Genomic DNA, 56,439 nt, shown 5'->3' on the forward strand with positions numbered 1-56,439 from the left:
ACTAGTGCTCCGATTCCGAAGTTCGTATCATATTGCGGCTCCACGTTTACGAACTTCGGAATCAAAGGAGCACTAGCCAATTATATGATTCTAGTGCGGTTTAGAATTTGAAGTTCCTATGACGAGGTCGCCGCGAAACTGATAGGAACTTCAAATTCACCGCACTAGCAACCATTTCGCCTCTCGGATATTCTTCCTAGATCGTCGGCAGTACTCCGTTTCGTGGGCGCCGGTGGCTGAGAGACCCGATAGCGCTCCCGCCTGCATCGACAGGGAGCGGTAACATGTCGTCAAGACTCCGCACGGTCCAATTTTCCAACATGGAGCAGGATGTCCGTCACCTTGCGCTGGTGAGGGCAAGCATTGCGCGCGGTCGCAAGGTACTCGCGGACAATCCTCCGCCCGGGGCCTTTGCAGGCCGCAGGATCGAGGTGCCGATCGCCGGAGCGTCCAACGGCGATGACGAGAACATCCTTGTCGGCGAAACAACGATCATGAACCGCAAACTCGAGCAGCGACATCTCGCTCAGGCCGATGCACACATCGCCGCAGCCAAACGTCTTATTTCGGAGCAAACGGCGAGGGTCGAAAAGCTGCGCCGCCATCGCCACGACATCAGGCTCGCGGAAGAAACCCTGAGAGCATTTGAAGTCAATTTGCAGACGCTGTGCGAGCACCGCGAAGTGATTGTCATGACCATCGAACAGATGGATCGCGACTTGCAGGGGGCACGGTGATGCCGCGGTATTTTTTCGACGTCCACAATATCTTTGCGAGTGCGGACGAAACCGGTCAGGAATTGCCGAACGATGAGGCGGCCTGGCACGAGGCCACGGTCTTTGCTGGCGAGATATTCAAGGACATGGACGGCAACATTCGTCCGGGTCAGGACTGGGCGGTAAACGTGACCGATCGGGACCGGAATCCGATCTTTGACATCCGCATCAACACCAGGAAGCTGCGATAGCGCAGCCATGGATTGTTGATCTTGTCCGTGCTGTTCGGGGCTCGATGCCACCGCCCTGAATTGAAGGGAACATTGGGCCAAGTCTGACTTAGCAACGATCCGCGTCGCGGATCGTTAGGGATCATCACCGCACCGCCCGTGGTATCCATCGGTGATGAGAACGCCGGTTGCGCTCCCGCCCACTCGAGCAAGGAGCCGCGCCATGACAGAGCGGCGTCGTTTCCAGCACACCATTTCGCTGAAGGATCGGCTCGTCTCGTTCGCGGAAGAAGCGAGGGAGAAAGCGAAGTTACTCACCGGCAACGAACGGGACGACCTCCTGAAGAAAGCCCGTCAGGCCGAGACGGCAGCCAACATCAACGACTGGGCCAACTCGCCCGGACTGCGGCCGCCAAAGTAGGGCCCGGCCAATTTCAGATCTTTTCAGCGGCCGCGTGGGCCGGCGCCGCGGCGCCCCGCGTCGCCAGGCTGACCACGACCAGCACCACGACGTTCACGACCAGCGCAACGATGCCGATGTTGAGGTCCTGGATCTCCGGCGGCAGCCACGACAGGTTATGGAAGTTCGCCCCGGTCAGGCTGACGACGGCAACGGTGGCGACGCCGGCGACAATGCCCGCACCGGCGCCCTCGCGCGTTGCGAAATTACGCGGTGCGAGGCTGAGCACGAGCGAGGGAAACAGTTGGGTCACGAAGCTGTAGCCCATCAGCAGAAGGGCCACGATCGTCGTTCCACCCTTCAAGGTAAAGATGACGGCAACCAGCGCCACAACCGGTACCAGCAACTTCGCAAGCTGCGATACCTGGCGGTCGTCGGCCGACGGATTGACGGCGCGATAGAGGTTATTGGCGATCAAGGTCGCCGCCGTCATCAGGATCATCGAACCCGGCACCAGTGCGGTCAGCACGCCGGTTGCGCCGATCACGCCGACGAACCAGGGATCGAATGTCTTTGCCGACAGCTTGAACAGCGCGAGGTCGATGTCGGGGCCGGAGAGCCCGGGAACCTGCAAGGTTGCGGCAAAGCCGACAAAAAACACGAACAGCAGGATCAGTTGATAGAGCGGCAGAAAGATCGCGTTCTTGCGGATCACTTTGGCGCTTTTGGCGGTGTAGATCGAAGCGAACGTGTGCGGCCACATGTAGAAGCCAAGCGCGGTGAGCAGCACGGTCGAGGAGAACCACCACAGGCTCTGTCCGTGCGCAGCGAACACGGTGAAACCCGGCTTCGCCTTGTCGATCGCCGCGAACATCGGCTCCAGCCCGCCGTAATAATGAGTGGGCAGATAGATGCCGAGGAAGACCACAACGCCAAGGATCATGATGTCCTTGGCGACCGAGGTCCAGGCCGAACCGTGCACGCCCGACATCATGACGTACGCGGCGACGACGGCGGCGCCGATCCAGATCGCTACCGTCGAGGAAATCGCGCCATAGCCGGCGATCTCGACGATGATGCCGAGCCCCTTGAACTGGAGTACGAGATAGGGAATCAGCGCGACGATATCGACGAGCGCGACCAGGACGCCGAGTGTGGAGCTATCGTACTTCCGCACGAAGAAATCGGACTGGGAGTAAAGCCGGTGTTCCTTCGCGTAGCGCCAGATCGGCGGCAGCATGAAGTAGGACAGCACATAAGCCAGCGTGCCGTAGCAGAGAATGTAATAGGCCGGTGCGCCCTTGCCGTAGGCGAAGCCGCTGCCGCCGAGGAAGGTAAAGGTGGTGTAGATTTCCCCGGCGAGGAGCAGGAACACGAAGATCGCGCCGAAGCCGCGGCCGCCGACCGTCCATTGCTCGAGGTTCATGTCCTTGCCGCGCCGGGCAAGAAAACCCAGCAGCAGCGCCAGCAGCGCTGCGGCGGCGATAAAGGGCAGTGCGCCGCTCATGGTTCATCCTCCCGATTGACCGGATCGGCCGCGTAGATCACGGCCATGATGAGGGAAGTGATCAGAATCCACGCCACGATCCATGCCAGCAGGAGCGGCAGACCGAGGACAAACGGCTCCGCCTTGTTGACGAAGAACGGACCGATAATGAGTGCGATAAACGGGATGACGGCAAGCCAGCGAATGCTGCGCATGGCGGGAACTCTCGATGAGAGCCTCTCTTCATCGAGAAGGCTTTCGCAAAGAATGCAGGGAAAATCAGCGTCAGGCAATCCCGTCAGAAGTTTTGCACGGCCGGATTTCGTCGCTCTCTCGCGCGCGCAGCGCAACATTCTCCTTGCGCCGTCGCGTTCTTTGCCACGCATTGCGATTGCGCCGCAGCCGGCGAGGCGACCATTGTGCCCGCAGAACTGCCACCTGCCGGCACGGAACGCCACCGCATTGTCGACTTGTGAACGTTGGCCGAGCCCAAGGAACATCCCTGCCGCTGCTCGAATCCGAAAGTCCTGTACCCGGTGTACTGCGGATGTGCCAGAATACCTTTTTGAAAGCCGGCAGGGTTCTGATTGCATGAGTGATCTTCGCGAGTGGCTGCGTACGAATAATCTGGAGCAGTATGCGGCCGTGTTCGAAGCGAACGATATCGGCCTCGATATCCTGTCCGAACTCGATGACCACGATCTCGAAAGGCTGGGGCTTTCGCTCGGCAACCGCCGACGGCTTTTGAAGGCCATTGCAGCGCGCAATATTTCGGCAGAGGCGACCGCGTCAGGTGAGAGATCGCTGGAGGCGGGAGAATCCGGCGATGCCGAGCGACGGCAGGTGACCGTGATGTTCACTGATATGGTCGGCTCCACGGCGCTTTCGGCGAAGCTCGATCCGGAGCTGCTTGGCGGCGTGATCCGGCGATATCAGGATGCGGTTGCCGGCGTGATCGGTCGTTATGGCGGCTTCGTTGCCAAATTCATGGGCGATGGCGTGTTGGCCTATTTCGGCTTTCCTTCCGCCTTCGAGGATGCGGCTGAACGCGCCGTCCGTGCCGCCATCGGCATCCTGGCCGAAGTCCACGATATCGAAATGCCCGATGGCGCGCGCGTGCAAGCCCGCATCGGTATTGCCACCGGCCTCGTCGTGGTCGGCGAGATCATCGGTACCGGCATGGCGCAGGAGCGGACCATCGTCGGTGAAACGCCCAATCTTGCCGCGAGGCTGCAGGCGCTGGCCACGCCAGACTCCATCCTCGTCAGCGGGTCGACGCAGAAGCTGATAGGCGGCTTGTTCGAACTTACCCACACCGGCGAACACGAGTTGAAGGGGTTGAGCCCGGTGCCGGTTTGGCAAGTGCGCGGTGAAGCCTCGATCGAAAGCCGCTTTGCCGCGAGCCGTGCCGGACGTCTGCCGCTCATCGGCCGAGCTCACGAGATGGGCCTGATGAGCGAGCGCTGGCATCTGGCCCGGCAGGGCGAAGGCCAGATCCTGACGCTGATCGGTGAAGCTGGCATCGGCAAATCGCGGGCTATCGAAGCGCTGCTGGAAGAACTCGCAGGCGAGCCGCACGCGCGCATCAACCTGCAATGCTCGCCCTATCACGGCGATAGCGCGCTTTACCCGGTGCTCCAGTATCTCAACCGGGTTGCCGCGATCGCGCCTGCGGATTCGCCGGATATGCGCGCCGAGAAACTCCGCGCGCTGCTTGCGGCACGAAGGATCGTCGATCCGGCCGCACTGCCGCTGCTGGCCGAGCTGTTGTCGATTCCGCTCGCTGAGACAATTCCCGCCGCATCGTCACCGTCGCAACGCAAGGCTTCAATTCTGGCGTTGATCGTCCAGATTCTGGCTCGGGCCGGCGATGATGATCCGCTGCTGATCGTGCTGGAAGACGCTCACTGGATAGACGCGACCACGCTCGAGATGATGACGCGGTTGACCGACAGCATCCATCGCGCTCGCCTGCTCGTCGTGGTGTCGGCTCGGCCGGATTTCACGCCTCCGTGGCTGGCAAGGTCCCATGCAACGCTGATCACGCTCGGACGCCTGGGCCGATCCGAATGCATGCAGGTGGTCTCAAGCGTCGCCACCGCGCATGGGCTCGCTACCGACACGATCGCCGCGATTATCGCCAGGACCGACGGGGTACCGCTGTTCGTCGAGGAGCTCACCCGAAGCGTCATGGAATCGACGGGCGAGGACGCGGCGGTGCCGGCGACGCTGAAGGACTCGCTGATGGCGCGCCTCGACCGCCTTGGCGGCGCGCGCGAGATAGCCCAGACCGCCGCCGTGATCGGCCGGCAATTCACCTTCGCCTTGCTGGAAGCTGTCGCCGGCAAGAATGCCGACGAGCTTGAAAACCTGCTCGCCAAGCTGGTCGCGGCCGGAATCGTGTTTCCCGAGGAGGACAGCCTTGGGCGGAGCTTCAGCTTCAAGCACGCATTGGTGCGCGATTCCGCCTATGAAAGCCTGTTGATGACACGTCGTCGCGAATGGCACGGGCGTGTTGCACAGGCATTGGAGCAACGCTTCACTGATGTTGCCGCCAACGAGCCTGAGTTGCTTGCCTATCATTTCGGCGAGGCCAGGCTGTGCCAGTTCGCTTGCAAATACCGCATCCGCGCCGGCGATCAGGCCGTAAGCCGCTCGGCCTATGCCGAAGCGATCGCGCATTTTACCGCGGGCCTTGAACTTGCGAAGGCGCTGCCACCAGCGGAAGGCCTGCGGCGGCAATTGGAGTTCTGGCTGAAACTTGGTGCGGCGTCGGTCGTCACCCACGGCCTGCAAAGCCAGGAGGCCGAAAACGCCTACAGCAACGCCAGCGAAATTGGCGCCGAACTCGGCGACGGCCCCGCTTCTTTCCAGGCCAAGTGGGGCCTCTGGATCAACGCCAATCTGCGTCGCAAGACGGCGCTTGCGCGCGATCGCGCCCGCGAACTGGTTTCGCTCGCGCAAGGTTCGGGCGATCGCGAACTGCTGCTCGAAGCCTATCATTGCCAGTTTTCAACGGCCTATTTTCGCGGCGATGCCAGGGGTGCGGTCGAAGGCGGCCGGCAGGTCATTGCGCTGTATGACATGGCGCAGCATCGGCACCTGGCGCACGCGTTCGGCGGCCATGATCCCGCCGTTTGCGCACACATCCAGTGCGGCAACTCGCTTCGGTTGCTGGGCGAAGAACAACAGGCAATACCGTATTTTGCGCAGGGCTTGGCCCTCGCCGAAGCGATCGATCACCCTAACAGCCTCGCGCACGGGCTGCACAACGCGGCCATCGGCTATCAGCTCGGAGGCGATCGCGGGGCGACGCACGCAGCGGCGTATCGCGCGGCTGAGTTGGCCGACAAGTTCGGTTTGCCGCCATGGCGGGCCAGCAGTCTGATCCTGGTCGGATGGGCGACGGCAACCGGCGCATCCGCAGCCGACGCCGTACGGTTGATCGACGCCGAGATCGCCAAGGCGACTGCGGCCGGCCCACTGCCGCAGTACTATCGAGGCGTTGCGGCAGAAGTGCTGCTGGCGGTTGGCCGGCAAACGGACGCGCTCAGTCATCTTGATCGCGCAATCGCGGGCATCGACGAAGCCGGCATCGGCGTCTACCTGCCCGAAATCTATCGTTTGCGAGGTCAATGCCTGCTGGCCCTCGACCGTCGCAACAAGGCTGAAGCGCGAGCCGCCTTTGCGACGGCTATCGACATCGCAAGGTGCCAGGGCGCAGCCATCTTTGAGCGTCGCGCCCAGGCTTCATTGTCCGAGGTTGCGACATAGGACGAGCGGTACAGAGAATTTCGTCAATGCTCCGCTTTTTCATTCCAATCCGTCCGCACCTTCGTGGGATAGCCGTCGCCGTCGCGTTCTTTGCCACGCATTGCGATTGCGCCGCAGCCGGCGAGGCGACCATTGTGCCCGCGGAGTTGCCGTCGGTCGGCACGATCGACGAACGCTTTCAATCCTTCAACATTGAAATGGTCGAGGTGACGGGTGGGCCGTTCTGGAGGCCCTACGCGGCCGCAGATAGCGTGACGAAGCCTGACGAAGCGGCACGATCAGCCACGCCCAGGAAAACGAATGAGAAATTCGATCTGGTTTCGAACCGATCGCCGATTGATCTCGCAAGCCCGTTGCTGCGGAAATTCGCCTCCGCCCTGTCGCCGGCCTACCTGCGCGTCAGCGGTACCGCTGCCAACTCGACATTCTTTGCCGGATCGGACAGCACGCTGTCCCGTGCACCGGCCGGATACAAGGGCGTGTTGACACGCCGCCGGTGGCGCGACGTGATCGATTTTTCGAAGGCGGTTGACGCGCCGATCGTGACATCCTTTGCCATCAGTCCGGGCACGCGCGATGCAAAGGGAAAATGGAAGCCCGATCAGGCGCGAAAAATTATTTCTGCAACCCGCGCGGCCGGCGGCCACATCGCAGCAGTCGAATTCATGAACGAGCCGGATCTGCCCGCGATTGGCGGTGCGCCGGCCGGCTATGGCGCAAGCAACTTCGCGGCGGACTTTTCCGTATTTCACGCTTTCATGAAACACGCGGCGGGCGATGTGATGATCCTCGGACCGGGCACCATCGACCGCTCGTCGGAGGCAGCGGATCTGTTTCAGGCTGTGGCGCCTCGCATCGACGCCGTTTCATATCATTACTATGGCGCGCTATCGGAGCGCTGCGCGGGCGGGCAGACGGCCGATGCCGCGTTGTCGGAAGAATGGCTCTCCCGTACCGATCAGACATTGGCGTTTTATCGAGGGCTGCGCGACCGCGCGGCGCCGGGCAAGCCGATCTGGCTCACCGAGACGGCGGAAGCCGCCTGCGGTGGAGATCGATGGAGTTCGACGTTTCTCGACACCTTCAGATATCTCGACCAACTCGGACGGCTGGCAAAAGCCGGCGTGCAGATCGTGATGCACAATACGCTGGTCGGCAGCGACTACGGCCTTCTCGACGAGGCGACGTTCAAGCCGAGGCCGAATTACTGGGCGGCGCTGTTGTGGCGGCAATGGATGGGACGCCTGGTGCTCGAAGCCGGCGTGCCGGTCCGGCGAGGTCTGCACGTCTATGCACATTGCCAGCGGCGCGTGAGCGGCGGCGTGGTGCTGCTCATCATCAATAACGACCCGCAAAATTCGCAGGAGCTGGTGCTGCCGGTGTCTTCCATGCGGTTCACGCTCGACGCCCCGAGTTTGCAGAGTGCCGCCGTGCGCCTGAACGGCGCCGTACTAGCGGCAGAGGACGTCGACCGCTTGCCCAAGCTGGCCGGCTTGCCGGCGAGTGCCGGTTCGTTACGGTTCGCGCCGGCGACAATTACTTTTGTTGTGATCGCCGGTGCCGGAAATCGCAGCTGTAGCTAGTGCGGTGAATTTGAAGTTCCTATCAGTTTCGCGGTAATCTCGTCATAGGAACTTCAAATTCTAACCGCACTAGAATCATATAATTGGCTCGTGCTCCTTTGATTCCGAAGTTCGTAAACGTGGAGCCGCAATATGATACGAACTTCGGAAATCGGAGCGCTAGTGGAGTGGATTTGACACTCGCTACCCACCTAGCCGCGAATTCGCAATGCGAATGTTAGTATCGGACCACTAGTGCCGAAGCTTTGCATTGCATCCCCTCTTGGTGTGTCATTCCAACTGATAGCGAAGTAAGCCAGAATCTTCTCAAAGTCCCCCTTGCGCCGTCGGGCAAATCACCGCTAGGTCTTCGGGCGTCTCGCGCTCAACCAGGAGGGGCGTTGCGCATCGTCACGAACGTGGAGCGCGGGATACGATGGACGTGGCGGCGTCACAAGACGGGTGACGTCAGTCGCGGACGACGAAGCCGTGTGGTTCTGGCATCCCGATGCTGATGCCAAGTTGGCGCAATGCTTGCGCATTGCACCGGCGACGGTGACAAGAAAGCCGGTCACCGGGAAGAGCGCGGAATAAGTCGTAAACCGTCGTGCAGGGAATGCCGGATTGTCCTGGCTGACCTGTGGTAACTAACTCGTGTGCTTTATTACATTGCGCACGAGGCTGCGGGTGCAGTCAAACACCCGGCATTCCCTGCGCCCTCTGTTTTTCGGGGGGTGAGAGTTGGTAAAACCCGGGCTCGATCGTGCCGCGGCAATGCGCCCGTGTGGCCGAACGAAAGGGTTCATTGAATAACTCTCGTCATTCCGGGGCGCATCGAAGATGCGAACCCGGAATCCATTTCTCCCCGACATTCCAGCGGCGCGATGGATTCCGGGCCTGCGCTTTCGGCGCATCCCGGAATGACGGACGTTGGTTGTTTGACAATGTAAAAACATTAGAACGAGTCGGCGCATTCGCCCCTGCGGCCGCTGGCGGTTCGGCCGTATCGTTGTTACATTGGTTCCCGCGAGGCTGCGTCGCGCGTCAGGAGCCATATATCCCCGGGGCCTTATCGATCCTTTAGGGAACTGTCCCTGGCCGGGTCCGTGGATCCGGGCATATGGTGCCCACCTACTTTCGTAGGGAACTCCGGGATCGAGCGCTCCAACGGCGACCGCGGCTTCGCACTTTTCTTTTCCTTCCCGTGGCGTGATGGGGCGTTTGCGATGACTAGTGCTCCGATTCCGAAGTTCGTATCATATTGCGGCTCCACGTTTACGAACTTCGGAATCATAGAAGCTCTAGTGGTTTATTAATTTGAGTGCGGCCTCGAATTTGAAGTTCCTTTGATGGACTCGCGACAGGACCGAAAGGAACTTCAAATTCACCGCACGGAGCCAGCGCATGTCTGCACTTCCATCCAAAGCTGACTTGCGCAAACTCGCGCTCGATGCGCGTGACGCGATGGAAGCGGCCTCGCGCGCCGCCGCCGGCGAAAAGCTCGCCGCGCGCTCCCTGCCGTTTGAGATCGCGCCAGGCACCGTCGTCTCCGGCTATTCGCCGATCCGAAGCGAACTCGATCCGGTGCCGCTGATGCGGAAGCTCGCCGCTCAAGGCGCGAAGCTCGCGCTGCCCGCCGTGCTTTCCCGCGGCAAATCGCTGGTGTTCCGCGCGTGGGTAGTAGGCGATCGTCTCACCATGGGGCCGCTCGGCATTCTGGAGCCCTCGCCGGCCATGGCTGAACTCATCCCCGACATCATGCTGGTGCCGCTCGCGGCCTTCGATCGCCTCGGCCACCGCATCGGCTACGGCGCCGGTCACTATGACTATACACTGGCGCATTTGCGAAAAGTGAAGCCGATCACGGCCATTGGACTTGCCTTCGCCACCCAGGAAATAAAAGCCGTTCCCGCACTCGCGCACGACGTCGCGCTCGACTATGTGCTAACGGAAAAGAAAACGTTCGATTTTCGGAGCGTGTGAGCGGAGATACTTGGAGTGGATGAGTGAGGATACTTTTTGTCGGCGACGTGGTCGGCCGATCCGGACGTACGGCGGTGTCCGAACATCTTCCCGGGATGATCCGCAACTGGTCGCTCGATCTTGTCGTGGTCAACGGCGAGAACGCGGCCGGCGGCTTTGGCATCACCGAGGCGATCTATCAGGAACTGCTCGATGCCGGCGCCGACGCCATCACGCTCGGCAACCATTCCTGGGATCAGCGCGAGGCCCTGGTGTTCATCGAGCGCGCACCGCGCCTGATTCGCCCGGCGAATTTTCCGGCCGGCACGCCCGGCCGCGGCGCGGCGTTGATCGACACCAAGAGCGGCAAGCGCGCACTGGTCGTCAACGCCATCGGCCGGGTCTTCATGACGCCGTTCGACGATCCCTTCGCTGTTTTGGCGCGCGAGCTTGCGGCCTGTCCGTTGCGGGAAGCGGCGGACGCTGTCGTGGTCGATTTCCATGGCGAGGCGTCGAGCGAGAAGCAGGCGGTCGGCCATTTCTGCGATGGCCGCGCCAGCCTTGTGGTCGGCACCCACACCCATGTGCCGACCGCCGATTATCAGATCCTGTCGGGCGGCACCGCTTACATGACCGATGCCGGCATGACCGGCGACTACGACTCGATCATCGGCATGCAGAAGGATGAGCCGATCCGGCGTTTTACGTCGGGTATTCCGGCGTCGCGCTTTGAGCCGGCGATGGGAGTAGCGACGTTGAGCGGGATCGCAGTCGAGACCGATGACGCGACGGGCCTTGCGATGAAAGTCGCTGCCGTTCGCGCAGGCGGGAGGTTGTCGCCGGCGCTGCCGGATTTCTGGGCGAGCCGATAGATGGCCGCGGGCGGATCGTTCGCCGAGGTCGGCCTCAGCCTTGGCGGAAACCCAGGCGGAATGCGCCCCAGTGGCGTCCGCGGACGAATATCGGCGAGGAGGCGTCCTTCATCAGTACGAAATTGCCGCCGCCCATGTCGCGCCGGTAGGTCTGAAGCAGGAACGGCTTGGTGCTGGCCGCGACCTTTTTCACGGCGCGGTCGTTGAAGAGGCGCCGGTTGCGGCAGTTCGCATTGTTCCAGACCGGATCTTTTCCCTGCGGCAGGCGATAGTTGGGGTTATGCGTCGGCAGGTAGCCGCCCTTGGCCCAGGCCACGCAAAACACGATGCGCGGGTCGGATTTCTGGATCGGGTCCTGAACGGCGGGCAGCAGGCGATCGGTGAACTCGACATAGTTCGTCATGTACTGCTTGGGATCGGTGCCGGGTATCTCGCGGTAGTTTTCATCCATCAGGGCATCGAGCGTGATCTCGCCGCGCTGGACGGCCGCTTCAAAAATATCCGAGATCTGCCTGGCGGTCTCGACGACGACGCGGATCAACGGCGCGTCGGATGTTTCCACCCCGCTGTCGGCGATCGATGCGATGAGGTTTTCGGAGAGATCGAGCAGCTTGGTCACGCGCTCGTCGGCATGCTTGAGGTCGCTCGAGGAGAGATCGACGCCCTTGGCGAGGTTGCGCAGTTCCTCGATCACGGTGTCGCAGTGTCCGAGATTGGAAGTCGCCGCCTTTGCGACGCCGTCGATCTCCTGGCCGACCTTGTTGAAGCCGTCCTGGACACGGGTGATGATGGTCTGGATCTGTGTGGCGCCTTCGCTCGCGGTCTTGGCCCGCGACGAGGCTTCGCCACTCTCTCCGATCAGGTTTCCGAGCTGGCCATCGAGGTCGCGCACGGTGTCGCCGATCTGGTGGGTCGCCTGACGGGTCGCCTCCGCGAGACTCTTCACTTCGCTTGCGACCACCGCAAAGCCGCGGCCGGCCGTCCCTGCACGCGCCGCCTCGATGGTCGCATTCAGCGCCAGGAGATTGGTCTGCTTGGCGATCGCCTCGATCGAGGTCGAGACTTTTGCCACCTGCGCCAGCGCCGAAGAGACAGCACTGAGCCGCGTCTCGATCCGGTCGACCGATTCGACCAGTGCCGCAATATGCTTGACCGCAGCCTCGACGGCGCCCCTGGACTGGTTGATGTCTCCGACCGCCTCGGACGACGCCGACTGTACCGCCCGCGAGGCATCGGCAATGCCATGGTTGGCCGAGACCATCGTTTCCGCGGTCTTCTGCAGGTGCGTGAAAAGCTCCGATTGCGCCGAAACCCGGCTCGCGACCTCCTGCACATTGCCGGCGACGTCGGCAAGCTCGACCCCGAGCCCGCCGATCCGATTGCTGAGCTGATCGACCAGACGTTCGCTCTCCGATCGCTCGGGGAGACTTTCAGATCCTGCAAGTTTTGCGGCGGGCATCATCAAACCCCAACGTTTCGGCTCTCGTTCATCTTAAGCAACGCGCCTCAAATCCAGCAACGCGGCTTAAAGTCTATAGGCGGTACGAAAGCCGCCCCAGTGCTTCCCATTGACACGGATCGGCACGTCGATCTCGCGCATCATGACCGTGTTGCCGCCGCCCATGTCGCGCGCGTAGCTCTGGATCAGATAGGTGCGCTGGTTGCGGCCCGCGGCAAGCCCGGCCGTGTCATTGAAAATGCGGCGGTTGCGACTGTTGGCCGTGTTCCAGGCGACATCGCCCGCGCGCTGCGGGTGCGCGTAGATCTTGTTGTGCACCGGCAGGTAGCCATTGCGATCGATCGCAACGCAAAACACCATGCGCGGGTCTCTCGCCAGGAAAGTCTCCTGGAACGGCGGCAGCGCGCGATCGGCCCAGTCGAGGATGCGGGTGCGGTGCTGCACCGGGTTGGTGCCCGAAATCTCGGCATAGTCGGCGTCGAACAGGGCATCCATCGAGACCGCGCCGCCGGCGACGGCCTGCTCGAACATCCGACAGAGCTGAACGCCGGCTTCCATCGCGCGGGTGACGAACTCGGTGTTCTCGTCATGAATCGACCAAAGCTTGTCCTCGATCTTCTCGACGAGGGCCGCATCGTTGGTCATGAAGTCTGCCTGAACGCCCGCGCTCGAGCGTTCGCCGCTGCGGATCTTGCACGCGCCGATATCTTGAAGAGTAGCGCTGAGCGTCTGATTGAGCGGTATCCTGGCTGCTTCGCCACCGCCGATCAGGATGTTCTCGACGGAAATTTCATAAACCTGCGCGGTGAGGCGGCCTTGCGCGGTGTCGATCTCGATCTTCAGGTTGCATGGCAACTGCTCTCCCTTGCGACGGTCGGCGCGCATGTCGTGACCGAGCAGCACCGCGCAGCGGGATTTCAGCTTCTGCGCAAAGAGGGTGACGGCCTTGCCGGCATTGGAGACATGTTCGCGATGCTCCTCGGCTTCCTTCGCGGCATGATCGATCTCGGCAGCGCTGGAACCGACCGAAGCGATGAAGTTCGACGCGGTTGCGACGTTGTCGGTCATCTCATGCGTGATCCGGTTCTGCTCGGTCACCGCGCCATTGACGTTCTCGAAGACCGGGCGGATCTCCTGGATCGCCTGCGAAATCCGGTGTACGGCCTCGACCGATCCGGCGGCGTCCCGTTGCAGCGCGTCGATCTTCTTCTTGATCTCCTCGGTCGCATCCTGGGTCTGCACCGCCAGCGCCTTGACCTCGGATGCGACCACCGCAAAGCCGCGGCCGGCCGTGCCGGCGCGCGCCGCCTCGATGGTCGAGTTGAGCGCGAGCAGCGTCGTTTGCCTCGCGATCTGGGCGATCAGGTTGACGACATTGCCGATCGCGGCGGAGGATTCTTTCAGGCGGTCGACATTGGCGCTCGCCTGATCGGCGGCCGCGCTCGCCCGGTCGGCGAGCTTGCCGGCGTCGCGCACCTGCGATCCAATGCCTTTGGCCGATTCGGCGAATTTGTCGGCGGCCTGCGAGAAAATGGCCGCGGTATCCTGGGCTTCGCTCGATCGCACGCTCAGCGCATCGGTGCGCTGGCGGACGCTGGCAAGCGTGGCCGCGGTCGCCTCCGCGCCACCGGCAACGGAACTTGCCGCGCGTTCAAGCTGGCGAATCATGCCGCCAAGCTCGATTTCAAGCAGTTCGAGGATTTGCCGGACCGACTCGGCTTCCGAATGATCGTCTGCCTCCGTCACCGAAACCGGCTTCGCTGGGGACTCAGCGGCAGGCGCGGGCGGCGGGGGTGCAGCTTTCCGGAATAATCCAATCGCCATGATGAAGTTCTGGACCAGGTAGGGTGTCGGCCATCCTCTCACCGCGCCGTGAACTCATGGTTAACAAATGCCTGATTCGTGAGCACTTTCGCTACCATGTTACCAAAAACGCCGCCAAATCTTTGATTTCAGACAGTTAGAGGCCTATAAGGCCGCGCCTTTCACCCAATCACCGCTTTTCGACTTCCAGAGATCAGGCATGGCCGGACATTCCCAGTTCAAGAACATCATGCACCGCAAGGGGCGTCAGGATGCCCAGAAGTCGAAGCTGTTCGGCAAGCTCGCCCGCGAAATCACGGTCTCGGCCAAACTGGGAACGCCCGACCCCGCGATGAACCCGCGCCTGCGCGCTGCCGTGATCGCCGCGCGGCAGGAAAACATGCCAAAGGACAATATCGAGCGCGCGATCAAGAAAGCAATCGGCGGCGATAGCGAAAACTACGACGAGATCCGTTATGAGGGCTACGGCCCCGGGGGCGTCGCCGTGATCGTCGAGGTGCTGACCGACAACCGCAACCGTGCAGCCTCCGACATCCGCTCCTATTTCACCAAATCGGGCGGCAATCTCGGTGAAACCGGCGGGGTTTCGTTCATGTTCGATCGCACGGGCGTCGTCGAGTACGACGCCAAGGTGGCCTCCGACGACGCCATGCTGGAGGCGGCGATCGACGCCGGTGCCGACGACGTGGCGTCAAGCGAAAGTGGTCACGAAATCTACGCCTCGCAGGAGACTTTCCGCGACGTCGCGAAGGCGCTGGAGGCGAAGTTCGGCGAGGCGCGCAAGGCTGCGCTGATCTGGAAGCCGCAGAATACGGTCGCAGTCGACGACGATACCGGCGAGAAGCTGTTGAAGCTGATGGACCTTCTCAACGAGCATGACGACGTCCAGAACGTCTACGCCAATTTCGAGATTTCCGACGCACTGGTCGCCAAGATGGGTGGGTAGGCCCGTCCGCGCGCTCGATTGATCGTTGATCGCGAATTCCCTGTGCTAGGCGCGAATCTGCGGCATGGGGTATAAAATGGCCATGTCGTCCCAGCCGATTCGCTCACCCGTCCGCATCCTCGGCATTGATCCAGGCCTGCGCCGCACCGGCTGGGGAGTGATCGAGGTCGAGGGTAACCGTCTGCTTTTTGTAGGTTGCGGGTCGATCGAACCTCTGCGGGATTTGCCGCTGGCGAGCCGTCTGCTCGCCATTCACGAGGGGCTGGCTATGGTCCTCGGCGATTTTCGCCCCGCAGAAGCCGCGGTTGAACAGACCTTCGTCAACAAGGATGGCGTCGCGACCTTGAAGCTCGGCCAGGCCCGCGGGGTCGCCATGCTGGCGCCGGCGATGTTTGGAATTTCAGTTTCGGAATACGCGCCCAACCAGGTGAAGAAGACGGTGGTTGGCGCCGGGCACGCCGACAAGAACCAGATCATGGTGATGCTGAAAATTCTTCTTCCCAAGGCCGAGCCGAAGTCGGCTGACGCGGCCGATGCGCTCGCGATTGCGATCACGCACGCGCATCATCGCAGCAGCGCTGCGATGCGGCTGAAGGTGGCCAGCCTATGATCGGCAAGCTCAAGGGCCTGATCGATTCCTACGGCGAGGATTTTGTCATCCTCGATGTCGGCGGCGTCGGCTATCAGGTGCATTGCTCCTCTCGTACCTTGCAGGCGTTGCCGGCAGCGGGCGAGGCGGCGGTGTTGTCGATCGAGACCTATGTGCGCGAGGATCAGATCAAGCTGTTCGGCTTCAAGAGCGATGTCGAACGCGAATGGTTTCGTCTGTTGCAGACCGTGCAGGGCGTCGGCGCCAAGGTCGCACTCGCCGTGCTTGGTACGCTGCCGCCGCCGGATCTTGCGAACGCGATCGCGCTGCGCGACAAGGCGGCGGTGACGCGCACGCCGGGCGTCGGCCCCAAGGTCGCCGAGCGTATCGTCACCGAATTGAAGGACAAGGCGCCTGCCTTCGCCAATGTCGATCCGGCGCTGGTGCATTTGTCCGGCGCCATCGACGATTCCCGAGCGCCGCGCCCGGTAACGGATGCGATCTCGGCGCTGGTCAATCTCGGCTATGGCCAGCCGCAGGCGGCGGCCGCCATTGCAGCCGCTTCGCGCAGCGCCGGAGAAAAGGCCGAGACGGCACAGCTCATCCGGCTTGGTCTGAAGGAATTGGCGAAATAGGCTAGTGGAGTGGATTTGACATTCGTTACCAGCCTGGCCGCAAACTTGGAAAAGCGAATGTCAAATCCTAAACTCCACTAGATATATGTTCGCTGGTGGTCCTTGATTCTAACCCTCGCAAAGGGGACTGCTGAGGAGGGATGCGAATGTTAGAATCGGACCAATACCGTCGCCGGCCGAAGGAAATGCATCGTCGACCATGCTGACCAAAAAGGACAAGGAATTGATCGCCGCCGCCACCAAGGCGATCAGCGTTCGTTATCGCAATGACTGGCAGGAAGTCGGTGCGGCGATGCGCACGCGTGACGGCCGCATCGTGACCGGTGTGAATATCGATGCCTATATCGGCCGAATCGCCGTCTGTGCCGAAGCTATTGCGATCGGCCGTGCCATCACCGAGGGTGGTGACCATGGCATCGAGACCATTGTGGCCGTGCGTCATCCGAAACCCGACGAGCCCGGCAAGATCGCGGTGGTCTCGCCCTGCGGCATCTGCCGCGAACTGATCCACGACTATGACGCCAAGGCGCGGGTCATCGTGCCCGATAACGGCCGCACGCCCAAGGTGGTGAAGATCGGCGCATTGTTGCCGAACAAGTACCGGCGGGGCAACGAATGAACCCGCCGCGCATGGTCACACCGGAGCGCCGCACGGACGATGTCGGTGACACCGCGATGCGGCCGCAGCTGCTGTCCGAATTCGTCGGCCAGGCGCAGGCGCGCAAGAACCTCTCGATTTTCATCGAAGCGGCGCGCAAGCGCGGCGAGGCGCTCGATCACGTGCTGTTCGTCGGGCCGCCGGGTTTGGGAAAGACCACGCTGGCACAGATCGTCGCGCGCGAACTCGGCGTTGGTTTTCGCGCCACATCGGGCCCTGTGATCGCCAAGGCCGGCGAACTCGCCGCGCTTCTGACTAATCTCGAAGAGCGTGACGTGCTCTTCATCGACGAAATCCATCGCCTGAGCCCCGTGGTCGAGGAGGTGCTCTATCCGGCGATGGAAGACTTTCAGCTCGACCTGATCATCGGCGACGGTCCGGCGGCGCGCTCGGTCAAGATCGAACTCGCCAAGTTCACGCTGGTCGGCGCAACGACGCGCGCCGGCCTCTTGACCAATCCGCTGCGCGACCGCTTCGGCATTCCGGTCCGGCTGAATTTCTACACTGAAGAGGAGTTGGAAAAGATTGTCACTCGCGGCGCCCGCGTGCTCCAGCTCGGCATGACCGCCGACGGCGCCAACGAAATCGCGCGCCGCGCCCGGGGTACGCCGCGCATTGCAGGACGGCTGTTGCGGCGGGTGCGCGATTTTGCGTCGGCGGCGGATGCCGAATCGATCGATCGCAAGATCGCCGACACCGCGCTGAGCGCGCTGGAAGTCGATGCCGCGGGTCTCGATGCGATGGATCGCCGTTACCTCACGACCATTGCGATGAACTATGGCGGCGGACCGGTCGGTGTCGAGACGATGGCCGCCGCCTTGTCGGAGCCGCGCGACGCGATCGAAGACATTATCGAGCCCTATCTGATCCAGTGCGGCTATCTGCAACGCACCCCGCGCGGGCGCCTGTTGACCTCGCATGCCTTCCGCCATCTCGGCCTCGCGGAACCTGCGCGTGATCCATCGCAATTCGGATTGTTCGGTAACGACGACGAAGGCGCCTGAAGACCACCGCTTCTCGAAAGATTCAGTAACGTTACTGCGCAATATCTGCACAAGCGTTCCGCAATTCGGCTTTATTCTCGGGCCAGAAGCGGGCTGCCCCACCACTGGTCCCTAATGCTCTCTCGTCGCCATTTTCTGCGTACGGTTTCCGGCCTCTCGGTTGCAGGCGTTTCGACGGTCGCTTACGGATTTGGCGAGCCGGAGCTGCAGCTTCGCGTCACGCGGTATCAGCTTTCACCGCCGAAATGGCCAGCCGACTTCGGTCTCAAAATCGCGGTCATCGCCGACATTCACGCCTGCGATCCCTGGATGCCGCTCGATCGCATTCAGACGATTGTCGATCACACCAACGCGCTTGGCGCGGACGTGACGGTCTTGCTCGGCGACTATGTGGCCGGTCACCGCAATGTGACGCGGTTTATTCCGGACCACGAGTGGGCGTCCGTTCTTTCGGGACTCAAGGCGCCGCTTGGGGTGCACGCCATTCTCGGCAATCACGATTACTGGGAAGACCGCACCGTGCAACGCGAAGGCGAGGGCATGACGAAGGCCCGCCGCGCGCTCGAAGCCGCCGGCATTCCGGTCTATGAGAACGACGTGCAGCGCCTCAACAAGGCCGGCCGCCCTTTCTGGGTCGCCGGTCTTGGCGATCAACTGGCCTTTGCCTTCGCGCGCCGCTACGGCATCATCAGGCGAAAGGGCGTCGACGATCTCTCCGGCACGCTCAGCAAGGTGACGGACGACGCGCCGGTCATTTTGCTGGCGCATGAGCCGGATGTGGCGCATCGCGTCCCTTCGCGCGTCGCACTCCAGCTTTCCGGTCATACCCATGGCGGCCAGGTTCGGCTGATGGGCTGGTCGCCGGTCGCGCCGTCCGGGCAACGACTGGCCTATGGCCATGTCCGCATGAACTGCGATGTCATTGTTTCCGGCGGACTGGGCTGCAGCATCGTGCCATTCCGGCTCGGCGTGCCACCTGAGATCGTGCTGGTGACGCTGGGGAAGCCTGCGTCAGTTCTCTCGTAACTGTCGGGCATAGCTGGCCGTGCTTGCGCGCCAGGCCGATTTTGCGCAAAACCGTCACAAAGCCAAACGGGTGCGCAATTGACCTTACCCCATCTCGACGGCGAGATCCGCGACGGCCGCCATCACATGCAGATCCGCGTCTATTACGAGGACACGGATTTTTCCGGCATCGTCTATCACGCCAACTATCTGCGCTTCATGGAGCGCGGCCGCACCAACCATTTGCGGCTGATGGGTGCCGAGCAGCACGCGCTGTTTGCAGAGGCGGAGAGCGAAACGCCAAGCTTTGCCTTTGTCGTGCGCTCGATGAAGCTCGATTTCTTCAAGCCCGCGCGGATGGACGACGTGCTCGACATCGTGACCTGGCCGATCGCGGTGAAGGGCGCCTCGATCATGCTGGGGCAGCAAGTGCGGCGTGGTGCCGATGTGCTGGTTAGCGCGGAGGTGCGTGTCGCCTTCATCAGCGAGGGCAGGGCGCAGCCGATTCCGAAATCGATCCGTGCGCTGATGAAGGCCGATCTGGAATAGACATCATGTCGCGGAACATTGCCGATTGGCTCTCGCAATCGGCTGATAGGAAATCGGCCATCGAACTCGCTCGTTCGAAGCGGTAATCTCGCGGCAGTCCAAAAGCCGGGAGGTCATCATGTCGCGTCCGCCATTGCCGCCGTTCACCCGCGAAACCGCCGCGCAGAAAGCGCGCATGGCGGAAGACGCCTGGAATTCACGCGATGCTGAACGCGTCGCGCTGGGCTATACCGAGGACAGCCGCTGGCGCAACCGCTCGGAAGTCTTCGAAGGCCGCGCGACGATCGTCGCGTTTCTCAAGCGCAAATGGGCGAAAGAGCTCGACTATCGCCTGGTCAAGGATCTCTGGGCCTTCGACAACAACCGCATCGCGGTGCGCTTTCAATATGAATGGCACGATGCGAACGGCCAGTGGCACCGCTCCTATGGCAACGAGCAGTGGGAATTCAATGAGCATGGCCTGATGCACCGGCGGGAAGCCAGCATCAACGACATTGCGATTTCGGAAAAAGATCGCCGTTTCCACTGGCCCGCGCCGGGACCGCGGCCGGCCGATGTGCCGGGGTTGGGGGATAGTCCGTTCTAGGAAAGGCTGATTTGCGTTCCCCGAACACAGCGCAGCGCCCAGTGCTGCGCTGACGATCCGGGGTCCACGTCGCGGTCCCGGATCTGCGTTGCATCGTGAAGCCACGCTGCATCGCATCCGGGACAAGAGCGCTCCTTACGCCGCAGCCTTGTGCCTTGCGATTTCGGCCTTATACATTTCGAATTCCTCGGCGATCGCTTTTGCGACGCTGGGGCGCGCCCGCAGCCGCTCGTAATAGGCCTTCACTGCCGGCCACTTCGCGAGCTCAATCGGCGGTGTCGCCATGGTCCAATTGATGACGGTGACGAGATAGGCGTCGGCAACCGTGAAATGGTCGAGCAGGAATTCGCGCCCCTTGAGGTAGTTTTCGAGATAGTCGAGCCGGGAAAGCCCTTTCTCCAGCGTGTAGGCCTTGATTTCCGGCGGCGCTTTCCGGTCGAGCAGCGGTACGAACAATCCCTTGTGCAGCTCGGTGCCGATAAAGCAGAGCCATTGATGCAATCGGCTTCGATCCATGCTTGATGAGGTACCGAGGCCGGCTTCCGGGAAGCGGTCGGCGACATGCTGCAGGATGGCGGCGTTCTCGGTCAGCACCTGCCCGTCATCGGTGCGCAGCGTCGGCACCAGCCCGAGCGGGTTGATCTTGCGGAAATCCGATCCGTCGTTCTGCACCACCTTGGTCTTCGGATCGACTTCGAAATAAGTCGCCTCCTTGCCTGCCTCGTAGAGCGAAATGCGCGTCGCAAGTGAACAGGCGAGCGGTGAGAAATAGAGATCCATGGCGGCTCCTCGCGTTTTTGGCCCGTTGGAATTTCGAGCCAGTTGATTTTTATACTGTTTCGCATATTATAAATCAGGTCAACGAATTTCCTGCGAAATGGTACAAAAAAATAAAAGGCCGCCGGAAATCAAACAGGAAGCGCCCCGGCGCCGTGGGCGGCCGCGTGCCTATGAGCCCGAGGTCGCGCTCGGCAAGGCGCTTCGTTTGTTTCGGAAGGGCGGCTTTGCCGCGACCTCGCTTGATGATCTCAGCGCGGCGACAGGCATGAACCGGCCGAGCCTTTACGGGGCGTTCGGCGACAAGCGCGAGCTCTATATCAAGAGCTATGCACGTTACCGCGCCGATGCGCGTGCAGCGATGATCGAGATTTTCCGCGGTGACATGCCGATCCGCGAAAGGCTCAAGCGCATCTATGCGGCGGCGCTCGACATCTATGTTGCCGATGTCTCGGAACCGCAAGGCTGTTTCACCGTGATGACGGCGGCTTCCGAGGCGGTCGCCGATCCGGAGATCCGCGCCATGGTGCTGGACGGATTTGCCGAACTCGACAAGGCCTTCGCATCCTGTTTTCGTCGCGCCAAGGAAAAAGGCGAATTGCCGCCTTCCGCCGATCCGGTCGTGTTGGCGCAACTCGCCTCGGCTACCATCCACACCATCGCGATCCGCTCGCGGGCGCGCGTGCCTCGGAAGGAACTCGAGGCCATCGTGACCGGTGCGATTGCCGTGATGTGTGGATGACGCGATAACGCGCCTTCTAATATCCCCGTGTGGGGTCGACCAAATTTTCCAGCGGCAGGCCGGCCTCGAAGCGTGCGATCTGTTGCGCAACATATTTCGAGATTTCGTCCGGATCGGTGTCAGCGGCGTTATGCGGCGTCAGAACCACGTTCGGATGGGTCCAGAACGGACTGTCTGACGGCAACGGCTCGGTCGCATAGACGTCGAGCGAGATCGCGCCCAGCGTGCCGTCGTCAAGACACGATAGAATGTCGGCCTCATTCTGCAAGCCGCCGCGGCCGGCATTGATCACGACCGGCGCGCCGAGCGGGCTGGACCGGTTCAGCTTGGCGAAAAGCTCGCGGTTGAGGATGTGGCGCGTATCCGGCGTCAGCGGCAGCAGCGAGACCAGAATGTCGGTGCGGCGCAGGAACGCATCGAGCTGCGCCTTGCCGTGGAAGCATTCGACGCCATCGATCCGTTTGGGGCTATTGCTCCAGCCGACGACCTGAAAGCCGAGCCGCACCAAAACCTCGGCTGCGTCGGCTCCGAGCGTGCCGAGCCCGATGACCCCGACCGTGATCGCACCGGCCGGCCATTGATATTTCGGCGCCCACCGTTTCACCCGCTGGCTGTCGCGCAGGTAAAGCTCCTGACGGTGGTGCATCAGCACATGCAGCGCGACATATTCGGTCATGCGATGGGTGAGATCGCCGACCGAGACGCGCACCAATGGCACTTTCGGGAGCGTTTTATCCGCCATCAGCGCGTCGACGCCGGCGCCGAGGTTGAAAATGACCTTCAGGTTCGGCAATCCGGCCAATTCGCCCGGCACCGGCTTCCAGACCGCGGCATACTGAACGCTCGCCGGATCGCCGCCACCCTCGGCCGCGAGCCAGACCGGGCGGTCCGAGCACACCGCGTCAAACCTTCGTTTCCAGCGCGTCGGCGACCAGTTTTCGGTGCCGCCGTGGATCAATAGCGCCAGCGTCCCCTTTTTTGTCGTCATCTTGCCTCTCATCCCCAAACCCTATTCAGGCCTGTTTTCAGCACGAAAATTTTTCCGTAAGCAGTGTCGGAGTGGGGTTTGCCCAACCGTCCTTGGGGCACAAAGGAGCTTTTGCCTATGCTCTATGCCATACTTTGCTATCACGATGAGGATTTCGTCGGCTCCTGGAGCAAGGAGCAAGACGCCGCCGTCATGTCGAAGCTTGCCCTCGTCCAGAACAAGTTAAAGAAGGAAGGCCGGCTCGGCCCGGTCGCCCGTCTTTTGCCGACCACCGCGGCGACGACGCTGCGCAAGGACGACCCGCCGGTCGTGCTGGACGGCCCCTATGCCGAGACCAAGGAGCAGCTCCTCGGTTTCTACGTCATCGAATGCGAGAATCTCGATGCGGCGGTTGAGGTCGCGCGGGACCTCGGCGCGGCCAATCCCGGCGGTGCCTACGAGATCCGTCCCGTCGGCGTGTTCGACGCCGGAACGAGGGCAAAATGACCGACGTCGCCTGGATCGATGCTGCCATCACGTCGGCACGACCCCAGGCCGTCGGCGCCCTGCTGCGCTATTTCCGCAATCTCGATACCGCGGAAGAGGCTTTCCAGAATGCCTGTCTGCGAGCCCTGAAAAGCTGGCCGCAACACGGCCCGCCGCGCGATCCGGCGGCATGGCTGATCATGGTCGGCCGTAACGCGGCGATCGACGAGATGCGCCGTTCGAACAAGCAGGATGCGTTATCCGACGAGGCGGCCGTTTCCGATCTCGACGATGCCGAGCAGGAAATCGCCGACCGGCTCGATGGCTCGCATTATCGCGACGACATCCTGCGGCTCCTGTTCATCTGCTGTCATCCGGATTTGCCGGCGACGCAGCAGATCGCGCTCGCGCTTCGCATCGTCTCCGGCCTTTCGGTGAAGCAGATCGCCCGCGCCTTCCTCGTCTCCGAGGCGGCGATGGAGCAGCGCATCACCCGCGCCAAGACGCGTGTTGCCAGGGCCGGCGTCCCCTTCGAGACCCCGGGCGCGGTCGAACGCAGCGAGCGGCTGGCGGCGGTGGCCGCAATGATCTACCTGATCTTCAACGAAGGCTATTCCGCGAGCGGCGAGACATCCGAGATCAGGATGCCGCTGTGCGAGGAGGCGATCCGGCTGGCGCGGCTGTTGCTGCGCCTATTCCAGAGCGAGCCGGAGATCATGGGGCTGGCGGCGCTGTTGTTGTTGCAGCACGCCCGCGCGGCGGCGCGCTTTGATGCGAACGGCGAATTGGTGCTGCTTGAAGATCAGGACCGCACGCTATGGAATCAGAAATTGATCACTGAAGGCGTCGCGCTGATCGACAAGGCGATGCGGCATCGCCAATCGGGGCCATACCAGGTGCAGGCGGCGATCGCGGCGCTGCATTCGCGCGCGGCAAAGCCTGAAGATACCGACTGGGCGCAGATCGATCTGCTCTACGGCGCGCTCGAGGTGATGCAGCCGTCGCCGGTGGTCACGCTCAACCGTTCGGTCGCGGTATCGAAGGTTCGCGGGCCGGAAGCTGCGCTCGAGATGATCGAGCCGCTGGGCGATCGGCTCTCGAATTATTTTCATTATTTCGGCGTGCGCGGCGCCTTTCTGCTTCAACTCGGCCGCAATGACGAAGCGCGGGTGGCGTTCGACCGCGCCATTGCGCTCGCCAACACCTCGGCGGAAGCCGCCCACATCCGCATGCATCTCGACCGCCTGATGCGCGACAGCAAGCCGCCAGTGGTCCGATTTTGACATTCGCATTCCGAATTCGCGGCCGGTGGGGCGCGAATGTCAAATCCGCTCCACTAGAGCTCCGATTCCGAAGTTCGCAAGCTATTGCGGCCCCTCCGATGCGAACTTCGAAATCAAAGGAGCTCTAGCAACTTATTGTTTTGAGTAGCGGCTTTGAATTTGAAGTTCCTATAACGAACTCACGGCGAAACTGATAGGAACTTCAAATTCGCCGCGCTGGCACGGCTGCGGCAAAAAGCAAAAAATAATTCGAGAACGTTGTCGGTCTGCCGTCCCCCCGTTCGTCAATAGGGCACAGAGCCCGTTGGAGAGGGGACGCAAGATGAATACGCAAGGTGCAAATCTCGCCGCAAATGCCATGCTTACGCCCGCCAGGGCGTCGGCCATCTGGCTCGGCCGTGTATCGAGCGGGGTCGTCATTCTGCTGATGCTGCTCGATGGCGCCGTCAAGCTCGTGCCCTGGCCGATGGTCACGGAAACGATGGACCGGATGGGCTATGGTTCGAGCGAAAACCTGGCGCGATTTCTCGGAGTGATCAGTCTGATGGGCATGGCTCTCAATGCCTTCCCGCCGACATCATTCGTGGGAGCGATCCTGACAACCGGCTATCTCGGAAGCATCCTTGTTTCGCATGTGAAAATCGAAAGCCCGTTGCTTACCGACATCCTGTTAGGTTTCTATTTCGGCGTGATGCTGTGGGGTGCATTATGGCTGCGCGGCCGGCGCCAACTTTCGCCGATTACAGTTTGACCGTCGAAAACGAGGGGGGAATGTTCATGCTTGAGATCACCGCTATCGTTGCCATCGTCCTTGCCATCGCCATCGCCGCCGTTCTCGTTTTTGCCTCAGCGAGACCGGACAGCTTCACGGTGCAGCGGTCGACGGTGATGGAGGCGCCTGCGGAACGCATTTTTCCGTTGGTCAATGATTTTCAGCAGTGGACGAAGTGGTCTCCCTGGGAGGGCAGGGATCCGGCGATGAAGCGCAGCTTCAACGGCTCCGCAAGCGGCAAGGGGGCTATCTATGCATGGGAGGGGAACAAGAATGTCGGTTCCGGCCGTATGGAAATCCTCGACGCCTCACAGCCGTCAAAAATCACGATCAAGCTCGACTTCTTCAAGCCGTTCGAAGGTCACAACACGGCGGAGTTCACCTTTGCGCCCGAACGCGATGCTTCCGCGACCAACGTCATCTGGGTCATGCGAGGCCCGTCTCCCTTCATATCGAAGGTGATGCAGGTGTTCATGAACTTCGACGCCATGATTGGCAGGGATTTCGAAGCCGGCCTCGCCAATCTGAAAAAGCTCACGGAGAACTAGCCCTAAGACGAAGCTGTCATAAACCCGGAGAGAACCATGCTCAGTCCTTACCTGTTCTATAACGACAATTGCGAGGCTGCCTTCAAGTTCTACGAGAAGGTGCTGGGCGGCAAAATCGAGATGATGCTGCGCGCCGACGAGGGGCCGGCCGATATGAAGCCGGGACCCGGACGGGAGAAGCTGATCATGCATGCACGCATGTCGATTGGCGGCGAGTTGCTGATGGGGTCGGATTCACCGCCTGAGCATTATAGCAAGCCGCAAGGCTTTTCGGTTTGCCTGACGATCGCGGATCCCGTGGAAGCCGAGCGCAAGTTCAATGCGCTCGCCGAAGGCGGCAGCGCCAACATGCCTTTCGGCAAGACTTTCTTCGCGAAGGGCTTCGGCATGTGCGTCGATCGCTTCGGTATCCCGTGGATGGTGAACTCGCCGCTCGAGGGGATGTAGGAGGCTTCGACAGAAGCGTTTTCGAGCGAAGTGGACACCGGTTCGCGTGAATCAAAGCCGGGCTCCTCGGGTTGATCACCGGCACCTCGGATAGAGCGCCGCCAGTTCGCGTCCGCGCAACAGCAACAGATGCGAGGTCAACCCGCCGCGGCGAATGATCCAGTTGCGCACGCCGGTCGGATAGGCCTGGAGGACCAGCGCCGAGGCCTCCGGCTCGGCATACATCCGGCCGCGCCGGTCCATCGATCGTGCCGCATGAAAACCAAGCACAGCACGCTTTGTCACGCAGATGCGATCGCCCGGCACCATGCTCAGCACCAGCGTACAGGCGGAAAGGCAGGGCCCATCGATGACAACGCGCTCACCAGAATCGCGTACGCGCTCGAACAGGTCGAGAAAGGGGCCGACCTGTCCGCCGGGGCTCGTCAGGATCCGGACCTCGGCCTTGGCGGGCACTGCCGCAAGCGTGCACAACGCCGCGGCGATAGCACAAATTCCGGCGAGAAATGCACGCATCTCTGGAACTTCCTTCATGTCAGGCATCCAAGCAATCACAAAGCCCACGCCAAGGTTCCGTCGCACCTTCGACGGAGCGGCGCTATCCGTTTCGCCTCGCGCCTCGCAGGGTGGGCAGTCCGATGCCTGCCGCATCGAAGCCGCCATCGACGGCAAGAACCTGGCCAGTGACATAGCTTGCCCGGTCGCTGCACAGGAAGAACACGGCTTCGGCCAGCTCTTCCTCGAGGCCGTATCGGTTGAGCGGAATCGCGTCGTGATAGTCGGCGCGAATTGCCGGACTGTGAACCGCTTTTGCCATCGCGGTGTCGACCGGCCCCGGCGCCACGCCGTTGACGCGGATGCCGAACTCGGCCAGTTCGACCGCGAGCTGCTTGGTCAGGTGCGCCAGTCCCGCCTTGCTGGTGCCGTAGGCCGAGCGCAGCGTCGAGGCGCGCAATCCCGAGATCGAGGTGATGTTGACGATGGCGCCGCCGCCACGATTGCGCATCAATGGCACGGCCGCTTTGGCGCAGAGGAACGGCCCGGTCAGGTTGACCGCGAGCACACGGCTCCAGTCCGCATTGGAGGTTTCCATCAACGGCGCGAACACTGCGACGCCGGCATTGTTGACGAGCGCATCGAGCCGGCCGAAGCGTCGCTCGATCTCGGCAAAAGCCGCGGCGACGGCGTTGGCATCGGCGACGTCGCAGGGCAGCGCCAACGTGGAGTCGGGCCGGCCCAGTTCCGACACGCTTTTTGCAAGAAGGTCGCCCTCGATATCGAGCAGCGCCACGCCAAAGCCGTCGGCGAGGAAATGTTTGGCCACAGCAAGTCCGATGCCGCGGGCGGCGCCGGTGACTAACGCTACTTTTTGCGACGAAGCGCTCATGCATATTCCCTTCCGATGTGGCCTCGTCTTTAGCATGGATAGGCTAGCTCTGTTGTGCTCCGGATGCTCGACATCCGCGAACGAACGCCGCGCATTCGCGCGATGCTGGCGTCGCCGATTTTCACGTCCCTTGCTGGAGGCAACCGCGATGGTGCGGCACGGGGTTCCGGTGTAATCAGGGCGCGTCAAACAAAGGAAAATGAAGATGGCGGCTGAAGGCAAGGTTTTGAAGGCAACGTTTGATCGTCTGCGCGGCGTGATGGCTGGTCACGTCGAGCGCGGCGACCTGCCGGGCCTCGTGATGCTGGTCAGTCGTCATGGCGAAGTCCACGCCGATGCGGTCGGACGGCTTGCCTTCGAAGGCTCGCCGATGAAGTGCGATTCGATTTTCCGCATTACGTCGATGACCAAGCCGGTCACCGCAGCGGCTGCGATGATCCTGGTCGAGGAGGGCAAGATCGGGCTCGATGAGCCCGTCGATCGATGGCTTTCCGAACTGGCCAACCGCAAGGTGCTGCTCAGGCTGGATGCGCTCGTCCATCAAACGGTGCCGGCGCGCCGTGCGATCACTTTGCGCGATTTGCTGACCTTCCGCTGCGGCTACGGCATCATCCCGGTTTTCCCCGAGCGTTTTCCGATCCAGCGGGCCTATGCGGAGGCAGGCCTTGCCCCGGGGCCGGTGTTTCCGTCGTTCCCGCCGGAAGAATTGATCAAGCGATACGGCAGCCTGCCGATGGCGTTCCAGCCCGGCGAAAAATGGCTCTACAACGGCGGCAGTGAAATTCTCAGCGTCCTGATTCCGCGGGTCGCCGGCGTGACACTCGGCGAGTTTTTGAGCGAACGCATTTTTGTTCCGCTCGGCATGAAGGATACCGCATTCTACGCGCCCAAAGATCAACATCACCGGTTCACGACCGCCTATATGTACGATTCCGCGGCGCGGCAGTTGAAGGTTTTAGACCCTCCGGTAACGGGCCGGTTTTCGAATCCGCCTGTTTTTGAAAACGGCGCAGCCGGTCTCGTCTCCACGGCGGACGATTTCAATGCCTTTGCCCGGATGATGCTCAATGGCGGCAGTCTTGGCGATGTGCGGGTGCTGTCGCGGGATTCCGTGACGTTGATGACGACAAATCACATCGTGGCGGATGAGAAACGGGAATCGCAGTTATTCCTTGGCACCTCCAGGGGCTGGGGCTTTGGTCTGTCCGTCTTCACCGGCCTCGGCGATTCCTTTGCTGCTCCCGGCCGGTTCGGCTGGGATGGCGGCTACGGGACATCCTGGTATTCCGATCCGCAGGCGCAGCTGACAGGGATTCTGCTTACCCAGCGGGTCATGGATTCGCCGAAGCCTCCCCCTGCATTTACGGATTTCTGGGCCACGCTCGGCGAATTCGCTGGCGGCTGACGGTCGGCTCACAAAAATAATTTCGCGAACTTGTCGGGACCGCAACGGGCCAATCGTCTTCCTTTCGAGAGCGCCGGTCTGTCCGGGTTCTGTCGAGGCCGAATTGGGAACGGAGAGAGTAATGCGATTCATGATGCTGATGATCCCGCGGGGGTATGAGGCGGCAGCGCCGGGTACGATGCCGCCGGCCGAAGCCGTCGCGGCGATGATGAAATACAACAACGAACTCAAGGAGGCCGGCATCCTGATCACGCTGGACGGCCTGCACCCCCCGTCCATGGGCGTTCGGATCTCGTTCGAGAACGGCAGGCCGGTCGTCACCGATGGCCCCTTCGCGGAGTCGAAAGAGGTGATCGGCGGCTACTGGATGATCGACGTTAAGTCGCGCGAGGAGGCGATCGCCTGGGCGAAGCGTTGTCCGGCTGCCAACAATGAGACCATCGAAATCCGTCAGGTCATGGAAATGACGGACTTCCCGGCCGACGTGAAGGAAGCTGCGGCCGGCTTCGACGAATTGCAGCGCGGCAAGCGCTGAGCGCAATCCATCTACCAGCCAACCGGAAACCAGGAGAAATCAGATGAGCGCGAATGACACCTATCTCGCTGTCTTCCTCGGCAGCAAAACCAGCCCGAAATGGGCAGAATGGAATGCTCTGTCGGAAGCCGATCGCAAGGCCAGGGAGATCCGCGGCATCGCGGCGTGGAAGGCCTGGGTCGAGAAGCACCAGGCTTCGCTCGTCCAGATGGGCGGGCCGCTCGGCAAGACCAAGAAGGTCGATTCGCAAGGGATTGCCGATGTCGTCAACGCGATGGGCGCCTTCACGGTGGTCCGCGCGGCGTCGCATGAGGCGGCGGCCAAAATGTTCGAGGACCATCCGCATTTCTCGATCTTCCCCGGCGAAGCGGTCGAAGTGATGCCGGTGCTGCCGATTCCAGGCGGCTAGTGTCCCGATTCCGAAGTTCGTCGCATTTTGCGGAGCCACGTTTCGAACTTCGGAACCGCCACACTAGTGCTCCGATTCCGAAGTTCGTATCATATTGCGGCTCCACGTTTACGAACTTCGGAATCAAAGGAGCACTAGCAATCATATGATTCTAGGGCGGTTTAGAATTTGAAGTTCCTATGACGAGGTTACCGCGAAACTGATAGGAACTTCAAATTCACCGCACTAGGGCGCAAGGCTCAGGAAACCCGCTAACCCCGTTTTGGGTTGAAGCCCGTAGGCGTCGCTCGCGGGCTTCAAATCTGTGCGGTTTCATGTAAATATCTTTTACATGAGCTGGAAGGATCAGGGCCGCGGCGAACGCGGCTATCATCACGGCAATCTCAAGGAGGCGCTGTTGCAGGCTGCGCTCGACCTGATTGCAAAAAAGGGCGCGGCGGGTTTCACCTTTGCCGACGCCGCGCGCATCGCCGGTGTCAGCCCGGCTGCGCCTTACCGGCATTTCCGCGACCGCGACGAACTCCTGTCGAGCATCGCGCAGCGCGGCTTCGAGCAATTTGAATCCGCACTGTCGCAAGCCTGGGACGATGGACGCCCCGACACCGTCACCGCGTTTGAGCGGGTCGGCAAGGCGTATCTCGCCTTTGCGCGCGAGCAACCTTCCTTCTATTCCGCGATGTTCGAATCCGGCCTTGCGATCGACGCCAGTACTGGCTTGCATGCCGCGGCCGAGCGCGCCTTTGCCGTGATCCGTGCTGCCGCGGAGCGGCTCGCTGCACTTGCGCCGCCAGGTACGCCGCGGCCGCCGGCGTTGATGATGGCGCTGCACATCTGGTCGATGTCGCACGGCATCGCTTCTCTATTCGCGCGCGGCGACGCCGCGCGGCGCACGCTGCCGATGTCGGCGGAGGAACTTCTGGAAGCCGAAGTGCTCATCTATCTGCGCGGCCTCGGCTTTTCGACCGATCGCAGATCGCCGGCCCCGGAAGCCGCGGGAAAAAACCCGCCCGGACCGCCGCCGGGCGGTCCTTGGGGCCGCCCAAAATAATGTGAGCGGCCGCCGCTCGATCCAACTTGACAAAAATCCGGAAAGGTCTAGGTATGTAAATGTTATTTACATTCACAACGGCATAAGCCGATGGAGAGAGGCAAATGGCCTACACCGCAGATGTCAATCGATGGCGCGGTCCGACCGAAGAGTACGACCGCCACCCGCACATGCTCCATTCGCCCTGGCATCCCGGGTGGATCGCCGTGACGGTCCTTGGCTTCATCCTCTGGTGGCCGATTGGACTAGCCCTTCTCTTTTTCACACTCGGGAGCAGAAAAATGGGTTGCTGGAATCATCAAGACCGCTGGTCCAACAAGATGGAGCGGATGCAGTACAAGATGGAGCGGATGCGCAGCCGCATGGAGCGCCACGGCTTCCCCTTCGGCTCGCCTTCGAGCGGCAACCGCGCCTTCGACGAGTACCGCATGGAAACGCTGCGGCGGCTCGAGGATGAGCAGAAGGATTTCCGCGATTTCCTCGACCGGCTGCGTCACGCCAAGGACAAGGAAGAATTCGACCAGTTCATGGCGCAACATCGGCCGCGACCGGCCTCGCCGTCCGACGATCACCCTCAAAGCTGAAACTGGAACCAGGCCAGAAGGCGCGTAACGCCCCTTGCGAGCTAATGGCCCCTGAGCCGCCCGTCTGCGAAAGCCGACGGGCGGCTTTGTATTTTAGCCGCCAAAACAGCCGCTTGCCGGCGGTTTTACGTCCGTGGTTGGCCGGCTTTTGCTGGACCAGAAATCGCCTTTGGTAACCGGGTGTTAACCACGATTGGCGTCTGGTGAGGGACGAAAAGACGCGCGGAAAGCCCTCGTTTTGACACGTTGGCAGGGGAAGCCAGCCCCGGCTTTGGACGGCCTCCCTTGTGACACATCACGGCTTTTCGCGCGCCGGCGTTGAGTGCGCGCCTCGCGTTGTTTGCGCGGCCGCAAGATCAGAGGCCATTTGCGCTCGCGAGCGTATGGCTACAGGGGAATTGGGATATCAGTGCTCTGGTTCGGACATTCGTATCCAGTTGCGGCGCATTCGCCTACGAATGTCAGAACCAACGGAGCACTGACAAATATGGGTTTCTGGTGGAGTTCTGGATTTGGCATTCGCTATGTGTAAGTCCGCTGTCAAATCCGCTCCACTGTCGTTGAGAGGACATCGCTTATGAATCCGGCCGACGTGGCGCAGACCGCCCTGCCGCTGCCATCCGCTGACGTCTCGCTGATTACCCTGTTCTGGCACGCTCACTGGATCGTGAAATGCGTGATGCTCGGGCTGTTGTCCTGCTCGGTCTGGGTCTGGGCGATCGCCATCGACAAGATCATTCTCTATTCACGCACCCGCCGCGCCATGGATCGCTTCGAGCAGGCTTTCTGGTCGGGCCAATCGATCGAGGAGCTTTACCGCACGCTTGCCGCCAAGCCGACCCAGTCGATGGCGGCGTGTTTTGTGGCGGCGATGCGCGAATGGAAACGCTCCTTTGAAAGCCAAGCGCGATCCTTCGCAGGGCTTCAGATGCGGATCGAAAAGGTCATGAATGTCTCGATCGCCCGTGAAATCGAGCGGCTCGAACGAAGGCTTCTGGTGCTTGCGACTGTCGGTTCCGCGAGCCCCTTTGTCGGTCTGTTCGGTACCGTCTGGGGCATCATGTCAAGCTTCCAGTCCATCGCCGCGTCGAAAAATACCTCGTTGTCGGTGGTTGCCCCGGGCATCGCGGAAGCGCTTTTTGCCACGGCCATCGGCCTTATCGCCGCCATTCCGGCGACCATTTTCTACAACAAGTTCACCTCGGAGGTGAACCGGCAAGCCCAGCGGCTGGAAGGTTTTGCGGACGAGTTCTCGGCTATTCTGTCGCGTCAGATCGACGAGCGTGCGTGAAGGTCCCGTACCCGTATAAAATGAGCTTATTGTGAGCACCGAAACATGGCGATGAACATGGCGAGCTCGTCGGGCGGCGGCGGCCGGCGTCGCGGCCGGCGTAGCGCCGTGATGTCGGAGATCAACGTCACGCCGATGGTGGACGTGATGCTGGTGCTCCTGATCATCTTCATGGTCGCCGCGCCGCTGATGACGTCGAATATCGACATCGATCTGCCGGTCGCCGCCGGCGGCAAATCGGCCGCATCCAACCAGCCGCCTTTGACGCTGTCGGTCAAACGCACGAACGGTGGCTGCAACTCGAATGTCGACCTCTACCTGGGGGATACGCAGATTGCGCCCACGGACCTGCTGCCCAAGATCAAGGCGATTCGCGAGACCCGGTCAGACGCCGAAAGCGTGGTTTACCTGCGCGGCGACAAGGATGTTTGCTATGCGGAGATGATGAAACTGCTCGGGGAGATCCGGGCAGCCGGGTACAAGGCAAATATTGTCATCATTCCCGAGCAGGGCTCCTGAGAATGGCGATCGTGCGCGGAACGCCTTTAGGACTGAAACGGAAGGCATGACTTGAAGGTCAAAGTCGACAAAACGGTGGTGGCGTCGATTGTCCTGCACCTCCTCGTGCTGGGGTGGGGACTGTTTACGTTTTCCACCAAGGCCTTCGTCATGCCGGACGAGGATGTCGTCGCTGTCGACGTGATCTCCGCCGACCAGCTCTCGCATGTCACCGCCGGAATGAAGTCAGGGAAGAAGGAAAATCCCAAGCCGCTGGTGGAAAAGGTCGCCGAAGCGAAACCGATCGACGATGCCACCGGCAAGGTCACCGAGAAGGCGCCCGTCGTCACCGATACGGCGCCGCCGCCACAACCGAAGCCCGTCGAAAAGCCGGTTGAGAAAAAGCCTGACCCGCCGAAACCGGTCGCCAAAACCGAACCGAAGCCAGAGCCGAAGCAGGTCGAAAAGAAGCCCGACATGACCGACCCGATCGCGGAGGCTTTGAAGAAGGACGAGAAGAAACATCCGCCGAAGCCACAGGCCTCGACCCCTCCGCCACAACCTCAGAAGCCGAAAGACCGTACCTTCGATAGCACCAAGATCGCCGCGCTCCTCGACAAGCGTGATCCATCGCATCTGGCCGCGACCGGCGACACGCTCAATTCCAACGCGGCGCTTGGAACGACCAAAGGCAAGGCAGCGGACAATTCGGCGACGTGGGGAGCCATGTTCCAGCAGCAGGTGGAGCGTTGCTGGAAGAAGCCGTATGGCGGGCTCGACAACCAGAATCCGGAAGCCGCATTCTCGATCAGGCTGAAGCGCGACGGCACGCTGGAATCATCGCCGGCTCCGGAGGGAACGCCGGCGACGCCGTATCTGCGCGTCTATCAGGAAAGCGCCTTGCGTGCGATCATCGAATGCCAGCCCTACCGTCTTCCTGCCGCCTATTTCGAGGAGTGGAAGTTCTTTGCGCCGGTGTTCACGGAGCGAAAGAGCTGAAACGCAGATGTTATGATCCGCGTATATCAAATGAAGCCCAGCAGATGACCGACAAAGACCTATCGCGCCAAACGCCGTTTCGCCTGAGCCGTCGGCAGCTCGTTTCGGGTATGGCCACGCTTGGCGTGCTCGCTGGTATTCCGGTTCGTCCGGCCAGCGCGCAAAAACGCATTATCGTTCCCGAGGGCGAGTTCGTCCCGCTTCCGATCGCGATCCCGAACTTCGTCGGCGGCTCGCCGGCCGATGGCGACGTCGGCGTCGGCGTCACCCAGGTCATCACCAACAACCTCAAGCGCAGCGGGCTGTTCGTGCCGATCGACCAGGCGGCCTACATCGACAAGGTCGTCAACATCGATGCCGTTCCGCAGTTCAACAACTGGAAAAGCATCAACGCGCAGGCGCTGGTGACCGGCCGCATGACGAGGCAGGGCGACGGACGGCTGAAGGCCGAATTCCGCCTCTGGGACGTCGCGACCGGTCAGCCGCTGGCGGGACAGCAATATTTCACGCAGCCGGAAAACTGGCGGCGCATAGCCCACATCATCTCCGACCAGATCTACGAGCGTCTGACCGGCGAAAAGGGCTATTTCGACAGCCGCGTCGTGTTTGTTGACGAGACCGGCTCCAAGGAGCGGCGCGTCAAGCGGCTCGCGCTGATGGATCAGGACGGCTTCAATGTCCGCTACCTGACCCGCGGCACCGATCTCGTGATAACGCCGCGCTTCTCGCCGTCGACCCAGGAAATCACCTATATGGAATTCGGCCAGGGCGAGCCGCGCGTCTATCTGCTCAACGTCGAAACCGGGCAGCGCGAAATCGTCGGTAATTTCCCCGGCATGACCTTCTCGCCGCGCTTCTCGCCGGACGGCCAGCGCGTGATCATGAGCCTGCAACAGGGCGGCAACTCGAACCTGTTTGCGATGGATCTGCGCTCGAAATCGACCACGCGCCTGACCGACACGCCGGCGATCGACACCTCGCCGTCCTATTCGCCCGACGGCTCCCACATCACCTTCGAATCCGACCGCGGCGGAAAGCCGCAGATCTATGTGATGGCGGCCACCGGCGGCCAGGCCCAACGCATCTCCTTTGGCGACGGTACCTACTCGACGCCGGTGTGGTCGCCGCGTGGCGATTACATTGCGTTTACCAAACAGGGCGGCGGGCAGTTCTCGATTGGCATCATCAAGCCTGACGGATCGGGCGAACGGATCCTGACCTCCGGCTTCCACAATGAAGGGCCGACCTTTGCGCCAAACGGGCGGGTCGTGATGTTCTTCCGCGATCTTGGCCCGGGTCCGAACCTGTTCACGGTCGATATTTCCGGTCGCTTCGAACAGCGCCAGCCGACGCCCGGATTTGCCTCCGATCCGGCGTGGTCGCCGCTGCTCTCCTGAGTTTGTCGGAATCGCCGGTGCATGGATCGGCAAAGCCTGCCTAGCCCGCTGATTCAGTGGGCAGATTTCGCGCGATCGGGAGCAAAAGACAACGTCCCGGTAACGATGTTCGCTCAGAAAGGCTTCATCTCGGCCGGGTAAGGCTAGGCACTTCCGAAGCGGACGTACGCCCAAAAAAATGCAGCTCGCCAACCAGCGGGAAATACCTGACGAACAGATCTCGCCGTCGATCCGTGCGGCGTTGATCGATTCGCTGTTCGAAACGCCTCGTCCGGTGCATGTGGGTATCGTCATGCTGGCCCTCGCAGCAAGCATGACCGCGCTGAAGACCGGCCAAAATCTGATCTGGGGATGTGTCGCGCTCCTCATCCTCGCGGGCCTCGTCCGGGTCTACGACTGGCGACGATATCAGGCACGGAAATCGACCCTCACCGCCGATGAGGCGACACAGTGGCAGATGCGCTACCAGATCGGAGCGATGCTGCAGGCCTCCGCGATCGGCATATGGGGCTTCGTCACATTCGTGTGGACCGGCGACGCCGTGGCCCACATGATCGCTCTTTCCGTTATCACCGGGGTCGTATCGGGGGGCGCGGGCAGGGCCTATGGCCGCCAGTGGATATTCCAGGTGCAGGCCGCGCTTGTATTCTGTCCGATCGTGATCGGGATGGCGTTGCGTGGCACGCCCTATTACGTCGCCATGTCGGTCGTGACGGCGATATTCCTGGTCGTCGTGATGCAAATGTCGGCCAACCTGCACAGGATATTCATGCGGGCGATCGTGGCCCGCGAGCGTGAAGCGGCGCTCGCCACTCAATTCGACACCGCCTTGAACAACATGCCGCACGGCCTGTGCATGTTCACGAGCGACGGGTGTCTGGCCGTGATGAACCATTGCTTTGGCGAGATGATGGGTCTGCCGGCCGATCTGGCCTATTTGCGCCCGAGCACGTCCGATATCTTGTCGGCGTGCGTCGACGCGGGGTCGATCTCGGCGCCGAACGCAAACATGATTCTTGCCGAAATCCAGAATCCGCAAGCCAGGGGCATCATTACGACCGACCCCGACGTCGCGCGGGGCCGCTCGCTGTCCTGGGCCTTCCAGCCGATGGCCGATGGCGGCGCCGTGGTGCTGCTCGAGGACGTCACCGAGCGACGCAATGCCGAAGCGAGGATCACGCATCTGGCGCGATATGACGAACTCACCGGGCTTCCGAACCGAGCTAATTTCCGCGACGAGATCGAGCACCTGCTCGCCGCTCCATACAGCTCCCATCAGATGTCGGCGCTGTTGTTCATCGACCTCGATCAGTTCAAGCAGGTCAACGATACGCTCGGTCATCCCTGCGGCGACCAGTTGCTATGCGCGGTGGCCGATCGGCTGCGTGCGATGTTGCGGCCCGAGGATTTCGTGGCGCGGTTCGGCGGTGACGAATTCGTGGTGTTCCAGCAGAACATTCGTTCGCCGGACGAGGCAGCCGCGCTGGCGCGCCGCATCGTCGATCACCTGAGCGAGCGCTACAAGATCGACAACCATCTGGTGGAAATCGGCGCCAGCATCGGCATTGCCATGACGTCCGGCGTCAGTGCCGACACGCTTCTGAAGAACGCCGACATGGCGCTCGACCGTGCCAAGGCGGATGGCCGTGGCACCTTCTGCTTCTTCCGCGACGAAATGGCGCAAGTCGTCGAGGCGCGCCGCATTCTCGAACTCGACCTGCGCAAGGCGCTCGCGAACGAGGAGTTCGAGCTGTTCTATCAGCCGCTTGTCAATCTGAAGAACGGCAAGATCTCGACCTGCGAGGCGTTGCTGCGCTGGAATCACCCGCTTCGCGGCACGGTTTCCCCGATCGACATCATTCCGGTCGCCGAAGACATGGGCCTGATCGTCGACCTCGGCCGCTGGATCCTGCGCAAGGCCTGCCAGGAGTGCAAGCAGTGGCCGGATGCCGTCAGCGTTGCGGTCAACTTCTCGCCGCAGCAGTTTCATCAGCGCGATCTCCTGAGCGAGGTTCGCTATGCGCTCGACGTGTCGGGATTGCCGGCGCACCGGCTCGAAATCGAAATCACGGAATCCGCCCTGCTGCGCAATACGCAGATGACCAATGAGCTGCTTTCTCAATTGCGCGAGCTCGGTGTGCGCATTTCGCTCGACGATTTCGGCACCGGCTACTCGAGCCTCAGCTACCTGCATAATTTCCCGCTGCAGAAGGTGAAGATCGACCGTTCGTTCCTGGAAGGGATCGACACCGACCGTCCGCTGCGGCTGTTGCGCGGCGTGGCGCGCTTGAGCGCGGATCTCGGCATGTCGGTCGTGGTCGAAGGCATCGAGACCAACGAGCAGCTCGAACTCATCAACGCCGATGGCACGGTCAGCGAGGCGCAGGGCTATCTCTTCAGCCGGCCCGTCCCGGCTCCCCGGATCCTGCAGTTGCTGAACGCCTCTCACGGCCGCAGGCCGGAAGATTTTCTGCCTTCCCGCTCGATTGCCTGAGGCGCCCCCGAGGCGTCCGATCCCTTAAGCACGGCGCGCCCTGTTTTCTCGCCAGGCGAAAATTCCCCTGGTTTTGCAGAATTTTATTGCGCCAAACGATTAACCGTAACGTCTCTAATGCTTTGCAATCCTGTTAAGGAGCTATTAATCTTTCTCCTCGCGTAGAAGTTGTTCGGGGTTTGAGGGGGGCCAGATGCAGCCAGGAGCCGAATTGCGCACGTCGCCTGTTCTTCACGGGTCGGCGTTGCTTGATCGCGTTGATTACCGGCTAGCCGAAACCCCTGCGGACAAAGATCAAATCTACGCGCTGCGATACAGGGCCTATCTGCATGCCGGATTGATCCTGCCATCAGATTCCCGGCGCGTGAGCGATCAATACGATGCTGCGCCCAATGCTCGGACATTCGGAATCTATATCGACGGTGAACTCACCAGTGCGCTCCGCGTCCATATCCTGACTTCCGAATGGCGGACGTCCTACGCAACCGAATTATTCGGCGACATTCTCAACCCTCGCCTCGATCGCGGTGAGGTCTTCGTCGACCCGGCCCGTTTCGTTGCTGATCCCGAAAGGCAGCAGCGGTTTCCCGAACTCCCTTATTTGACCTTGCGGCTCGCCTATCTCGCCTGCGAATATTTTAACGCTGACTTTTGTCTTGCACTGGTTCGCTCGGAGCATCAGGCGTTCTACCGCCGTGTTTTCCTGCAGGACACCATCGCTCAACCGCGTTCATTTCCGAACGTGTTAAGGAAGGTCGCATTGATGGCCTGTGACTACAGGGCATCTTGGGAGCGAGTGGCGGCGCGTTTTCCCATTATGGAATCGACCGATTTCGAGCGGCGGATGCTGTTCGAGCGTCATCGTGACCAGCCGCCCTTGGCACTCGATGTGCCGGAGTTTCTGCCGAGCCAGGCCTCCATCTCGTCCATTGTTTGACGTCAGGCCGGCGGAGGCGTCCGCTCCGCGCCGTAGTCGGCCAATTTAGTCGTCCGATTGTTTCGAAGCCATTTGGCGAAAGACGCCAATTTCTAACCAAACCTGCCAAGCCCCCGCCTATGGCGGGGCGAAACCCGGAAGCTTGGCCGCTGCCAAACACTCCCGCAGCACGCCCGTCGAGTAGCCGCGAGTGACGTGGGCCTTGGTGCGGTAGGTCTCGTCCCGCATCAACGCTGCACTGAGCTTGGGTAGATTATAGAACGGCACGCCCGGAAAGAGATGATGCTCGATGTGAAGGTTGATATTGTGAGGAGCGAAGAAACAGCGCTCCCAAAAATAGGGGACGACGGTGCGTGTGCTGCCGAGTTCCTCGCCGTAGTCCATGCTGCCGAAATGCTCGGCGACGCCGCGCACATAGAGAAATAAAAAGAACAGCGTCATATAAGGCACGATCCAGTAGAGCAGGAAGCTCTTCCAGATGCCGAGCATTGTAATGAGGGTCGCGGCGCCGAGATAGTATCCGAGGCGCGTCAGCTTATAACGGGCTGATTGCTTTACCCCTGAAACCCTGGGTAGGATCTGAGCCAGATCGCGCAACGAGTTTATTGCGGCGAGATAGCCAAGGACGTTTAAGGTCAAGACCCTCACCGCTAGCGGGAAGGTGTAGGCGGCCTTGCCGAGTTTGACGACCCAGTCAGGGTCCTTGTCGGTGTTGGTGTGCTGGTGATGCGCCAGATGGTTCTGACGATAGCCATCAACCGTCGCCATAATCGGCCAAGCCATAAAAAGATCTGCAACCGCGTCGGCCATTTCTCGATTCTTTAGAAAGCGGAAATGCGCCGCCTCGTGCATCAACACACCCAAACCATGCATCCGCCCGGCAATGACCGCTACCGCCGCGAGGTATAGCCAAATCCCGCCGAAATGGCAGCTGACAACAATCGCCGCAGCGATCACCGCCCAATCCAGAGCCAATGCAGCCAGCGTGCCCCAGGGCCGGAGAACCGACAGCTTTTTCAGTTCATCTGAATCAATTGACGCCTTGTAAACATTCATGGTTTCCGCCGCTTGTTGATATCTGCTCTCAGCCTCTCAGTTCGCGCTTGCATATTTGTAAACATTCGGATCAGGGGCGTTGCCGCCCGTCGGGTGCAAGGTCAATTGGTAGTAGCTGGCGAGGTGGATTTTTACCAGCCAAGCATTGCCGGTAAACCCGTATAATGGCCACACGCTCGGCGGCGTCACCGCGGCCAGAACGCGGAAAACCTGCGTGATCAAACGCCAGCTCAGGCGCCAATCAGCCAGCGATCCCGTGAACGGCCCACCTCGAAACCGACCGGCACTTCGGTCGCTGCCAGACTCCGACTGCTGGCAGTCCCGATAGCACTCAAATCGGCTCCCTAGCGCGCGGCCAATTCGCTGCAATGGCGAGGTAAACTAGCCATCGACCGGTTCGACGGCTCGCCGCGGCCATGCTGACCGATCAAGGCTCAAATCACAGCCCATGGCCTTGAAAAGGCGGTATATTCCGCCGCTCGGCCTTGCCTTCACCCTCGTGCCACATTTACAACCCATTAACCATGCCGGTCGCTTTTCGTAGACTTGGGGCATTTGAACGGGTCCGGCAACATCCCATCAAGGTTGACGGAACGTTCGCTTAACCATCGACCTGTAGACGGGATAGAAGTTGAAAACGCGAGCGTGGAGGCTCCGGAATGAAACATCCTATGCGTATCCTCCAGGGTTTGAAGCTGGCCGCAGTTCTTGCGGTGGCGCTGTCGATGGGTGCCTGCGCAAAGAATCCGCTGACCGACGGCGCAATGGCGAGCGCAGCGACGCCGGGCAGCCAGCAGGACTTCGTCGTCAATGTCGGCGACCGCGTCTTCTTTGACAGCGACCAGACCGACCTGTCGCCGCAGGCGATCGCGACCCTGGAAAAGCAGGCGCAGTGGTTGCAGAGCTACCCCCGCTATACCTTCACCATTGAAGGCCATGCCGACGAACGCGGAACCCGCGAGTACAACATCGCGCTCGGCGCGCGCCGCGCGCAATCGGTGCGGACCTTCCTCGCCTCGCGCGGCATCGATCAGTCGCGGATGCGCACCATCTCCTATGGCAAGGAGCGTCCGGTTGCGGTTTGTAACGACATCTCCTGCTGGTCGCAGAATCGCCGCGCCGTCACGGTGCTGAACGCGAGCTCGTAAGGCGCGCCTCATTTGGACCATTTCGCCGGCGCCCTCTTTTTTAAGCGGCGCCGGTGCTGTTTTTGGGCGTAGGCGGCGCGAATTGTCTCAGTCACATTTTTGGCGTACTCCCTGCCTCAAGCTGATCACCGTCGCGCTCACTGGCCTTAACGCCCAAATGTCATTCAGGATTCATAAAACCACCCGCGCTGCTGCGTTGGCTGCAGCGCTTGGATCGTGCGCGTTCGCGTGGCCTTCGCCGGCGCTCGCGCAATCCGACGATGTCGATCCCGCGGTTCGCATCGAGCAGCTTGAAAACCAGTTGCGGCAGATCACCGGGCAGAACGAGGAACTGCAGCATCGCAACCGTCAGCTCGAAGAACGCCTGAACGCGCTTCAGGGCGGCGCTCAGCCACCTGCTCAGGCGCAGTCGGGAGGCGCTCCGGTGACCAATGCGGCCGCTTTGCCTCCGCCGCAGCCGGCGCCTGGCTATCAACAACCGCCCGGTGGTTATCAGACGCAGGTTGCTGCTCCCGCGCCCATTATTCAGGAGCCGGCAGGCCCGCAGGGCGGCGGCCGGCGCGGCGATGCCTTCGATCCCTCCCAGAATCCGAATGCGCCCGGCGCGCCGCGTGCGCTCGGTGGCGGTCAAATGCCGATTTCTCCGGGACCGCCGATTGGCGCGCCAGGCGGGCGAGGGGCGGGCGAGCCGCTCGACCTCGCCAATACCGGCGGGGCCCCGGCGGGGACATTGCCAGCGCCGCCTCCGCGCAACCTCAACGGCACCGGCGCGCTGACGACCTTGCCGCCCTCGGCGACGCCAAGGGACGAGTTCGATCTCGGCGTCGGCTATATCGAGCGCAAGGACTATGCGCTGGCTGCAGAAACCATGCGCAATTTCGCGAGAAAGTATCCGGGCGACCCCCTGGTCGCGGACGCACAGTTCTGGCTCGGCGAGAGCTTCTACCAGCGCCAGAGCTATCGTGAAGCGGCCGAAGCCTTTCTGACGGTGACGACAAAATACGATCATTCAGCGAAAGCCCCGGATGCCCTGCTGCGCTTGGGGCAGTCGCTCGCGGCGCTGAAGGAGAAAGAGGCGGCCTGCGCCGCTTTCGGCGAAGTGACACGGAAATATCCGCGCTCAGCGGCCAACATCAAGCAGGCCGTCACGCGTGAGCAGAAGCGGACGAAGTGCTAGACTCCTCGGCAGGGTGAAGGTCCAGCCAGGACCTTCCCGCTTGTGGAGTGGATTTGTGCCTGACGACGACAAATCCCCGATTTCGGCGCGGCAGGCCAAGGCCCTGTTTGCGGACTGGAAGCATGCGCCGGGATTGGTTCTTGCCGTTTCGGGAGGTCCGGATTCCATCGCGCTGATGTGGCTCGCGGCGCGATGGCGCAAGGCATTGTCGCGCGGTCCGCGCCTCCTGGCGACGACGGTCGATCACGGCTTGCGGCCGGAAGCCGCGCGCGAGGCGCGTGAGGTCAAGCGTCTGGCGCGTCATCTCGGCATACCCCATCGCACGGTGCGCTGGAGCGGCGAGAAGCCCAAATCCGGGGTGCCGGCGGCGGCGCGGGCAGCGCGCTATCGTCTGCTCGCCAACCTCGCGCGCCAGAGCGGCGCCAGCCATATTCTCACCGCCCATACGCGCGACGATCAGGCCGAGACGTTATTGATGCGGCTGTTGCGCGGCAGCGGCATCGGCGGTCTTTCGGCAATGGCGCGCGAGAGCGAGCGCGAAGGCGTGCTGATTGCGCGCCCGTTTCTCGCTGTCCCGAAATCGCAGCTCATCGCGACGCTGCAAAAAGCCGGGATCGGCTACGCCGACGATCCAACCAACCGCGATGTCCGCTTCACCCGGCCGCGTATCCGCGCGGTAATCGAGGACCTGCGCGCCGAAGGCGGCGATGCGCGCAACCTGGCCAGGCTGGCGTTGCGGCTGGCGCGGGCCAACGCGGCGATCGAGATTCTGGCCGATGGCGCCGCGCGCTATCTCGCGCTGAAGGACCAGGTGACCGTGTCGCCGCGGGCCACAGGCGGCGGCCCGCCGAACGCAGACTTTGAGGCGACCGCCTTTGCAGAACTGCCCGAGGAAATCCGGTTACGGCTACTGCTGCGCGCCATCGATCGGATCGGCCACGAGGGCCCGGCGGAACTCGGCAAGGCCGAGGCATTGCTGGCTGCGCTGGACCGCGCGTTACAAGGCGGCGCGAAGAAAAAGACGTCTGCTCTAAGCGCCGCCGTGCGTCAGCCGAAGCTGAAGCAGACGCTGGCCGGGGCCATTGTCAGCCTTTCGGGGGGACGAATCGTCATCTCGGCGGCTCCGCCGCGGCGGCGCCCGCCGGATTGAGGCGGGCAGCGTGGTTGCCGGCCTTAACCACCCCCGAAATCACCCCATTTTCACGACATGATTTGAACCGTAATAGTCCCGGAATAGGCTAAATAGTCCGCTGCAGTTCCCTTGGCAGCAACGGCCTCGCCACCTAGATTAACCCGCAGGCGCCTTGAGGGATGCTACCCGAGAGGAATAAGGCCGCGATCCGCGCGACCACGAAGGAAAATCAATGAACGCCAATCTGCGCAATTTCGCCCTCTGGGTCATTATTGTTCTGCTGCTATTGGCCTTGTTCACGCTCTTCCAGAATCCTGGCCAGCGGGGCGCCTCGCAGGATATTTCCTTCTCGCAGCTGTTGAACGAAGTCGACGCCAACCATGTGCACGACGTCGTCATCCAGGGACCGGAAATCCACGGCACCTTCACCAACGGCTCAAGTTTCCAGACCTACGCGCCGAACGATCCGTCGCTGGTTACGCGTCTGTATAACGGCAAGGTGCAGATCACCGCGAAGCCGCCCGGCGACAACGTGCCATGGTTCGTTTCGCTGCTCGTCTCGTGGCTGCCCTTCATTGCATTGATCGGCGTGTGGATCTTCCTGTCGCGGCAGATGCAGGGCGGTGCCGGCAAGGCGATGGGCTTTGGCAAGTCGCGCGCCAAGATGCTGACCGAAGCGCACGGCCGCGTGACCTTCGAGGACGTCGCCGGCGTCGACGAAGCCAAGCAGGATTTGCAGGAGATCGTCGAATTCCTGCGTGACCCCGGCAAGTATCAGCGGCTCGGCGGGCGGATTCCGCGCGGCGTGCTGTTGGTCGGCCCTCCCGGTACCGGCAAAACGCTGATCGCGCGTGCGGTCGCCGGCGAAGCCAACGTGCCCTTCTTCACCATTTCCGGTTCGGACTTCGTCGAAATGTTTGTCGGCGTCGGCGCCAGCCGTGTCCGCGACATGTTCGAGCAGGCCAAGAAGAACGCGCCCTGCATCATCTTCATCGACGAAATCGATGCGGTCGGCCGTCATCGCGGCGCCGGTCTCGGCGGCGGCAATGACGAGCGCGAGCAGACGTTGAACCAGTTGCTGGTCGAGATGGACGGCTTCGAGGCCAATGAAGGCGTGATCCTGATCGCCGCCACCAACCGTCCCGACGTGCTCGACCCTGCGCTGCTGCGACCCGGCCGTTTCGACCGCCAGGTCGTGGTGCCCAATCCGGACGTCGTCGGCCGCGAGCAGATCCTCAAGGTTCACGTCCGCAAGGTGCCGCTCGCGCCCGATATCAACCTAAAGACCATCGCGCGCGGTACGCCGGGCTTCTCGGGCGCCGACCTGATGAACCTCGTCAACGAGGCGGCGCTGACCGCGGCACGCCGCAACAAGCGGATGGTGACGCAGGCCGAGTTCGAAGAGGCCAAGGACAAGGTCATGATGGGCGCCGAGCGCAAGTCGCTGGTCATGACCGAGGAAGAAAAGATGCTGACGGCCTATCACGAAGGCGGCCACGCCATCGTCGGCCTCAACGTCATCGCCACCGATCCGATCCACAAGGCGACTATCATTCCGCGCGGCCGCGCGCTCGGCATGGTGATGCAACTGCCGGAACGCGACAAGCTGTCGATGTCGTTGGAACAGATGACCTCACGCCTTGCCATCATGATGGGCGGGCGCGTCGCGGAGGAGTTGGTGTTCGGCCGCGAGAAGGTTACCTCGGGTGCGGCGTCTGACATCGAGCAGGCGACGCGCCTCGCGCGCATGATGGTGACGCGCTGGGGCCTGTCCGACGCGCTCGGCACTGTTGCGTATGGCGAGAACCAGGAAGAGGTGTTCCTCGGCTATTCGGTGTCGCGCCAGCAGAACATCTCGGAAGCGACCGTGCAGAAGATCGACAGCGAGATCAGACGCCTGGTCGAGGAAGGCTACCAGGATGCGACCAGGATCCTGACCGAGAAGCGCGCCGATCTTGAAGCGCTCGCCAAGGGCCTTCTGGAATATGAGACGCTCACCGGCGACGAGATTCAGGATCTGCTCAAGGGCAAGAAGCCGAACCGCGAGTCGGTGCTTGAGCCGTCGACGCCACGTGCCTCGGCGGTGCCGCCCGCGGGCAAGCCGCGTCCGCGTCCCGATCCTGATCCCGGACTGGAACCGCAGCCGCAGGCTTAACACCAGCCGCGGCCGTGGTCGGCACCTCAGGTAAAGCAGTTGCGCAGAAGCTCGGCATCAAGCCGGGCTTTTGCATTTTTGCGGACGGCTCGCCGCGCGCCTACGACAACATGGTCGGACCGTTGCCGCCCGGCGCGTCGCTGCGCGCCAAGCCGAAGCCGCCCCTCGACATGGTGCATCTGTTTGCGACGCAAGCGGCCGGGCTTGCCGTGAAGCTGCGCGCTTATCGGAAGGCGATCGCGCCCGACGGTATGATCTGGGTGTCGTGGCCGAAGAAATCTTCCGGCGTTGCCAGCGATCTCACCGACGTGGTCGTACGCGATACCGCGCTGCCGCTCGGCCTGGTCGATATCAAAAAGTCTGCGCCGTCGACGACGTCTGGTCCGGATTGAAGTTCATGATTCCGAGGGATCAGCGGTAGCCGGGCAGATTGGCGCGGGACTTGCCTGAAATATTCTGTCAGTCTTGGCCGCCCAGCACAGGAGCTGCCGATGTCAGGCCAGTCAAATCTCACGCCCGTCATTGCCGTGCCGGAGGCCGATCCCCGGCTTTACAATCATGATCTGGCGCCGGTGGCTCCCGCAGGCCGCAACTGGGGCACCTTCAGCATCTTTGCGATGTGGATGTCGGATGTGCATTCGGTCGGCGGCTATACCTTCGCGGCGAGCCTGTTCTTCCTTGGCCTTACCGGATGGGAAGTGCTGCTGGCGATGACGGTTGGCATCATCGCGGTCTATTTCCTGATGAACCTGATCGGCCGTCCGTCGCTGAAATATGGCACGCCGTTCCCGGTCGTGGCGCGGATGTCGTTCGGCGTCATGGGCGCCAATCTCGCCGCTTGCATACGCGGCATCGTCGGCATCGTCTGGTATGGTGTGCAGACTTATTTTGCCTCCAAGGCGGTCCAGGTGCTGGTGTTGACGTTTTACCCGGGCGCCGAAGCGTGGACGCATTCTTCCTTTGTCGGGCTGTCGGCGCTGGGCTGGGCCTGTTTCCTGTTCATGTGGTTGTTTCAGCTTCTGATCTTCCTCAACGGCATGGAGACGATCCGCCGGTTCATCGATTTCTGCGGGCCTGCCGTCTATGTCGTGATGTTCGCGTTGGCGATCTGGATCCTGACGCAGACGGGCGTGTCGAGTCTCTCGTTGCAGCTTGGGCCGCCCGTCGACGGCTCGGCCCTCGGCCACATGGCGAGCGCAGCGATGCTGATCGTCGCTTATTTCGCCGCACTCCTCCTCAACTTCGGCGACTTCTCCCGCTTCGCCAAAGACGGCCGGGCCATGAAAGTCGGCAACTTCCTCGGCCTTCCCGTCAACTTCATTGTCTTTGCGATCGTCACCGTGATCGTCACCGCCGGCACCGTGAAGGTATTTGGCCAGGCGATCATGGACCCCGTCGCCATTGTCGAACGCATTGGCAATCCGCTTGTGGTGGCGTTCGGCTCCATCACCTTCATCGTGGCGACCATGGGCATCAACATCGTCGCCAATTTCGTGTCGCCGGCCTACGACATTTCCAACCTCTATCCGGAGAAGATCGATTTCCGCCTCGGCGGCCTCATCACCTCGATCCTTTCGGTGATGGTGTGCCCGTGGATCTTCGTCTCCAGTCCGCAGGCGATCACGATCTTCGTCAGCATCTTCGGCGCCGCGCTAGGACCGATGTTCGGCATCATGGTGTCGGACTATTACGTCGTGAAGCGTCAGCAGGTTGTCCTCAACGATCTCTACACCATGTCGCCGAAGGGCTCGCTGCATTTCGAGAACGGCTGGAACCCGCGCGCGCTGCTGGCGCTGGCCGCTTCCGGCGCGATCTCGATCGGACTGGCACTGGCAGGCGCCTATGGCCTCATCGCCAGTGTCGGCGATTGGGGCTGGCTGATCGGGGCGGCCCTCGGTGCCTTGTTCTATACGGCGCTGATGCGCGGCCGGACGATGCCGGCGCCCTCCGGGGCCGCCGCCTGAACGGCGCCGCCGGGGTCCAGACCCCGATCCCTTAAGATTTCGGCAAGCCGGCCCGCCTAAAGCTGGTGGCTGGCGCCTTTCCGGCGCCAGCTTGCTAACTTCGGAATCGGAACTAGAGATCCAGCATGGCCGCGCTGACATCCGATATCACGATGCCCCCGAGGAGCACACTTCCGCCCGCACTTCTGATCGGCTGCATCGTGCTTTGCGCGATCAATGTGGGGATGCTGCACGCGGGCGTCTCCAGCCACTGGTGGATCTTCGATGAGAACGGATTGGGCATCCCGACCGATTTCGTCAATGTCTGGTCTGCGGGACGCCTCGTGCTCGACGGGCACCCGGCGCTCGCTTACGATTGGGACATCCAGAAACAGGTGCAGGTCGCCGTCCTCGGCCAGAGCTATGAAGGCAACTTCGCCTGGCACTATCCGCCGCCGTTTCTGTTCATCGCCGCCGTCCTCGCGCATTTTCCGTATGCGGTTGCTTTTGTCGGTTGGGCAGCGGTCAGCTTCCTGCCTTATCTCGCCGCGATGCGCGCGATCGTCGGCCGCTCCTTTGGCCTGCTGCTCGCGGCTGCTTTTCCGGTGGCGTTCACCAACTCGCTGGTCGGGCAGAACGGATTTTTGACGGCCTCGCTGATCGGCGGCACGCTGGTCTTGATGCCGAGGCGGCCGGTGCTTTCCGGTATCTGCCTTGGGCTTCTGAGCTACAAGCCGCAATATGGATTGCTGTTTCCGCTGGTGCTGATCGCGGCCTCGCAGTGGCGGGTGTTCGTCACGGCAGGCGTCGTGGCGGTGCTGCTAGCCGCAATCTCCTGGTGTGTTTTCGGCACCGAGAGCTGGCAGGCCTTCGTTCACTGGATGCCGATGTTCAACAAGGCCTTCCTCGTCGAGGGCCGCGCGCCCTGGGGCAAGATGCAGAGCATCTTCGCGCTGACCCGCTATTTCAACGGACCCGAATGGTTTGCCTGGACATTGCAGTGCATCATGAGCGGCGCGGTGGCGATCCTGCTCGTGGCGCTTTGGCGCAGCCGCAAGGTCCAATATCCGTTGAAGGCGGCGGCGCTCGCCGCCGGAACGCTATTGGTGACGCCGTATCTCTTTCTCTATGACGAGATGGTGCTGGCGATTGCGGTTGCGTTTTTCGTGCGCGTCGGACTGGATCAAGGGTTTGAGCGGCATGAGCAGCCAGCACTCGGTCTCGTCGCCGCGCTATTGATGATCTATCCCTTTCTCGGTGCGCCGACCGGCTTTGCGGCGACGCTCGTCGTCGCTGCGCTCATCGGCCATCGCGTGGGCCCATGGTGGCGGGCAAGGGCGCCGTCGCTGGCTGGGCGCTAGCTAGATCCAAAACGCTTGTCATCTGCTCTGAATTATTGTTCACTTCTTGAAAGCGGTCGGCTAAGACCGCCAAGAACTGAATACCGGTATCGATGCCGATTAGCCTCGTGTGCGCGGGAGCGAGAACGCGAAAGATGGTCTATCGACGGACCCACCAGGTCGTGAAACGTCTCGCTGCACGACGGAGCGCGATTCTCGCGGCGGCCCGCAATGCCGCGGCTGAGGGCGGTATGGCCGCAGTGCAGATCGCGCCGATCGCGGTCCGCGCCAATGTCGCCGCCGGCACGGTCTACCGCTATTTCCCATCCAAGGCCGATTTGATTTCGGAACTGATTGCCGACGTCTCGCGCGATGAACTGTCTGCGATCCGGCGTGCGGCTGACTCCGCGCCTGGCCCGTCATCGGCGTTGGCGGCTGTCGTGACGACCGTCGCCGTGCACGCATTATCGCAGCGAAAGCTGGCATGGGGCATTCTGGCTGAACCCGTCGATGTCGACGTGACGGCGTCGCGCCTGGCAAGCCGCCGCGCGGTCGTCGATGAAATCGCCGGCCGCATCGATGCGGCGGTCCGTGCCGGTCATTTGCCGGCGCAGGATACGAACCTCGCCGCGACCGCGCTGCTCGGCGCCCTGCATGAGGCGCTGGTCGGGCCGCTTGCGGCGGAGAACACGGATGACGCTGGAAAGCTGCGCGATGCGGTGCAGACGGTAACTCTGCTCGCCCTGCGCGCCGTCGGCGTGATGGATGCGCGAGCCCGTGGCCTTGTGGTGCAGGCGGCACTTCCTGCCATGGCGGCGGCCGGGGCGTAAGCGCCGCTGCGTTCAAGCCAATGCGGAACGTGATGCTGCGTTACGGTTTGACGTAGAGGCTCTCATGAGAGCCAACGTACTGCTCTTTCCAGCCTCGTTCGTCGACGAGAAAGTGCCTCAGCACGTCGTGCACCTTCGGCCAGAACACCGCGTCGATCTTGTATTTCTCGATCACGCTGTCCCAGGCGGCCTCGTCGATGTCCCATTTGACCAGTTTGAAATAGTCGTGCAGCAGCGAGTCCGGATAAGCCGTCGCCGCCCGGCCATCGACAAAGATCGGTACGGTGCCGTGCGTGCGGAAGATCAGCGGGCCACCGACGTTCCAGTGATTGAGAATTCGCGCATGCGAGAAGTTCGCTTCGAGGTAATGCGCGTCCTGCTCCGAGAGAAGTTCATCCGTAAGCCCGAGCGCCGGCCGAACATGCATGAACGTCAACGGCAGCAGGCACAGGCCGATGATGCCGGCGATCAACAATGACTTCTGCACTTCGCCGGGATTCGGTTTCCCGGGCAGCAGGCGGTCGATGTGAAGCGCGAATGGAACGGTCGAGAACAGGAAAAAGAACGCCATGTACCTGAATTGATGAAACCCCAGAACCAGGAACAGCCAGGTCAATAGCCGGGTCTCCAGCGGGAGCGGACTGGAGCCAGCGTAGCGGAGTTCGAGTGCCACGAAGATCAGGATGTAGACGATGCCAGGGATGCAGCCGGGCAGGGTCATGTTCTGGGAATAGGATGCCCACTCCGTGATATTGGCCTGCACGAAGTTGCCGAGCGTCGCCGTCACTCCATCGTAGATGTGAAGGCCCAGCGGATTGACGAGGATGGCGACAAGGCAGCCGGCGCCCGTAAATCCAAGAATCCTGAAATTTTCCCAATCCCGTCGAAGCAGTGCGATGCCGCCAAAAAGGCCTATGATGAAAAAGCCGAGCACAAAGCCGCCGTGCAGATTGGCCCATAGCATCATCATCGCTGGCAACAGAAAGCGCCGCGCTTTCTTCAGGCATTGCGTGTAGAAGATAACGCTAAACACCATCGTCGCAGTGTTTGGTGCCGCCGCCAGATAGATATTGGGAGGCGTCGCAAACGTGGGGTACAGGACGCAGGTGGAGAAGACGGCAATACAAACTGCAGGCGCGGACGCGCCGCCGCTCAGGCCAGCGGACGTAAGATAGGCCACGATCACCGCGCCGCATGCAACGACGAATAAGGTGAGACCGCCAAAGCCGGTGCGTTGAACAAGGACGCTGGCAGTCACATCCCAGAGCCAGGAAAGATTGTACCATTGCTTGTCGCCAAGGGTGAAGGCCCATGGATCCTGATACGGAACGCTGCCCCGTTGCCTGATCAAGTCGCCCGCGGCGAGGTGCCATCCCAAGTCATAGTGACCAAGCAGGAGCGGCGCGTTTGAGAGGTAATAGATGCACGCGAAAGCGATCAGGAAGACGTAAATTCCGGACGTTTGTGCGTGTGTGCCGATCGTGCCTCGCCCTTGATCAAGCCGGGGGCCGCTCCAGGTCTCCAGCGCGTACATCAACGGTCCCCTGACGATCGAAGCGGGCCTCGTTACCGGCCCTGCATGCTTTTGAGTTCGCATGAAATGCAAACCTCGACTGCTTTAGGGGTGGTCGGCCTACGGTTGAGTAAAAACTGGCGCCGCATTTTGAAGACTTCCAGCCGGGGATGCTTTCTGGTTAACAAATGCTAAGCGTGGAACTCACGTGGCGGGTGCGGGCGGGCCATCGAACAATTCCGCCGCATTGATGAGGCAGAGTACCGTCATGTTCACCTCAAGCCCCGTGGAGTTCTCAAATGACGACCACATCGGGATCTGCCAAATGGCAGGGCGGTATCAAGGACGGCAAGGGCGCAATTTCGACCAGGAGCGGCGCGCTCAAGGATTATCCCTACGGCTTCGCCAGCCGCTTCGAGGGTAAGCCGGGCTCCAACCCGGAGGAACTGATCGGCGCGGCGCACGCCGCCTGCTTCACCATGGCGCTGTCGCTGATCCTCGGCGAAGCCAAGCTCACCGCCGAACAGATGGAAACCAAGGCGGATGTCACGCTTGAAAAGGTCGGTGACGGCTTTGCCATCACCTCGGTGCATCTTTCGCTTCAAGCGAAGATTCCCGGCGCCGACAATGCGAAATTTCAGGAGCTTGCCGCCAAGGCGAAGGCCGGCTGTCCGGTCTCGAAGCTTCTGAACACCAAGATTTCGCTGGAAGCGAATCTCGTCTAGCGAGCTTCCGCGGCGCGTTTGCGCGTCTAAATGTCGTCAGCGTCTTCGTCCGGACCAACGGAGGCGATGCGGAGCATGTTGGTGGTGCCGGGCGAGCGCAGCGGCACGCCGGCGACGATGATGACGCGCTGGCCCGCGCGCGCAAAGCCGTCACGAAAGGCAATGCTGCCGGCGCGGCTGACCATGTCGTCGAGATCGTGCGCGTCTTCGGCTACCACACAATGCACGCCCCACACGGCCGAGAGCCTTCGCCCCGTGACGAGGTTCGGTGTAATCGCCACCACCGGCGGCTTCGGCCGTTCGCGCGCCACCCGCAGTGCCGTCGAGCCCGAACTGGTCCAGCAGATGATCGCGGAAAGATCGAGCGTCTCGGCAATTTGCCGCGCCGCGTCGGCGATGGCGTCGCCGGCCGTCGGCTCCGGTTCGGCGCGCTGTGCATTGACAACACCGCGATAGGTGGGGTCGCGTTCGACTTCCTCGCCGATCCGATTCATGGTCGAGACCGCCTCAACCGGATATTTGCCGGCCGCCGATTCTGCCGACAGCATGATGGCGTCGGCGCCTTCATAGACGGCGGTCGCAACGTCGGAGACTTCCGCGCGCGTCGGCACCGGCGACTGGATCATCGATTCCAGCATCTGGGTTGCGACCACCACCGGCTTGCCAGCGCGCCGCGCCATCCGCGTCATTTGTTTCTGCAGGCTTGGCACGCGCTCCAGCGGCAGTTCGACGCCGAGATCGCCGCGCGCCACCATTAGCGCATCCGAGGCTTCGATGATCTCGGCCAGGCGGTCGATCGCCTGTGGTTTTTCGATCTTGGCCATCACGGCGGCACGACCGCGGATCAGTTTCTTGGCTTCGACAATGTCCTCGGCGCGTTGCACGAAAGAGAGCGCGATCCAGTCGACCCCGGTCACCAGCGCGGCTTCGAGGTCGGCGCGGTCTTTCGGTGTCATGGCGGACACCGGCAGGTCGGTATCGGGCAGGCTGACGCCCTTGCGGTCCGACATCCTTCCGCCGATCACGACGCGCGTCACGGCGCGTTCCGGAGAGGTTTCCTCGGCGATCAGCCGCACCTTGCCGTCGTCGAGCAGCAGCGCATGTCCGGGCTTGAGCGCGGCGAGAATTTCCGGATGGGGCAGGTGGACGCGCGTGTTGTCGCCGGGCGCCTTGTCGGAATCCAGCGTGAAACTCTGCCCGTTGCTGAGCTGCACCGCGCCCTCGGCAAAGGAGCCGAGGCGCAGTTTCGGGCCTTGCAGATCGACCAGAATGCCGATCGGCCGGCCATAGCTGCTCTCGACATTGCGAATGGTCTTGACCAGCTCCCGCATCTTGTCATGCGGGGTGTGGCTCATGTTGATGCGGAAAACGTCGGCGCCTGCTTCGAACAGCTTCCTGATGACGCTGCTTTCGGAGGAGGCCGGCCCGAGCGTCGCAAGAATCTTGATACGGCGTAGCCGTCTCATGGCTTGGTCCCGGGAGCTGCGGCGGGTGGCAGACCCGTTCCCGGCGCTACTCCGCCCGGCGAACCGGGGATGCCCGGAATATTTCCGGGGCCGTTCGGACCGATCGTGCCGGGAATACCGGGCACGCGCTGCGCCGGCTGCTGCTCGTTGGAATCGGTGAGCTGTACCGTCCAGGCGCGCTGCTCGCCGGTATCGACCTCAAAGAAACCGGTCCGGTCAAAACCCCGCGCCAGGCAGTTATCCGCGCCGCGGATCGTGAATTCCTTGTCGCGCGAGCACATGAACGCCTTTCCCGACCATTCGCCGCCGTGATCGTAGTCGATCGCGTAAATGTAGTAATACCGTGCGACAAGCGTGCCTCGCAGCAACGTCTCACAGGCGCGAGAGGACACGTTCCACCAGCCTTCGGTGGTCCAGCCCTCCGCGTCCTTGTAGCCGAGCGCAATGCCGACCCGGCTTGACGTATTGTTGCAGAGGCGGAAGTCGGCCGAAGCCGGCCCGTTCCACAGGCAGGCCACGACAAGGAGCAGGGCAGGGATCACGGCCGCTCCGAAGTGCCTGGTGGTTTGGGTGGGGAAAAGCGAATCTGTCGGGATCATTGCGGCCAAGCTATATCAAGATATTGATGGTTGCGCGTGGGGGCTTGTCGGTGGTCAAGCGCAATTTCGCGTGGGTGATTGGCCATGGAAGCGATCCAATGCCCTGAAAGCCAGCGCAATATTTGCGTCGCGATGTGGAAAAATATGTGACAGTTTACTACCTGATGCGGGAGTACGATCCTTAACCGAGGATGCACAGACTAAGGACGGAAACTGGTCATGGCGATCGACGACAAAACCAGAACGGAACTCGAGGCGGCAACCTTTCGGCACCTTCTCCAGCACTTGCGTTCGCGCACCGACGTTCAGAATATCGATCTGATGAACCTGGCGGGCTTCTGCCGCAACTGCCTGTCCAACTGGCTCAAGGAAGAGGCGGACGCCAAGGGCCTTGCGATGAGCAAGGACGAGAGCCGCGAAGCGATCTACGGCATGCCCTACGAGACCTGGAAAGAAGAATTTCAGGGCAAGGCAACGCCCGAGCAACTCGCGGCGATGGCCAAAGTCAACCCGGGACATTGACGGGCTGCCGATAAGAGGCCTCCGGCGATGGATCCGGCGTGTTCCTGTGGGCGCGCTGTGGATGAGCGAGGATGTTGCCTTGACGTAAGCTGCCTGACTCTTGAGGGTCATTCTGCGACATGCGCCTCGCGGTCATCCGCGCGGCGCTTTCTTTTTCAGCCTCAACCCAGTCCATTTCAGGAGTAAGCGATGGCCACCTCTGCTGCCGCCGTCAAAGATGACGAAGGCCCCGCGACGCGATTCGCCAAGGATCAGCTCAAGGCCATCATCGAACGCATCGAGCGGCTGGAGGAGGAAAAGAAGACCATTTCCGACGATATCCGCGACGTCTATGCGGAGGCCAAGGGCAATGGCTACGACGTCAAGGCGCTGCGCACCATCATCCGCATGCGCAAGCAGGATGCGAACGAACGCGCCGAACAGGAAACCATTCTGGAAACCTATTTGCAGGCGCTCGGAATGCTGTAACGCGTGTCGCTTCGCCGTGCCCCGCGGTTAGGCTTGCGGGGTGCCTGACGTCAGTGCAGCGACGCCGTGCGGAAGGCTTGCGTGGTCAGCGGCGCGATGGCTGGGCCGCTGAAGTGATCGGTAGCCAGGCCCGCTTGCGGATCGTCCGAGAAGCCCATGACGATCACAGCCTGCGGCTTGACGAACAGCTTGCTCAGCTGGGTCATGTTGGGATCGCCGAGCATCGTCACCGACATGGACGTGCGCGCGCTCGGCGCCAGCATCATCATCCGCGTCCACGCATCATCCGCCTCGGGCGCCGTCGGTGTCGAAGTTGCCACGACGCTCCGGCCCTTCGCGACCGCGGTGGTGAGATCATTCGCGGCCACGGTATGGCGGCTGGCTAAGGCTGCGTGGTCGCCGCGGGGGTGATCGACCGGTGCGGCCGCGTCGGGCGCGTAGGCCATCGCGTCGTAGGCGGCCGGAACGCTCGCGGTCGATTGCGGGTCGGTCGAGGCGAGGGCGTGGCGGGCGTTCAGGGCCGCGACAAGCGCCGGCGTCGCCTCCTTCAACGCAGCCTGCATGTCATCCCAGATGCCGCGCGCGTTGATGATGTCGGCCGGGGTCTGCGGTCTGGTCTCTGCTTCTGCTGCGGCCATCGGTTTCGGCTTCGCCGGCCGCACCGTCTGCAGGTCCGCTGCCGCGAGTTGCAGCGTTGTGCCCGCAGGTTTTGCGCGCGAGGGACGCCCGGCCTCGGCGGGCTTGGCGGCAACCTGGATAGCCGGAATGGTCCTGGCTGGAGCAGCCGTGACTACGCCTTCGTCGTCATCATCGGTCGCCCTGTTGCCGAACAGACGCGCCAGCAGGCTGGGCTTGCCGACCTTGTCCGCATCATCGCCGTCGCCGCGATGCTCGATGTCGGCGCGGGCCAGTTCATAGCCCTTCAGCGGTACGCCATCCGAGGGAACGTGGATCGTGCGTCCGTCGGGAAAAACCCGTACGAGCTGATCGTGCGTCATGCGCGGCCAGTGGCGAATGTTGCCGGTATCGAGGTGCACGAACGGGGATCCCGAGGTTGGGTAGAAACCGACGCCGCCACGCTGCAGGCGCAGGCCCGCGTAAC

57 protein-coding genes and 1 other RNA gene (1 of these 58 only partly in view) are annotated in these 56,439 nt (G+C 61.9%); 44 read left to right on the forward strand and 14 right to left on the reverse strand.

From position 1 onward, the window contains the following. Positions 1-284 precede the first annotated feature (284 nt). From M6D32_RS04350 to M6D32_RS04360, 3 genes are all read left to right on the forward strand, one after another. Complete coding sequence (locus tag M6D32_RS04350) at positions 285-737, forward strand: hypothetical protein (RefSeq protein ID WP_298253730.1); 453 nt, start codon at positions 285-287, stop codon at positions 735-737. Further along, complete coding sequence (locus M6D32_RS04355; protein ID WP_298253732.1) at positions 737-967, forward strand: hypothetical protein; 231 nt, start codon at positions 737-739, stop codon at positions 965-967. Before M6D32_RS04350 ends, M6D32_RS04355 begins: the two co-directional genes overlap by 1 nt. A gap of 202 nt (positions 968-1,169) precedes the next feature. Then, positions 1,170-1,367 (forward strand): hypothetical protein, encoded by a 198-nt coding sequence (locus M6D32_RS04360; RefSeq protein ID WP_298253734.1) that lies wholly within the window; start codon positions 1,170-1,172, stop codon positions 1,365-1,367. A gap of 13 nt (positions 1,368-1,380) precedes the next feature. On the opposite strand, the gene M6D32_RS04365 is transcribed toward M6D32_RS04360, so the two are convergent. Next, on the reverse strand, positions 1,381-2,853 hold the full coding sequence (locus M6D32_RS04365; RefSeq protein WP_298253736.1) for a sodium:solute symporter family protein: 1,473 nt from the start codon (positions 2,851-2,853) through the stop codon (positions 1,381-1,383). Continuing rightward, entirely contained in the window at positions 2,850-3,425 is a 576-nt protein-coding gene (locus M6D32_RS04370; RefSeq protein ID WP_298253738.1) for a DUF3311 domain-containing protein, read from the reverse strand. Before M6D32_RS04370 ends, M6D32_RS04365 begins: the two co-directional genes overlap by 4 nt. Here M6D32_RS04370 and M6D32_RS04375 point away from each other — a divergent pair. From M6D32_RS04375 to M6D32_RS04395, 5 genes are all read left to right on the forward strand, one after another. Then, positions 3,424-6,606: an adenylate/guanylate cyclase domain-containing protein gene (locus M6D32_RS04375; protein ID WP_298253740.1), complete on the forward strand. Its 3,183-nt coding sequence runs from the start codon at positions 3,424-3,426 to the stop codon at positions 6,604-6,606. The genes M6D32_RS04370 and M6D32_RS04375 overlap by 2 nt on opposite strands. 26 nt (positions 6,607-6,632) lie before the next feature. Next, positions 6,633-8,189: a hypothetical protein gene (locus tag M6D32_RS04380; RefSeq protein ID WP_298253742.1), complete on the forward strand. Its 1,557-nt coding sequence runs from the start codon at positions 6,633-6,635 to the stop codon at positions 8,187-8,189. Positions 8,190-9,194: 1,005 nt separating this feature from the next. After that, positions 9,195-9,355, forward strand: a non-coding RNA gene (gene ssrS / locus M6D32_RS04385) — 6S RNA. Between the two features lie 217 nt (positions 9,356-9,572). Then, positions 9,573-10,151: a 5-formyltetrahydrofolate cyclo-ligase gene (locus M6D32_RS04390; protein ID WP_298253744.1), complete on the forward strand. Its 579-nt coding sequence runs from the start codon at positions 9,573-9,575 to the stop codon at positions 10,149-10,151. 23 nt (positions 10,152-10,174) lie between these two features. Then, complete coding sequence (locus M6D32_RS04395; RefSeq protein WP_298253746.1) at positions 10,175-11,002, forward strand: TIGR00282 family metallophosphoesterase; 828 nt, start codon at positions 10,175-10,177, stop codon at positions 11,000-11,002. A 34-nt stretch (positions 11,003-11,036) separates the two neighbouring features. Here the strand turns inward: M6D32_RS04395 and M6D32_RS04400 are convergent, their stop codons facing one another. Further along, a complete protein-coding gene (locus tag M6D32_RS04400) occupies positions 11,037-12,461 on the reverse strand; it encodes a methyl-accepting chemotaxis protein (protein ID WP_298253748.1) in 1,425 nt (474 codons plus the stop codon). Between the two features lie 66 nt (positions 12,462-12,527). Beyond that, a complete protein-coding gene (locus tag M6D32_RS04405) occupies positions 12,528-14,285 on the reverse strand; it encodes a methyl-accepting chemotaxis protein (RefSeq protein WP_298253860.1) in 1,758 nt (585 codons plus the stop codon). Positions 14,286-14,484: 199 nt separating this feature from the next. On the opposite strand from M6D32_RS04405, the gene M6D32_RS04410 reads away from it, so the two are divergent. The 8 genes from M6D32_RS04410 (at position 14,485) to M6D32_RS04445 (ending at position 20,257) form a co-directional block, all read left to right on the forward strand. Then, the gene (locus tag M6D32_RS04410) at positions 14,485-15,231 is read left to right on the forward strand and encodes a YebC/PmpR family DNA-binding transcriptional regulator (protein WP_298253750.1); all 747 of its coding nucleotides are present in this window, start codon (positions 14,485-14,487) and stop codon (positions 15,229-15,231) included. An 82-nt stretch (positions 15,232-15,313) separates the two neighbouring features. Then, positions 15,314-15,841, forward strand: coding sequence for a crossover junction endodeoxyribonuclease RuvC (ruvC, locus tag M6D32_RS04415; RefSeq protein WP_298253752.1), 528 nt, complete (start codon positions 15,314-15,316; stop codon positions 15,839-15,841). Continuing rightward, on the forward strand, positions 15,838-16,455 hold the full coding sequence (ruvA, locus tag M6D32_RS04420; protein WP_298253754.1) for a Holliday junction branch migration protein RuvA: 618 nt from the start codon (positions 15,838-15,840) through the stop codon (positions 16,453-16,455). The genes ruvC and ruvA overlap by 4 nt, the downstream gene beginning before the upstream one ends. Before the next feature lie 199 nt (positions 16,456-16,654). After that, complete coding sequence (locus tag M6D32_RS04425; protein ID WP_298253756.1) at positions 16,655-17,074, forward strand: cytidine deaminase; 420 nt, start codon at positions 16,655-16,657, stop codon at positions 17,072-17,074. Further along, positions 17,071-18,117: a Holliday junction branch migration DNA helicase RuvB gene (gene ruvB / locus M6D32_RS04430; protein WP_298253758.1), complete on the forward strand. Its 1,047-nt coding sequence runs from the start codon at positions 17,071-17,073 to the stop codon at positions 18,115-18,117. The genes M6D32_RS04425 and ruvB overlap by 4 nt, the downstream gene beginning before the upstream one ends. Before the next feature lie 114 nt (positions 18,118-18,231). Next, positions 18,232-19,143: a metallophosphoesterase gene (locus M6D32_RS04435; RefSeq protein WP_298253760.1), complete on the forward strand. Its 912-nt coding sequence runs from the start codon at positions 18,232-18,234 to the stop codon at positions 19,141-19,143. A gap of 78 nt (positions 19,144-19,221) precedes the next feature. After that, the gene (gene ybgC / locus M6D32_RS04440) at positions 19,222-19,671 is read left to right on the forward strand and encodes a tol-pal system-associated acyl-CoA thioesterase (protein ID WP_298253762.1); all 450 of its coding nucleotides are present in this window, start codon (positions 19,222-19,224) and stop codon (positions 19,669-19,671) included. Between the two features lie 118 nt (positions 19,672-19,789). Further along, entirely contained in the window at positions 19,790-20,257 is a 468-nt protein-coding gene (locus M6D32_RS04445; RefSeq protein ID WP_298253764.1) for a nuclear transport factor 2 family protein, read from the forward strand. Between the two features lie 135 nt (positions 20,258-20,392). Here M6D32_RS04445 and M6D32_RS04450 read toward each other — a convergent pair whose 3' ends face one another. Beyond that, positions 20,393-21,037, reverse strand: a complete 645-nt coding sequence (locus tag M6D32_RS04450; RefSeq protein ID WP_298253767.1) for a glutathione binding-like protein — start codon at positions 21,035-21,037, stop codon at positions 20,393-20,395. A gap of 97 nt (positions 21,038-21,134) precedes the next feature. On the opposite strand from M6D32_RS04450, the gene M6D32_RS04455 reads away from it, so the two are divergent. Next, entirely contained in the window at positions 21,135-21,776 is a 642-nt protein-coding gene (locus tag M6D32_RS04455; protein ID WP_298253769.1) for a TetR/AcrR family transcriptional regulator, read from the forward strand. A 16-nt stretch (positions 21,777-21,792) separates the two neighbouring features. On the opposite strand, the gene M6D32_RS04460 is transcribed toward M6D32_RS04455, so the two are convergent. Continuing rightward, a complete protein-coding gene (locus tag M6D32_RS04460; RefSeq protein WP_298253771.1) occupies positions 21,793-22,764 on the reverse strand; it encodes a glyoxylate/hydroxypyruvate reductase A in 972 nt (323 codons plus the stop codon). 117 nt (positions 22,765-22,881) lie between these two features. Here M6D32_RS04460 and M6D32_RS04465 point away from each other — a divergent pair, with 117 nt between their 5' ends. The 5 genes from M6D32_RS04465 (at position 22,882) to M6D32_RS04485 (ending at position 26,279) form a co-directional block, all read left to right on the forward strand. Further along, positions 22,882-23,250, forward strand: a complete 369-nt coding sequence (locus M6D32_RS04465; RefSeq protein ID WP_298253773.1) for a YciI family protein — start codon at positions 22,882-22,884, stop codon at positions 23,248-23,250. Beyond that, positions 23,247-24,512: an RNA polymerase sigma factor gene (locus M6D32_RS04470; RefSeq protein WP_298253775.1), complete on the forward strand. Its 1,266-nt coding sequence runs from the start codon at positions 23,247-23,249 to the stop codon at positions 24,510-24,512. The genes M6D32_RS04465 and M6D32_RS04470 overlap by 4 nt, the downstream gene beginning before the upstream one ends. A gap of 322 nt (positions 24,513-24,834) precedes the next feature. Further along, positions 24,835-25,263, forward strand: coding sequence for a DoxX family protein (locus tag M6D32_RS04475; protein WP_298253777.1), 429 nt, complete (start codon positions 24,835-24,837; stop codon positions 25,261-25,263). A gap of 26 nt (positions 25,264-25,289) precedes the next feature. Beyond that, positions 25,290-25,832 carry an SRPBCC family protein gene (locus M6D32_RS04480; protein WP_298253779.1) on the forward strand — a complete coding sequence of 181 codons (543 nt, stop codon included), beginning with the start codon at positions 25,290-25,292 and terminating at the stop codon, positions 25,830-25,832. A gap of 36 nt (positions 25,833-25,868) precedes the next feature. After that, positions 25,869-26,279 (forward strand): VOC family protein, encoded by a 411-nt coding sequence (locus M6D32_RS04485; RefSeq protein ID WP_298253781.1) that lies wholly within the window; start codon positions 25,869-25,871, stop codon positions 26,277-26,279. Positions 26,280-26,354: 75 nt separating this feature from the next. Here the strand turns inward: M6D32_RS04485 and M6D32_RS04490 are convergent, their stop codons facing one another. Continuing rightward, positions 26,355-26,795: a hypothetical protein gene (locus M6D32_RS04490; protein WP_298253861.1), complete on the reverse strand. Its 441-nt coding sequence runs from the start codon at positions 26,793-26,795 to the stop codon at positions 26,355-26,357. Between the two features lie 82 nt (positions 26,796-26,877). After that, positions 26,878-27,666 carry an SDR family oxidoreductase gene (locus M6D32_RS04495; protein ID WP_298253783.1) on the reverse strand — a complete coding sequence of 263 codons (789 nt, stop codon included), beginning with the start codon at positions 27,664-27,666 and terminating at the stop codon, positions 26,878-26,880. Positions 27,667-27,871: 205 nt separating this feature from the next. On the opposite strand from M6D32_RS04495, the gene M6D32_RS04500 reads away from it, so the two are divergent. The 11 genes from M6D32_RS04500 to M6D32_RS04550 all read left to right on the forward strand — a co-directional run bounded on the left by M6D32_RS04500 (position 27,872) and on the right by M6D32_RS04550 (position 39,263). After that, positions 27,872-29,071: a serine hydrolase domain-containing protein gene (locus M6D32_RS04500; protein WP_298253784.1), complete on the forward strand. Its 1,200-nt coding sequence runs from the start codon at positions 27,872-27,874 to the stop codon at positions 29,069-29,071. Between the two features lie 121 nt (positions 29,072-29,192). Beyond that, on the forward strand, positions 29,193-29,606 hold the full coding sequence (locus M6D32_RS04505; RefSeq protein WP_298253785.1) for a YciI family protein: 414 nt from the start codon (positions 29,193-29,195) through the stop codon (positions 29,604-29,606). Positions 29,607-29,649: 43 nt separating this feature from the next. Beyond that, complete coding sequence (locus M6D32_RS04510) at positions 29,650-30,015, forward strand: hypothetical protein (RefSeq protein WP_298253786.1); 366 nt, start codon at positions 29,650-29,652, stop codon at positions 30,013-30,015. A gap of 331 nt (positions 30,016-30,346) precedes the next feature. After that, entirely contained in the window at positions 30,347-31,063 is a 717-nt protein-coding gene (locus tag M6D32_RS04515) for a TetR/AcrR family transcriptional regulator (protein WP_298253787.1), read from the forward strand. A 104-nt stretch (positions 31,064-31,167) separates the two neighbouring features. Next, entirely contained in the window at positions 31,168-31,647 is a 480-nt protein-coding gene (locus tag M6D32_RS04520; RefSeq protein ID WP_298253788.1) for a DUF2852 domain-containing protein, read from the forward strand. Positions 31,648-32,224: 577 nt separating this feature from the next. Next, positions 32,225-32,938: a protein TolQ gene (gene tolQ / locus M6D32_RS04525; RefSeq protein ID WP_298253790.1), complete on the forward strand. Its 714-nt coding sequence runs from the start codon at positions 32,225-32,227 to the stop codon at positions 32,936-32,938. Between the two features lie 45 nt (positions 32,939-32,983). After that, a complete protein-coding gene (locus M6D32_RS04530) occupies positions 32,984-33,457 on the forward strand; it encodes a biopolymer transporter ExbD (RefSeq protein WP_298253792.1) in 474 nt (157 codons plus the stop codon). A 51-nt stretch (positions 33,458-33,508) separates the two neighbouring features. Further along, positions 33,509-34,435 (forward strand): cell envelope integrity protein TolA, encoded by a 927-nt coding sequence (locus M6D32_RS04535; RefSeq protein WP_298253794.1) that lies wholly within the window; start codon positions 33,509-33,511, stop codon positions 34,433-34,435. 44 nt (positions 34,436-34,479) lie between these two features. After that, on the forward strand, positions 34,480-35,832 hold the full coding sequence (gene tolB / locus M6D32_RS04540; RefSeq protein WP_298253796.1) for a Tol-Pal system beta propeller repeat protein TolB: 1,353 nt from the start codon (positions 34,480-34,482) through the stop codon (positions 35,830-35,832). Between the two features lie 178 nt (positions 35,833-36,010). Continuing rightward, a complete protein-coding gene (locus M6D32_RS04545) occupies positions 36,011-38,326 on the forward strand; it encodes an EAL domain-containing protein (RefSeq protein WP_298253798.1) in 2,316 nt (771 codons plus the stop codon). A 193-nt stretch (positions 38,327-38,519) separates the two neighbouring features. Next, the gene (locus tag M6D32_RS04550; RefSeq protein WP_298253801.1) at positions 38,520-39,263 is read left to right on the forward strand and encodes a hypothetical protein; all 744 of its coding nucleotides are present in this window, start codon (positions 38,520-38,522) and stop codon (positions 39,261-39,263) included. Positions 39,264-39,380: 117 nt separating this feature from the next. Here the strand turns inward: M6D32_RS04550 and M6D32_RS04555 are convergent, their stop codons facing one another. Further along, positions 39,381-40,319 (reverse strand): fatty acid desaturase family protein, encoded by a 939-nt coding sequence (locus tag M6D32_RS04555; protein ID WP_298253803.1) that lies wholly within the window; start codon positions 40,317-40,319, stop codon positions 39,381-39,383. A 36-nt stretch (positions 40,320-40,355) separates the two neighbouring features. After that, positions 40,356-40,541, reverse strand: a complete 186-nt coding sequence (locus tag M6D32_RS04560; protein WP_298253806.1) for a hypothetical protein — start codon at positions 40,539-40,541, stop codon at positions 40,356-40,358. A gap of 437 nt (positions 40,542-40,978) precedes the next feature. Here M6D32_RS04560 and pal point away from each other — a divergent pair, with 437 nt between their 5' ends. The 8 genes from pal (at position 40,979) to M6D32_RS04600 (ending at position 50,044) form a co-directional block, all read left to right on the forward strand. Next, positions 40,979-41,467, forward strand: a complete 489-nt coding sequence (gene pal, locus M6D32_RS04565) for a peptidoglycan-associated lipoprotein Pal (protein ID WP_298253808.1) — start codon at positions 40,979-40,981, stop codon at positions 41,465-41,467. Between the two features lie 157 nt (positions 41,468-41,624). Then, a complete protein-coding gene (gene ybgF / locus M6D32_RS04570) occupies positions 41,625-42,644 on the forward strand; it encodes a tol-pal system protein YbgF (RefSeq protein ID WP_298253810.1) in 1,020 nt (339 codons plus the stop codon). Between the two features lie 55 nt (positions 42,645-42,699). Further along, positions 42,700-43,794 (forward strand): tRNA lysidine(34) synthetase TilS, encoded by a 1,095-nt coding sequence (tilS, locus tag M6D32_RS04575; protein ID WP_298253812.1) that lies wholly within the window; start codon positions 42,700-42,702, stop codon positions 43,792-43,794. Positions 43,795-44,008: 214 nt separating this feature from the next. Then, the gene (gene ftsH, locus M6D32_RS04580; protein ID WP_298253814.1) at positions 44,009-45,931 is read left to right on the forward strand and encodes an ATP-dependent zinc metalloprotease FtsH; all 1,923 of its coding nucleotides are present in this window, start codon (positions 44,009-44,011) and stop codon (positions 45,929-45,931) included. A 14-nt stretch (positions 45,932-45,945) separates the two neighbouring features. Beyond that, positions 45,946-46,323 (forward strand): DUF3052 domain-containing protein, encoded by a 378-nt coding sequence (locus tag M6D32_RS04585; protein ID WP_298253816.1) that lies wholly within the window; start codon positions 45,946-45,948, stop codon positions 46,321-46,323. A 99-nt stretch (positions 46,324-46,422) separates the two neighbouring features. Next, positions 46,423-47,895 carry an NCS1 family nucleobase:cation symporter-1 gene (locus M6D32_RS04590; RefSeq protein ID WP_298253818.1) on the forward strand — a complete coding sequence of 491 codons (1,473 nt, stop codon included), beginning with the start codon at positions 46,423-46,425 and terminating at the stop codon, positions 47,893-47,895. A 125-nt stretch (positions 47,896-48,020) separates the two neighbouring features. Next, the gene (locus tag M6D32_RS04595) at positions 48,021-49,235 is read left to right on the forward strand and encodes a glycosyltransferase family 87 protein (protein WP_298253820.1); all 1,215 of its coding nucleotides are present in this window, start codon (positions 48,021-48,023) and stop codon (positions 49,233-49,235) included. 134 nt (positions 49,236-49,369) lie between these two features. Then, entirely contained in the window at positions 49,370-50,044 is a 675-nt protein-coding gene (locus M6D32_RS04600) for a TetR/AcrR family transcriptional regulator (protein WP_298253822.1), read from the forward strand. Between the two features lie 40 nt (positions 50,045-50,084). Here the strand turns inward: M6D32_RS04600 and M6D32_RS04605 are convergent, their stop codons facing one another. Beyond that, positions 50,085-51,578: a hypothetical protein gene (locus M6D32_RS04605; RefSeq protein WP_298253824.1), complete on the reverse strand. Its 1,494-nt coding sequence runs from the start codon at positions 51,576-51,578 to the stop codon at positions 50,085-50,087. Between the two features lie 278 nt (positions 51,579-51,856). On the opposite strand from M6D32_RS04605, the gene M6D32_RS04610 reads away from it, so the two are divergent. Next, positions 51,857-52,282 (forward strand): OsmC family protein, encoded by a 426-nt coding sequence (locus M6D32_RS04610; RefSeq protein WP_298253826.1) that lies wholly within the window; start codon positions 51,857-51,859, stop codon positions 52,280-52,282. 26 nt (positions 52,283-52,308) lie between these two features. Here the strand turns inward: M6D32_RS04610 and pyk are convergent, their stop codons facing one another. Together pyk and M6D32_RS04620 are read right to left on the reverse strand one after the other, a co-directional pair. Then, positions 52,309-53,748 (reverse strand): pyruvate kinase, encoded by a 1,440-nt coding sequence (pyk, locus tag M6D32_RS04615; protein ID WP_298253829.1) that lies wholly within the window; start codon positions 53,746-53,748, stop codon positions 52,309-52,311. Beyond that, complete coding sequence (locus tag M6D32_RS04620) at positions 53,745-54,347, reverse strand: DUF1036 domain-containing protein (RefSeq protein ID WP_298253831.1); 603 nt, start codon at positions 54,345-54,347, stop codon at positions 53,745-53,747. Before M6D32_RS04620 ends, pyk begins: the two co-directional genes overlap by 4 nt. A gap of 219 nt (positions 54,348-54,566) precedes the next feature. Between M6D32_RS04620 and M6D32_RS04625 the strand changes: the two genes are divergently transcribed. Continuing rightward, positions 54,567-54,869: a DUF1244 domain-containing protein gene (locus tag M6D32_RS04625; protein ID WP_298253833.1), complete on the forward strand. Its 303-nt coding sequence runs from the start codon at positions 54,567-54,569 to the stop codon at positions 54,867-54,869. 189 nt (positions 54,870-55,058) lie between these two features. Beyond that, the gene (locus tag M6D32_RS04630; protein WP_298253835.1) at positions 55,059-55,337 is read left to right on the forward strand and encodes a DUF2312 domain-containing protein; all 279 of its coding nucleotides are present in this window, start codon (positions 55,059-55,061) and stop codon (positions 55,335-55,337) included. A gap of 50 nt (positions 55,338-55,387) precedes the next feature. Here M6D32_RS04630 and M6D32_RS04635 read toward each other — a convergent pair whose 3' ends face one another. Further along, on the reverse strand, positions 55,388-56,439 hold the 3' portion of the coding sequence (locus tag M6D32_RS04635; RefSeq protein WP_298253838.1) for a DUF882 domain-containing protein. 481 nt of this gene lie beyond the right edge of the window; the window shows 1,052 of its 1,533 coding nt (coding positions 482-1,533); its start codon lies off the right edge, out of view; its stop codon occupies positions 55,388-55,390.

This window comes from Bradyrhizobium sp., assembly GCF_027307225.1.
Lineage (GTDB): Bacteria > Pseudomonadota > Alphaproteobacteria > Rhizobiales > Xanthobacteraceae > Bradyrhizobium.

Coding starts and splice junctions, on each gene's coding strand:
- ruvA (WP_298253754.1), top strand. CDS start 15,838: ATGATCGGCAAGCTCAAGGGCCTGATCGATTCCTACGGCGAGGATTTT.
- M6D32_RS04595 (WP_298253820.1), top strand. CDS start 48,021: ATGGCCGCGCTGACATCCGATATCACGATGCCCCCGAGGAGCACACTT.
- M6D32_RS04480 (WP_298253779.1), top strand. CDS start 25,290: ATGCTTGAGATCACCGCTATCGTTGCCATCGTCCTTGCCATCGCCATC.
- M6D32_RS04610 (WP_298253826.1), top strand. CDS start 51,857: ATGACGACCACATCGGGATCTGCCAAATGGCAGGGCGGTATCAAGGAC.
- M6D32_RS04630 (WP_298253835.1), top strand. CDS start 55,059: ATGGCCACCTCTGCTGCCGCCGTCAAAGATGACGAAGGCCCCGCGACG.
- M6D32_RS04555 (WP_298253803.1), bottom strand. CDS start 40,319: ATGAATGTTTACAAGGCGTCAATTGATTCAGATGAACTGAAAAAGCTG.
- M6D32_RS04470 (WP_298253775.1), top strand. CDS start 23,247: ATGACCGACGTCGCCTGGATCGATGCTGCCATCACGTCGGCACGACCC.
- tolB (WP_298253796.1), top strand. CDS start 34,480: ATGACCGACAAAGACCTATCGCGCCAAACGCCGTTTCGCCTGAGCCGT.
- pyk (WP_298253829.1), bottom strand. CDS start 53,748: ATGAGACGGCTACGCCGTATCAAGATTCTTGCGACGCTCGGGCCGGCC.
- M6D32_RS04545 (WP_298253798.1), top strand. CDS start 36,011: ATGCAGCTCGCCAACCAGCGGGAAATACCTGACGAACAGATCTCGCCG.
- M6D32_RS04355 (WP_298253732.1), top strand. CDS start 737: ATGCCGCGGTATTTTTTCGACGTCCACAATATCTTTGCGAGTGCGGAC.
- M6D32_RS04375 (WP_298253740.1), top strand. CDS start 3,424: ATGAGTGATCTTCGCGAGTGGCTGCGTACGAATAATCTGGAGCAGTAT.
- ruvB (WP_298253758.1), top strand. CDS start 17,071: ATGAACCCGCCGCGCATGGTCACACCGGAGCGCCGCACGGACGATGTC.
- M6D32_RS04505 (WP_298253785.1), top strand. CDS start 29,193: ATGCGATTCATGATGCTGATGATCCCGCGGGGGTATGAGGCGGCAGCG.
- ruvC (WP_298253752.1), top strand. CDS start 15,314: ATGTCGTCCCAGCCGATTCGCTCACCCGTCCGCATCCTCGGCATTGAT.
- M6D32_RS04530 (WP_298253792.1), top strand. CDS start 32,984: ATGGCGATGAACATGGCGAGCTCGTCGGGCGGCGGCGGCCGGCGTCGC.
- tolQ (WP_298253790.1), top strand. CDS start 32,225: ATGAATCCGGCCGACGTGGCGCAGACCGCCCTGCCGCTGCCATCCGCT.
- M6D32_RS04625 (WP_298253833.1), top strand. CDS start 54,567: ATGGCGATCGACGACAAAACCAGAACGGAACTCGAGGCGGCAACCTTT.
- M6D32_RS04485 (WP_298253781.1), top strand. CDS start 25,869: ATGCTCAGTCCTTACCTGTTCTATAACGACAATTGCGAGGCTGCCTTC.
- M6D32_RS04380 (WP_298253742.1), top strand. CDS start 6,633: ATGCTCCGCTTTTTCATTCCAATCCGTCCGCACCTTCGTGGGATAGCC.
- pal (WP_298253808.1), top strand. CDS start 40,979: ATGAAACATCCTATGCGTATCCTCCAGGGTTTGAAGCTGGCCGCAGTT.
- M6D32_RS04450 (WP_298253767.1), bottom strand. CDS start 21,037: ATGGATCTCTATTTCTCACCGCTCGCCTGTTCACTTGCGACGCGCATT.
- M6D32_RS04550 (WP_298253801.1), top strand. CDS start 38,520: ATGCAGCCAGGAGCCGAATTGCGCACGTCGCCTGTTCTTCACGGGTCG.
- M6D32_RS04435 (WP_298253760.1), top strand. CDS start 18,232: ATGCTCTCTCGTCGCCATTTTCTGCGTACGGTTTCCGGCCTCTCGGTT.
- M6D32_RS04365 (WP_298253736.1), bottom strand. CDS start 2,853: ATGAGCGGCGCACTGCCCTTTATCGCCGCCGCAGCGCTGCTGGCGCTG.
- M6D32_RS04605 (WP_298253824.1), bottom strand. CDS start 51,578: ATGTACGCGCTGGAGACCTGGAGCGGCCCCCGGCTTGATCAAGGGCGA.
- M6D32_RS04590 (WP_298253818.1), top strand. CDS start 46,423: ATGTCAGGCCAGTCAAATCTCACGCCCGTCATTGCCGTGCCGGAGGCC.
- M6D32_RS04390 (WP_298253744.1), top strand. CDS start 9,573: ATGTCTGCACTTCCATCCAAAGCTGACTTGCGCAAACTCGCGCTCGAT.
- M6D32_RS04500 (WP_298253784.1), top strand. CDS start 27,872: ATGGCGGCTGAAGGCAAGGTTTTGAAGGCAACGTTTGATCGTCTGCGC.
- M6D32_RS04495 (WP_298253783.1), bottom strand. CDS start 27,666: ATGAGCGCTTCGTCGCAAAAAGTAGCGTTAGTCACCGGCGCCGCCCGC.
- M6D32_RS04460 (WP_298253771.1), bottom strand. CDS start 22,764: ATGACGACAAAAAAGGGGACGCTGGCGCTATTGATCCACGGCGGCACC.
- ybgF (WP_298253810.1), top strand. CDS start 41,625: ATGTCATTCAGGATTCATAAAACCACCCGCGCTGCTGCGTTGGCTGCA.
- M6D32_RS04350 (WP_298253730.1), top strand. CDS start 285: ATGTCGTCAAGACTCCGCACGGTCCAATTTTCCAACATGGAGCAGGAT.
- M6D32_RS04425 (WP_298253756.1), top strand. CDS start 16,655: ATGCTGACCAAAAAGGACAAGGAATTGATCGCCGCCGCCACCAAGGCG.
- M6D32_RS04360 (WP_298253734.1), top strand. CDS start 1,170: ATGACAGAGCGGCGTCGTTTCCAGCACACCATTTCGCTGAAGGATCGG.
- M6D32_RS04405 (WP_298253860.1), bottom strand. CDS start 14,285: ATGGCGATTGGATTATTCCGGAAAGCTGCACCCCCGCCGCCCGCGCCT.
- M6D32_RS04510 (WP_298253786.1), top strand. CDS start 29,650: ATGAGCGCGAATGACACCTATCTCGCTGTCTTCCTCGGCAGCAAAACC.
- M6D32_RS04475 (WP_298253777.1), top strand. CDS start 24,835: ATGAATACGCAAGGTGCAAATCTCGCCGCAAATGCCATGCTTACGCCC.
- M6D32_RS04490 (WP_298253861.1), bottom strand. CDS start 26,795: ATGCGTGCATTTCTCGCCGGAATTTGTGCTATCGCCGCGGCGTTGTGC.
- M6D32_RS04600 (WP_298253822.1), top strand. CDS start 49,370: ATGGTCTATCGACGGACCCACCAGGTCGTGAAACGTCTCGCTGCACGA.
- M6D32_RS04520 (WP_298253788.1), top strand. CDS start 31,168: ATGGCCTACACCGCAGATGTCAATCGATGGCGCGGTCCGACCGAAGAG.
- M6D32_RS04620 (WP_298253831.1), bottom strand. CDS start 54,347: ATGATCCCGACAGATTCGCTTTTCCCCACCCAAACCACCAGGCACTTC.
- M6D32_RS04445 (WP_298253764.1), top strand. CDS start 19,790: ATGTCGCGTCCGCCATTGCCGCCGTTCACCCGCGAAACCGCCGCGCAG.
- ftsH (WP_298253814.1), top strand. CDS start 44,009: ATGAACGCCAATCTGCGCAATTTCGCCCTCTGGGTCATTATTGTTCTG.
- M6D32_RS04515 (WP_298253787.1), top strand. CDS start 30,347: ATGAGCTGGAAGGATCAGGGCCGCGGCGAACGCGGCTATCATCACGGC.
- M6D32_RS04410 (WP_298253750.1), top strand. CDS start 14,485: ATGGCCGGACATTCCCAGTTCAAGAACATCATGCACCGCAAGGGGCGT.
- M6D32_RS04400 (WP_298253748.1), bottom strand. CDS start 12,461: ATGCCCGCCGCAAAACTTGCAGGATCTGAAAGTCTCCCCGAGCGATCG.
- M6D32_RS04370 (WP_298253738.1), bottom strand. CDS start 3,425: ATGCAATCAGAACCCTGCCGGCTTTCAAAAAGGTATTCTGGCACATCC.
- M6D32_RS04465 (WP_298253773.1), top strand. CDS start 22,882: ATGCTCTATGCCATACTTTGCTATCACGATGAGGATTTCGTCGGCTCC.
- M6D32_RS04455 (WP_298253769.1), top strand. CDS start 21,135: ATGGTACAAAAAAATAAAAGGCCGCCGGAAATCAAACAGGAAGCGCCC.